50 protein-coding genes (2 of these 50 only partly in view) are annotated in these 57,528 nt (G+C 70.4%); 19 read left to right on the top strand and 31 right to left on the bottom strand.

From position 1 onward, the window contains the following. The 6 genes in view from AB5L52_RS33010 to AB5L52_RS32985 are tightly spaced (at most 57 nt apart) and all read right to left on the bottom strand, a layout consistent with a single transcriptional unit that may run on beyond the window. Positions 1 to 276, bottom strand: the 5' end (the start) of a protein-coding gene (locus tag AB5L52_RS33010; protein ID WP_369367438.1) for a cysteine desulfurase. 981 nt of this gene lie to the left of the window's left edge; 276 of the gene's 1,257 nt are visible here — the first part of the coding sequence; the start codon lies at positions 274 to 276; its stop codon lies beyond the left edge, outside the window. After that, a complete protein-coding gene (sufC, locus tag AB5L52_RS33005) occupies positions 273 to 1,037 on the bottom strand; it encodes a Fe-S cluster assembly ATPase SufC (RefSeq protein ID WP_351017500.1) in 765 nt (254 codons plus the stop codon). The genes AB5L52_RS33010 and sufC overlap by 4 nt, the downstream gene beginning before the upstream one ends. A gap of 7 nt (positions 1,038 to 1,044) precedes the next feature. Beyond that, positions 1,045 to 1,365, bottom strand: a complete 321-nt coding sequence (locus AB5L52_RS33000) for a non-heme iron oxygenase ferredoxin subunit (RefSeq protein WP_067048599.1) — start codon at positions 1,363 to 1,365, stop codon at positions 1,045 to 1,047. Further along, a complete protein-coding gene (sufD, locus tag AB5L52_RS32995) occupies positions 1,362 to 2,546 on the bottom strand; it encodes a Fe-S cluster assembly protein SufD (protein ID WP_351570466.1) in 1,185 nt (394 codons plus the stop codon). The genes AB5L52_RS33000 and sufD overlap by 4 nt, the downstream gene beginning before the upstream one ends. Before the next feature lie 57 nt (positions 2,547 to 2,603). Then, positions 2,604 to 4,025, bottom strand: a complete 1,422-nt coding sequence (gene sufB / locus AB5L52_RS32990; protein ID WP_351017507.1) for a Fe-S cluster assembly protein SufB — start codon at positions 4,023 to 4,025, stop codon at positions 2,604 to 2,606. Continuing rightward, entirely contained in the window at positions 4,022 to 4,756 is a 735-nt protein-coding gene (locus AB5L52_RS32985; protein ID WP_351017510.1) for a metalloregulator ArsR/SmtB family transcription factor, read from the bottom strand. Before AB5L52_RS32985 ends, sufB begins: the two co-directional genes overlap by 4 nt. Before the next feature lie 184 nt (positions 4,757 to 4,940). On the opposite strand from AB5L52_RS32985, the gene AB5L52_RS32980 reads away from it, so the two are divergent. From AB5L52_RS32980 to AB5L52_RS32965, 4 genes are all read left to right on the top strand, one after another. Next, positions 4,941 to 5,756 (top strand): aminoglycoside N(3)-acetyltransferase, encoded by an 816-nt coding sequence (locus AB5L52_RS32980; protein ID WP_369367437.1) that lies wholly within the window; start codon positions 4,941 to 4,943, stop codon positions 5,754 to 5,756. A gap of 31 nt (positions 5,757 to 5,787) precedes the next feature. Beyond that, positions 5,788 to 6,765: an ABC transporter ATP-binding protein gene (locus AB5L52_RS32975; protein WP_369367436.1), complete on the top strand. Its 978-nt coding sequence runs from the start codon at positions 5,788 to 5,790 to the stop codon at positions 6,763 to 6,765. A 180-nt stretch (positions 6,766 to 6,945) separates the two neighbouring features. Beyond that, the gene (locus AB5L52_RS32970; RefSeq protein WP_351017518.1) at positions 6,946 to 7,719 is read left to right on the top strand and encodes an ABC transporter permease; all 774 of its coding nucleotides are present in this window, start codon (positions 6,946 to 6,948) and stop codon (positions 7,717 to 7,719) included. A gap of 46 nt (positions 7,720 to 7,765) precedes the next feature. After that, complete coding sequence (locus tag AB5L52_RS32965; protein WP_351017521.1) at positions 7,766 to 8,776, top strand: COX15/CtaA family protein; 1,011 nt, start codon at positions 7,766 to 7,768, stop codon at positions 8,774 to 8,776. Between the two features lie 245 nt (positions 8,777 to 9,021). Here the strand turns inward: AB5L52_RS32965 and AB5L52_RS32960 are convergent, their stop codons facing one another. The 4 genes from AB5L52_RS32960 to AB5L52_RS32945 all read right to left on the bottom strand — a co-directional run bounded on the left by AB5L52_RS32960 (position 9,022) and on the right by AB5L52_RS32945 (position 11,911). After that, positions 9,022 to 9,147, bottom strand: coding sequence for a hypothetical protein (locus tag AB5L52_RS32960; protein ID WP_369367435.1), 126 nt, complete (start codon positions 9,145 to 9,147; stop codon positions 9,022 to 9,024). Between the two features lie 62 nt (positions 9,148 to 9,209). Continuing rightward, positions 9,210 to 10,334 carry an amidohydrolase family protein gene (locus AB5L52_RS32955; RefSeq protein WP_351570477.1) on the bottom strand — a complete coding sequence of 375 codons (1,125 nt, stop codon included), beginning with the start codon at positions 10,332 to 10,334 and terminating at the stop codon, positions 9,210 to 9,212. A gap of 215 nt (positions 10,335 to 10,549) precedes the next feature. After that, positions 10,550 to 10,870, bottom strand: coding sequence for a hypothetical protein (locus AB5L52_RS32950; protein WP_369367434.1), 321 nt, complete (start codon positions 10,868 to 10,870; stop codon positions 10,550 to 10,552). Between the two features lie 69 nt (positions 10,871 to 10,939). Further along, positions 10,940 to 11,911 carry a heme o synthase gene (locus AB5L52_RS32945; RefSeq protein WP_351017530.1) on the bottom strand — a complete coding sequence of 324 codons (972 nt, stop codon included), beginning with the start codon at positions 11,909 to 11,911 and terminating at the stop codon, positions 10,940 to 10,942. Between the two features lie 363 nt (positions 11,912 to 12,274). Here AB5L52_RS32945 and tkt point away from each other — a divergent pair, with 363 nt between their 5' ends. Genes tkt through pgl form a run of 5 tightly spaced genes read left to right on the top strand, consistent with a single transcriptional unit; the run spans position 12,275 to position 18,864 of the window. Continuing rightward, a complete protein-coding gene (gene tkt / locus AB5L52_RS32940) occupies positions 12,275 to 14,362 on the top strand; it encodes a transketolase (RefSeq protein WP_351570480.1) in 2,088 nt (695 codons plus the stop codon). Positions 14,363 to 14,395: 33 nt separating this feature from the next. Beyond that, entirely contained in the window at positions 14,396 to 15,514 is a 1,119-nt protein-coding gene (tal, locus tag AB5L52_RS32935; protein WP_351017535.1) for a transaldolase, read from the top strand. 1 nt (position 15,515) lies between these two features. Continuing rightward, a complete protein-coding gene (gene zwf, locus AB5L52_RS32930) occupies positions 15,516 to 17,054 on the top strand; it encodes a glucose-6-phosphate dehydrogenase (protein WP_351017538.1) in 1,539 nt (512 codons plus the stop codon). Then, positions 17,051 to 18,085, top strand: coding sequence for a glucose-6-phosphate dehydrogenase assembly protein OpcA (gene opcA, locus AB5L52_RS32925; protein ID WP_351017541.1), 1,035 nt, complete (start codon positions 17,051 to 17,053; stop codon positions 18,083 to 18,085). The genes zwf and opcA overlap by 4 nt, the downstream gene beginning before the upstream one ends. Next, on the top strand, positions 18,082 to 18,864 hold the full coding sequence (pgl, locus tag AB5L52_RS32920) for a 6-phosphogluconolactonase (protein WP_351017544.1): 783 nt from the start codon (positions 18,082 to 18,084) through the stop codon (positions 18,862 to 18,864). Before opcA ends, pgl begins: the two co-directional genes overlap by 4 nt. Positions 18,865 to 18,912: 48 nt before the next feature. Here pgl and AB5L52_RS32915 read toward each other — a convergent pair whose 3' ends face one another. From AB5L52_RS32915 to AB5L52_RS32895, 5 genes are all read right to left on the bottom strand, one after another. After that, on the bottom strand, positions 18,913 to 19,752 hold the full coding sequence (locus AB5L52_RS32915; protein ID WP_351017546.1) for a carbohydrate ABC transporter permease: 840 nt from the start codon (positions 19,750 to 19,752) through the stop codon (positions 18,913 to 18,915). Positions 19,753 to 19,762: 10 nt separating this feature from the next. Continuing rightward, complete coding sequence (locus AB5L52_RS32910; protein WP_351017548.1) at positions 19,763 to 21,115, bottom strand: ABC transporter permease subunit; 1,353 nt, start codon at positions 21,113 to 21,115, stop codon at positions 19,763 to 19,765. Positions 21,116 to 21,126: 11 nt separating this feature from the next. Further along, positions 21,127 to 22,452, bottom strand: a complete 1,326-nt coding sequence (locus AB5L52_RS32905; protein ID WP_351570501.1) for an ABC transporter substrate-binding protein — start codon at positions 22,450 to 22,452, stop codon at positions 21,127 to 21,129. Between the two features lie 38 nt (positions 22,453 to 22,490). Then, a complete protein-coding gene (locus AB5L52_RS32900; RefSeq protein ID WP_351017554.1) occupies positions 22,491 to 24,170 on the bottom strand; it encodes a glycoside hydrolase family 13 protein in 1,680 nt (559 codons plus the stop codon). Between the two features lie 135 nt (positions 24,171 to 24,305). After that, entirely contained in the window at positions 24,306 to 25,604 is a 1,299-nt protein-coding gene (locus tag AB5L52_RS32895) for an ABC transporter substrate-binding protein (RefSeq protein ID WP_351570507.1), read from the bottom strand. Positions 25,605 to 25,731: 127 nt separating this feature from the next. On the opposite strand from AB5L52_RS32895, the gene AB5L52_RS32890 reads away from it, so the two are divergent. From AB5L52_RS32890 to AB5L52_RS32880, 3 genes are read left to right on the top strand one after another with little or no spacing between them, the layout of a single operon-like run. Continuing rightward, positions 25,732 to 26,247, top strand: coding sequence for a PadR family transcriptional regulator (locus AB5L52_RS32890; protein WP_369367433.1), 516 nt, complete (start codon positions 25,732 to 25,734; stop codon positions 26,245 to 26,247). Continuing rightward, the gene (locus tag AB5L52_RS32885; RefSeq protein WP_369367432.1) at positions 26,244 to 27,020 is read left to right on the top strand and encodes an ABC transporter ATP-binding protein; all 777 of its coding nucleotides are present in this window, start codon (positions 26,244 to 26,246) and stop codon (positions 27,018 to 27,020) included. The genes AB5L52_RS32890 and AB5L52_RS32885 overlap by 4 nt, the downstream gene beginning before the upstream one ends. A gap of 44 nt (positions 27,021 to 27,064) precedes the next feature. Continuing rightward, complete coding sequence (locus tag AB5L52_RS32880) at positions 27,065 to 29,347, top strand: FtsX-like permease family protein (RefSeq protein WP_369369012.1); 2,283 nt, start codon at positions 27,065 to 27,067, stop codon at positions 29,345 to 29,347. Between the two features lie 28 nt (positions 29,348 to 29,375). On the opposite strand, the gene AB5L52_RS32875 is transcribed toward AB5L52_RS32880, so the two are convergent. From AB5L52_RS32875 to AB5L52_RS32810, 14 genes are all read right to left on the bottom strand, one after another. Then, positions 29,376 to 30,161, bottom strand: coding sequence for a hypothetical protein (locus AB5L52_RS32875; RefSeq protein ID WP_369367431.1), 786 nt, complete (start codon positions 30,159 to 30,161; stop codon positions 29,376 to 29,378). A gap of 159 nt (positions 30,162 to 30,320) precedes the next feature. After that, on the bottom strand, positions 30,321 to 31,973 hold the full coding sequence (pgi, locus tag AB5L52_RS32870; RefSeq protein WP_369367430.1) for a glucose-6-phosphate isomerase: 1,653 nt from the start codon (positions 31,971 to 31,973) through the stop codon (positions 30,321 to 30,323). 52 nt (positions 31,974 to 32,025) lie between these two features. Beyond that, positions 32,026 to 33,264, bottom strand: coding sequence for an MFS transporter (locus AB5L52_RS32865; RefSeq protein ID WP_369367429.1), 1,239 nt, complete (start codon positions 33,262 to 33,264; stop codon positions 32,026 to 32,028). Positions 33,265 to 33,414: 150 nt separating this feature from the next. Next, positions 33,415 to 33,750, bottom strand: a complete 336-nt coding sequence (locus AB5L52_RS32860) for an RNA polymerase-binding protein RbpA (protein ID WP_003957010.1) — start codon at positions 33,748 to 33,750, stop codon at positions 33,415 to 33,417. A gap of 235 nt (positions 33,751 to 33,985) precedes the next feature. After that, the gene (secG, locus tag AB5L52_RS32855; protein WP_023551598.1) at positions 33,986 to 34,216 is read right to left on the bottom strand and encodes a preprotein translocase subunit SecG; all 231 of its coding nucleotides are present in this window, start codon (positions 34,214 to 34,216) and stop codon (positions 33,986 to 33,988) included. A gap of 114 nt (positions 34,217 to 34,330) precedes the next feature. Continuing rightward, a complete protein-coding gene (gene tpiA, locus AB5L52_RS32850) occupies positions 34,331 to 35,107 on the bottom strand; it encodes a triose-phosphate isomerase (protein ID WP_351570520.1) in 777 nt (258 codons plus the stop codon). A 6-nt stretch (positions 35,108 to 35,113) separates the two neighbouring features. Further along, positions 35,114 to 36,325: a phosphoglycerate kinase gene (pgk, locus tag AB5L52_RS32845; protein WP_369367428.1), complete on the bottom strand. Its 1,212-nt coding sequence runs from the start codon at positions 36,323 to 36,325 to the stop codon at positions 35,114 to 35,116. 136 nt (positions 36,326 to 36,461) lie between these two features. Further along, positions 36,462 to 37,469: a type I glyceraldehyde-3-phosphate dehydrogenase gene (gene gap / locus AB5L52_RS32840; protein WP_369367427.1), complete on the bottom strand. Its 1,008-nt coding sequence runs from the start codon at positions 37,467 to 37,469 to the stop codon at positions 36,462 to 36,464. 354 nt (positions 37,470 to 37,823) lie between these two features. After that, positions 37,824 to 40,778 (bottom strand): M14 family zinc carboxypeptidase, encoded by a 2,955-nt coding sequence (locus AB5L52_RS32835; protein WP_369367426.1) that lies wholly within the window; start codon positions 40,776 to 40,778, stop codon positions 37,824 to 37,826. A 172-nt stretch (positions 40,779 to 40,950) separates the two neighbouring features. Continuing rightward, complete coding sequence (gene whiA / locus AB5L52_RS32830) at positions 40,951 to 41,940, bottom strand: DNA-binding protein WhiA (protein WP_225096507.1); 990 nt, start codon at positions 41,938 to 41,940, stop codon at positions 40,951 to 40,953. Beyond that, the gene (gene yvcK, locus AB5L52_RS32825) at positions 41,931 to 42,998 is read right to left on the bottom strand and encodes a uridine diphosphate-N-acetylglucosamine-binding protein YvcK (RefSeq protein ID WP_351017586.1); all 1,068 of its coding nucleotides are present in this window, start codon (positions 42,996 to 42,998) and stop codon (positions 41,931 to 41,933) included. The genes whiA and yvcK overlap by 10 nt, the downstream gene beginning before the upstream one ends. Beyond that, on the bottom strand, positions 42,995 to 44,014 hold the full coding sequence (rapZ, locus tag AB5L52_RS32820) for an RNase adapter RapZ (protein ID WP_351017589.1): 1,020 nt from the start codon (positions 44,012 to 44,014) through the stop codon (positions 42,995 to 42,997). The genes yvcK and rapZ overlap by 4 nt, the downstream gene beginning before the upstream one ends. Further along, positions 44,011 to 46,173 carry an excinuclease ABC subunit UvrC gene (gene uvrC, locus AB5L52_RS32815; RefSeq protein WP_351570527.1) on the bottom strand — a complete coding sequence of 721 codons (2,163 nt, stop codon included), beginning with the start codon at positions 46,171 to 46,173 and terminating at the stop codon, positions 44,011 to 44,013. Before uvrC ends, rapZ begins: the two co-directional genes overlap by 4 nt. A 3-nt stretch (positions 46,174 to 46,176) precedes the next feature. Next, complete coding sequence (locus AB5L52_RS32810; RefSeq protein WP_369367425.1) at positions 46,177 to 46,656, bottom strand: hypothetical protein; 480 nt, start codon at positions 46,654 to 46,656, stop codon at positions 46,177 to 46,179. A 282-nt stretch (positions 46,657 to 46,938) separates the two neighbouring features. Here AB5L52_RS32810 and AB5L52_RS32805 point away from each other — a divergent pair, with 282 nt between their 5' ends. Further along, entirely contained in the window at positions 46,939 to 47,886 is a 948-nt protein-coding gene (locus tag AB5L52_RS32805) for a hypothetical protein (RefSeq protein ID WP_369367424.1), read from the top strand. A 354-nt stretch (positions 47,887 to 48,240) separates the two neighbouring features. Here the strand turns inward: AB5L52_RS32805 and AB5L52_RS32800 are convergent, their stop codons facing one another. Then, the gene (locus AB5L52_RS32800) at positions 48,241 to 48,669 is read right to left on the bottom strand and encodes a Rieske 2Fe-2S domain-containing protein (protein ID WP_369367423.1); all 429 of its coding nucleotides are present in this window, start codon (positions 48,667 to 48,669) and stop codon (positions 48,241 to 48,243) included. A 270-nt stretch (positions 48,670 to 48,939) separates the two neighbouring features. On the opposite strand from AB5L52_RS32800, the gene AB5L52_RS32795 reads away from it, so the two are divergent. Both AB5L52_RS32795 and AB5L52_RS32790 read left to right on the top strand, forming a co-directional pair. Continuing rightward, positions 48,940 to 50,079 carry a LacI family DNA-binding transcriptional regulator gene (locus tag AB5L52_RS32795; protein ID WP_369367422.1) on the top strand — a complete coding sequence of 380 codons (1,140 nt, stop codon included), beginning with the start codon at positions 48,940 to 48,942 and terminating at the stop codon, positions 50,077 to 50,079. Further along, positions 50,076 to 50,987, top strand: a complete 912-nt coding sequence (locus tag AB5L52_RS32790; RefSeq protein ID WP_351017607.1) for a carbohydrate kinase — start codon at positions 50,076 to 50,078, stop codon at positions 50,985 to 50,987. The genes AB5L52_RS32795 and AB5L52_RS32790 overlap by 4 nt, the downstream gene beginning before the upstream one ends. Before the next feature lie 147 nt (positions 50,988 to 51,134). On the opposite strand, the gene uvrA is transcribed toward AB5L52_RS32790, so the two are convergent. Next, on the bottom strand, positions 51,135 to 54,161 hold the full coding sequence (gene uvrA, locus AB5L52_RS32785) for an excinuclease ABC subunit UvrA (RefSeq protein WP_351017610.1): 3,027 nt from the start codon (positions 54,159 to 54,161) through the stop codon (positions 51,135 to 51,137). A gap of 224 nt (positions 54,162 to 54,385) precedes the next feature. Between uvrA and AB5L52_RS32780 the strand changes: the two genes are divergently transcribed. The 4 genes from AB5L52_RS32780 to AB5L52_RS32765 all read left to right on the top strand — a co-directional run. Then, on the top strand, positions 54,386 to 55,072 hold the full coding sequence (locus tag AB5L52_RS32780) for a maleylpyruvate isomerase family mycothiol-dependent enzyme (protein ID WP_369367421.1): 687 nt from the start codon (positions 54,386 to 54,388) through the stop codon (positions 55,070 to 55,072). 45 nt (positions 55,073 to 55,117) lie between these two features. Further along, entirely contained in the window at positions 55,118 to 55,774 is a 657-nt protein-coding gene (locus AB5L52_RS32775) for an MBL fold metallo-hydrolase (RefSeq protein ID WP_369367420.1), read from the top strand. 353 nt (positions 55,775 to 56,127) lie between these two features. Beyond that, complete coding sequence (locus AB5L52_RS32770) at positions 56,128 to 57,027, top strand: ABC transporter substrate-binding protein (RefSeq protein WP_351568091.1); 900 nt, start codon at positions 56,128 to 56,130, stop codon at positions 57,025 to 57,027. Continuing rightward, positions 57,024 to 57,528: the 5' portion of an amino acid ABC transporter permease gene (locus AB5L52_RS32765; protein ID WP_351017621.1), read on the top strand. It continues 431 nt past the right edge of the window; the window shows 505 of its 936 coding nt (coding positions 1-505); it begins with the start codon at positions 57,024 to 57,026; the stop codon falls past the right edge of the window. Before AB5L52_RS32770 ends, AB5L52_RS32765 begins: the two co-directional genes overlap by 4 nt.

Below are 57,528 nucleotides of genomic sequence, written 5' to 3'. Positions count from 1 at the left end.
GTCGCGGCTCGGCGCGTTGATGAACTCGGCGACCTTGTCGCGCGCGCCCTCGTACAGCGCCGTGGCCTCCTCGGCGAGCACATGCACGCCGCGGTGGACATTGGCGTTGTAGCGCTCGTAGTACTCGCTCAGGGCGTCCAGCACCTGGCGCGGCTTCTGCGAGGTCGCCGCGTTGTCCAGATACACGAGCTTCTTGCCGTCGTGGACCAGCCGGTCCAGTACGGGGAAGTCCTTACGGATCGCCTCGGTGTCGAGGAGGCCCGGCAGCTGTGTCACTCGGATGCGCCACCCTTCGTGTAAGCCTCGTAGCCCTCGTCCTCCAGCTTGTCGGCGAGCTCGGCACCGCCGGACTCGACGATCCGGCCCGCGGAGAAGACGTGGACGTAGTCGGGCTTGATGTAGCGCAGGATGCGCGTGTAGTGCGTGATCAGCAGGGTGCCGACCTCGCCGGTCTCGCGGACGCGGTTGACGCCCTCGGAGACGATGCGGAGCGCGTCGACGTCGAGGCCGGAGTCGGTCTCGTCGAGGATCGCGACCTTCGGCTTGAGCAGTTCGAGCTGGAGGATCTCGTGGCGCTTCTTCTCACCGCCGGAGAAGCCCTCGTTCACGTTGCGCTCGGCGAAGGACGGGTCCATGTTGAGGCGCTCCATGGCCTCCTTGACCTCCTTCACCCAGGTGCGCAGCTTGGGGGCCTCGCCGCGGACGGCGGTGGCGGAGGTGCGCAGGAAGTTGGAGACCGAGACGCCGGGGACCTCGACCGGGTACTGCATCGCCAGGAACAGGCCCGCGCGGGCGCGCTCGTCGACGGACATCTCCAGGACGTCCTCGCCGTCGAGCAGCACGGTGCCCTCGGTGATCGTGTACTTCGGGTGACCCGCGAGCGAGTAGGCGAGGGTCGACTTGCCCGAGCCGTTGGGGCCCATGATGGCGTGCGTCTCGCCCTGCTTCACGGTGAGGTCGACGCCCTTGAGGATCTCCTTCGTGGCGTTGTCGGCCTCGACGGTGACGTGCAGGTCTCGGATTTCAAGCGTTGCCATGGGTGCCTCAGGACTCCTGGGTGAGGGAGACGAGCACGTCGTCCCCTTCGATCTTTACGGGGTATACGGGGACGGGGCGCGTGGCCGGGAGGCCGGACGGCTTGCCGGTGCGGAGGTCGAAGGACGAGCCGTGCAGCCAGCACTCGATCTGGCAGTCCTCCACCTCTCCCTCGGAGAGGGAGACGTTCGCGTGGGAGCAGATGTCGTAGATCGCGAACACCTCGCCCTCGGTCTTCACGACCGAGACCGGCGTGCCGTCGAGTTCCACCCGCTTCGGGGTGTCCTCCTCCAGCTCGCTCAGCCCACAGGCGCGTACGAAGGTCGTCATGCGACGGACGCCTCCAGCTCCTCCTCGATCTTGGCGAGCAGGCGCTCCTCGATGTCGGCGACACCGATCTGCTGGACCAGCTCGGCGAAGAAGCCGCGGACCACCAGGCGGCGGGCCTCGTGCTCCGGGATGCCGCGGGCCATCAGATAGAAGAGCTGCTCGTCGTCGAAGCGGCCGGTGGCGGAGGCGTGGCCGGCGCCGACGATCTCGCCGGTCTCGATCTCCAGGTTCGGCACCGAGTCGACGCGCGCGCCGTCCGTGAGGACCAGGTTGCGGTTCATCTCGTAGGTGTCCGTGCCCTCGGCCTTGGCCTCGATGAGCACGTCGCCGATCCAGACCGCGTGCGCGTCGTCGCCCTGGAGCGCGCCCTTGTAGACGACGTTCGACTTGCAGTGCGGGGTGTTGTGGGTGACCAGGAGGCGGTGCTCCTGGTGCTGCCCGGCGTCGGTGAAGTACAGCCCGAACAGCTCGGCCTCGCCGCCGGTGCCGGCGTACGTCACGCGCGGGTGCAGCCGTACCACGTCACCGCCGAAGGTGACGACGACCGACTTGAAGGAGGCGTCCCGGCCGATCAGGGCGTTGTGCTGGGCCACGTGCACGGCCTTGTCGTCCCAGTCCTGGACGGAGACGACGGTCAGCTTGGCGCCGTCGCCGAGGACGTAGTCGACGTTGGCGGCGAGGACCGCGTCACCGGTGTGGTCGATGACCACGACCGCCTCGGCGAACGCGCCCAGCTCGATGACCTGGTGGCCGAAGGCAGTGCCGCCCTCGCCGTGCACCGCGATGCGGATCGGCTCGGTGAGGACGGTCTCCTTGGCGACGGTCACGACCGAGGCCTTCTCGAAGGCGGAGTAGGCCTGGGCGGCGACGCGGTCCACCGGGGTGCCCGCCCTGCCGATACGGGCGTCGTCGCGGCCGACGGTCTCGACGGTGACACCCTCGGGAGCCTGGACGTCGACCTTCAGGCCGTCGCCGTTCGCCTCGGCGGTGCCGTCGTGCAGCCCGCGCAGCCGCTCCAGCGGGGTGAACCGCCACTCCTCCTCGCGGCCGTGCGGAACCGGGAAGTCCGCGACGTCGAAGGACGGGGGCGCGCTCATGCGCGTGGCGACGGTCGACTCGGCGGCCACCGCGATCTGGCCGGCGGTGGTGGAGCCCACCGGGATGTTCTGAGCCTCAGCCATGGCTGTCGGTCTGCTCGCTTTCTTACGTAAGGGCTTGATGGGAAGGGCGGCAGGGACTTAGCCGACCGCGCCTTCCATCTGGAGCTCGATCAGCCGGTTGAGTTCGAGGGCGTACTCCATGGGCAGTTCCTTGGCGATCGGCTCGACGAAGCCGCGCACGATCATCGCCATCGCCTCGAACTCGCTCAGACCGCGGCTCATCAGGTAGAAGAGCTGGTCCTCGGAGACCTTGGAGACGGTCGCCTCGTGGCCCATGGACACGTCGTCCTCGCGGACGTCCACGTACGGGTACGTGTCGGAGCGGGAGATGGTGTCGACGAGCAGCGCGTCGCACAGCACGTTCGACTTGGATCCGGCCGCGCCCTCGCCGATCTCGACCAGACCGCGGTAGGACGTACGGCCGCCACCGCGCGCCACGGACTTGGAGACGATGTTGGACGACGTGTTCGGCGCCATGTGGACCATCTTGGAGCCGGCGTCCTGGTGCTGGCCCTCGCCCGCGAAGGCGATGGAGAGGGTCTCGCCCTTGGCGTGCTCGCCCATCAGGTAGACGGCCGGGTACTTCATCGTCACCTTGGAGCCGATGTTGCCGTCGATCCACTCCATGGTCGCGCCCTCGTAGGCCACGGCGCGCTTGGTGACCAGGTTGTAGACGTTGTTCGACCAGTTCTGGATGGTCGTGTAGCGGCAGCGGGCGTTCTTCTTGACGATGATCTCGACGACCGCGGAGTGCAGCGAGTCCGACTTGTAGATCGGGGCCGTACAGCCCTCGACGTAGTGCACGTAGGCACCTTCGTCGACGATGATCAGGGTCCGCTCGAACTGGCCCATGTTCTCCGTGTTGATGCGGAAGTAGGCCTGGAGCGGGATCTCGACGTGCACGCCCTTCGGCACGTAGATGAAGGAGCCGCCGGACCACACGGCGGTGTTCAGGGCCGCGAACTTGTTGTCACCGGCGGGGATGACGGTCCCGAAGTACTCCTTGAAGAGCTCCGGGTGCTCCTTCAGCGCGGTGTCGGTGTCCAGGAAGATGACGCCCTGCTCCTCCAGGTCCTCGCGGATCTGGTGGTAGACGACCTCCGACTCGTACTGGGCGGCGACACCGGCGACGAGGCGCTGCTTCTCGGCCTCGGGGATGCCCAGCTTGTCGTAGGTGTTCTTGATGTCCTCGGGCAGGTCCTCCCAGGACTCCGCCTGCTTCTCCGTGGAGCGCACGAAGTACTTGATGTTGTCGAAGTCGATGCCCGAGAGGTCCGAGCCCCAGTTCGGCATGGGCTTCTTCTCGAAGAGCTTCAGACCCTTCAGGCGCAGCTTGGTCATCCACTCCGGCTCGGACTTCTTGTCCGAGATGTCGCGGACGACGTCCTCGTTCAGGCCACGCCTGGCAGAGGCACCGGCCACGTCGGAGTCGGCCCAGCCGTATTCGTACTTGCCCAGGCCCTCGAGCTCAGGGTGGGCAGTCTCCGTGGGGAGAGTCATGCGGGGTTCCTCCCGGCCGTGCTTGCAGGTGCGTCAGTGGATGTCTTGGGGATGAACGTCGTGCAGACGCCGTCGCCGTGCGCGATGGTCGCCAGTCGCTGGACGTGGGTGCCCAGCAGCTCGGCGAAGATCTCCGTCTCCGCCTCGCACAGCTGCGGGAACTGCTCCGCGACATGGGCGACCGGGCAGTGGTGCTGGCACAGCTGCTCGCCGACCGGTGCGCTGCGCGCCGTAGCAGCGTACCCGTCGAGACTCAAGGCCTTGGCCAGTGCTTCGGCGCGCTTGTCCGGGGTGACCGCCTCGATCGCCTTGCGGTAGGCGCTCGCCTGGGCGGCGATCCGGGCGCGGGCGAAGGCGGCGACCGCCTCGGGGCCGCCGCCCTGCTCGGCGATCCAGCGGAGCGCGTCCGCGGCGAGCTTGTCGTAGGACTGGTCGAAGGCGTCGCGGCCGCAGTCGGTGAGCGCGAAGACCTTGGCGGGCCGGCCGCGCGTCCGCGCTCCGTACACCCGCTGCTCCCGCGCCTCCACGACGTCGTCGGCGACCAGCGCGTCCAGGTGGCGTCGGACGGCCGCCTGGGTCAGTCCCAGCCGGCCGGCGAGTTCGGCGACGGTCGACGGGCCGTGGTCCAGGATGGAGCGCGCGACGCGGTTGCGCGTGGAGCGCTCACCGGTCGCGAGTTCCTCCTGCGGGGCCCCCAGGGGGGTCTCCCGAGCCTCGCCGACGTTTTTCACAACGCCATTGTTGCGTAATTCCTCAGGGCCTGACAAGCGCCGTCGGGATCATCGGGCGGTGCCCTGCGTCACTTAGGCATACCTAATCTGACCTGCGGAAACGATCTTTGATCGATCATTCACCGAGGCTCTGAACAGGCAATTCGGTGGCATCGCGCGGGCCCGTCCGGAAGACTCCCGAACCATGCCCACACCCCCTCCGACCGGCCCTCTTGTCACCCGGGACACCGTCGCGACCCAGCTGCGGCTGCTCGGTGTCAAGTCCGGCGAGATCCTCCTCGCGCACTCCTCGCTCAGCGCGCTCGGCTGGGTGAACGGAGGCGCGGTCGCCGTCGTCCAGGGTCTCCTCGACGCCCTGGGCCCGTCCGGCACGCTCGTCGTCCCCGCCCAGTCGGCCCAGCTGTCCGACCCGGCGCTGTGGGCCAGACCGCCGGTACCCGAGGAGTGGTGGGACCGGATCCGGGCGACCATGCCGCCCTACGACCCGCTCGTCACCCCCACCCGAGGCGTCGGCGTGATCCCGGAGACCGTGCGGACCTGGCCCGGCGCGCTGCGCAGCGCCCACCCGCAGACCTCCTTCGCGGCGCTCGGCCCGCACGCGCGCGAGATCACCGACGGCCACGCGCCCGACTGCCGACTGGGCGAGCACAGCCCGCTGGCCCGGCTGGAGAAACTGGGCGCCCGGGTCCTGCTGCTGGGCGCGGGATACGACGCCTGCACCAGCTTCCACCTGGCCGAGTACCGGATACCGGCGCCGCGCGTGGCGGTCGGCCGGCCCGCTCCCGGCGGCGGCTGGGAGACCGTCATCGAGGTGTCGATCACCTCCGACCGCTTCGGCGAACTGGGCCACGACTTCGAGCGGGACCGGACCGTCGTGCGCGGCACGGTGGGGGCGGCGGACGTACGGCTGTTCCCGGTGGCGGACGCGGTGGCCTACGCCGAACGGTGGCTGCCCCTGCACCGTCCTCGGGAGGAGGAGATCTCCCACCCGCCCGCCTGAGCGGCACGGGCTCTCCCTAGACTCTGGACCCATGCGAAGTGAGCCCGCCCGCCCGTCTCCCGACCACCACCCCTCAACGGGACGCTTCGCGTCGCACCCGGTTGTCGAGGTCCAGGCCCTGGTGAAGCGGTACGGCACGAAGACCGCGGTGGACGGCCTCGACCTGGTGGCCGAGGCGGGCGTGACCGCCGTGCTCGGTCCGAACGGGGCGGGGAAGACGACCACGGTCGAGACCTGCGAGGGGTACCGGAAGCCGGATGCCGGCGCGGTGCGCGTCCTGGGCCTCGACCCGGTGCGCCAGTCCGCCGAGCTGCGGCCCCGTATCGGTGTGATGCTCCAGTCCGGAGGCGTGTACTCCGGCGCCAGGGCGGACGAGATGCTGCGTCATGTGGCCAAGCTGCACGCGCATCCGCTGGACGTGGACGCGCTGATGGAGCGGCTGGGGCTGGGCAGCTGCGGGCGGACCGGCTACCGGCGGTTGTCCGGCGGGCAGCAGCAGCGGCTCGCGCTCGCCATGGCCGTCGTCGGCCGCCCGGAGCTGGTGTTCCTGGACGAGCCGACCGCCGGGCTCGACCCGCAGGCCCGCCGGGCCACCTGGGATCTGGTGAGGGACCTGCGCGCCGACGGTGTCTCGGTCATCCTCACCACGCACTACATGGAAGAGGCCGAGCAACTCGCCGACGACGTCGCGATCATCGACGGCGGCCGGGTCATCGCCCAGGGCTCCCCCGAGGAGCTGTGCAAGGGCGGCGCCGAGAACACCCTGCGCTTCACCGGCCGCCCCGGCCTCGACGTGGGCTCCCTGCTCAAGGCGCTCCCGGCCGACTGCACGGCCGCCGAGCTGACCCCGGGCAGCTACCGGGTCATCGGCAAGGTCGACCCGCAGCTGCTGGCCACCGTGACCTCGTGGTGCGCCCAGCACGGAGTGATGCCGGACCGGATCTCGGTGGAGCGGCACACGCTGGAGGACGTCTTTCTGGAGCTCACTGGCAAGGAGTTGCGTTCATGATTCCGGCTCACACGGAGATCGGCCGGGGGTCCGGGGGTTGCCCCCCGGGAAGACACAGCCTGGAGCTCACTGGCAAGGAGTTGCGTTCATGATTCCGGCACACACGGAGATCGGCCGGGGGTCCGGGGGTTGCCCCCCGGGAAGACACAGCCTGGAGCTCACTGGCAAGGAGTTGCGGTCATGACCGCTGCCACGGGTACCTACTCCCCGAAGCCGGGCGCGGCGCCGCTCCCCCGCATGATCGCGGCGCAGGCGGCGCTGGAGACCAGGATGCTGCTGCGCAACGGCGAGCAGCTGTTGCTGACGGTCGTCATCCCGACCCTGCTGCTGGCGCTGTTCAGCTCCGTGGACATCGTCGACACCGGCAAGGGCAAGGCGGTGGACTTCCTCGCCCCGGGCATCCTGGCCCTCGCGGTGATGTCGACGGCGTTCACCGGGCAGGCCATCGCCACCGGCTTCGAGCGCCGCTACGGCGTGCTCAAGCGGCTCGCCTCCTCGCCGCTGCCGCGCTGGGGCCTGATGACCGCCAAGACGGCGTCCGTGCTGGTCACGGAGGTCCTCCAGGTGATCCTGCTGACCGCCATCGCCTTCGCGCTGGGCTGGTCCCCGCACGGCAACCCCGCCGCCGTCCTGCTCCTCCTCGTCCTCGGTACGGCCGCCTTCTCCGGGCTCGGCCTGCTGATGGCGGGCACCCTGAAGGCGGAGGCGACCCTGGCCGCCGCGAACCTCGTCTTCCTGCTGCTGCTCGTCGGCGGCGGTGTCATCGTGCCGCTGGACAAGTTCGGCCCGGCCGCACAGCACGTGCTGGGGCTGCTGCCGATCTCGGCCCTGTCGGGCGGCCTGCGGGCCGTGCTGCAGCACGGCGCCGGGATGCCCTGGGGTGACCTGGGGATCCTCGCGGTGTGGGCGGTCGTCGGTCTCGCGGCGGCGGGGAAGTTCTTCCGCTGGGAGTGAGGGCACAGGGGACCCTCGTGAACGCGTGCACAAGCGGCGGCCTACGATGGTGCCCGTGCCCAAGCTGAACCCCGCCGACGCCGTCGCGGCTCTGCGCAACCCGCTCGCCTTCATCGCCGCACGCTGGACCCCGCAACCGAGGACCGTCCAGCGGGCCGCCCTCGCCGCGCTCGTGATGTCGGTGGTCATCGTCGTCACCGGCGGCGCCGTACGCCTGACCGGCTCGGGCCTCGGCTGCCCGACCTGGCCGGAGTGCACCGACGGCTCACTGACCCCGACGAACGCGCTGAGCTATCACAGCGCGATCGAGTTCGGCAATCGCATGCTGACGTACGTGCTGTGCGCCGCGGTCGGCTGGGCGATCATCGCCGCCCGCTCCCAGAAGCCGTACCGGCGCGGTCTGACCCGGCTGGGCTGGGCGCAGTTCTGGCTGGTGATGGGCAACGCGATCCTCGGCGGCATCGTGGTGCTCGTGGGCCTCAACCCGTACACCGTCGCGGCGCACTTCCTGCTGGCGACCGCGCTGATCACGGTCGCCGGGGTGATGTGGCAGCGCACCCGTGAGGGCGACGGTGCGCCCCGGCCGCTGGTCGGCAAGGCCGTGCAGCAGCTGGTGTGGTTCCTCGTCGTCGCCACCGTCCTGCTGATCGCGGCCGGCACGATCGTCACCGGCGCGGGCCCGCACGCGGGCGACTCCAGCGACGTCAAGCGCATCCCGATCGACTGGGAGACCGTCGCCAAGCTGCACTCCGTGTTCGCCTGGATCGTGGTGACGCTCACCTTCGCCCTGTGGTTCGTCCTCAAGGCGGTCGACGCACCCAAGGGGCCGCTGGACCGCACCCGCGACCTCTTCGTGATCCTGCTCGCCCAGGGCGTCATCGGCTACGTCCAGTACTTCACGCACCTGCCCGAGGCCATGGTCGGCCTCCACATGCTCGGCTCCTGCCTCGTGTGGATCGGCGTGCTGCGGGTGCTGCTGTCCCTGCGCGAACGCCCCGAGGCCACCCTGGATCTGCCCGGCCCCTCGACCGAAGTGCCGGTGGGCACGCGCGCCTGAGGCCCGTCCGGCGGACCTTGTCGCGGACGGGGGGGCTGCACGCCCTCCCCTACTGCCTCAAGAGTGTGGGGGCACCCAGCGGCGTTGTCGTCGGTCGCCGACGCTCGAACACTCCCCCACGCCCGGCTGCGCTCGCGCGGGAGGGGCCGCTACCGCGGGGGCCATCGCCCCCGCTCACCTGCGCTGATGAGGCGCCGCCGACTTCCTGCGACCTGATCCGCCGGACAGGCCCTGGCTGCGGCGGCTCAGCCGGTGCGTCCGGTGCCGCTCAGCCCGTACACCCGGCGCGCATTGTCCGCCGCGACCATCCGGGCCACCCGCTGCCCATCCTCCAACGACCAGGCGCCCTCGGCGACCCACGTGCCCAGCACGACCATCTACGGCGTTGCCGATCTCCTGCGACCCGGTCCGCCGGACAGGCCCTGGCGGCGGCTCAGCCGGTGCGACCGGTGCCACTCAGCCCGTACACCCGGCGCGCATTGTCCGCCGCGACCATCCGGGCCACCCGCTGCCCGTCCTCCAACGACCAGGCGCCCTCGGCGACCCAGGTGCCCAGTACCCGGCCCAGGGCCTCACGGAAGAGCCGGGCGCCGACGACGTGCAGTTCGGGCAGGCCATGGGCGCCGGTGGAGAAGAGGATCTTGCCGAAGGGGGCCAGCTCCAGGATCTCGGCGAGGAGGGTGGCCGCGCGGGCGCCGGTGCGGACGAGCGCGGCGCCGGAGTCGGTGTAGACGTGCGGGAAGACGCCGGCCAGATGGGCGGCGTGGCGGTGGTACGGGTAGCCGTGCAGCAGGATCAGATCGGTGCCGAGGCCTGCAGTGGCCCGCACGAAGTCGGTGAGCAGCACGGGGTCGGTGCGGTCGATGCGGGAGCCCGGCTCGCCGAGCCCGGCGTGCAGTTGGAGGGGCAGGCCCGAGGCCACGGCGATCCACAGCAGGTGTCGTAGCAGCACGGGGTCCGTGAGCGCCCCGCCGACCCGGCGGTCGGCCAGCCAGCGGCCCGCCGCGCCCCGCACCTCCCCCGGCCCCGGTGGCTCGGGCGCGAGGGCCAGGCCGTGTCTGAGGCCCGCGACGGAGGTGAAGGCGACCGCGTTCGCGGCGGCGACGTGCACGGACTCGGCGAGGTTGGCCAGGAAGGACTCGACGGTGCCGGAGGTGTCGGCGACCTGCTCCGCGAGCAGTTCGAGCCGGACGATCTCGCGGGCCTCGGCGGCGCCGTCGCGGGCCATCTCGGCGGGGCCGGTGAGGTCGCCGGGCAGGCCGGTGTCGACGAGGTAGGTGGTGATGCCGCTGCCCCGCAGGAGCCTGCGCCCCGATTCCAGGACGCCCAGTTCGCGGCGCCGGGCCAGATAGCGGGCGGGCGCGCAGTGGGGTTCCAGGCCGAGCAGGGGCGGGCACCAGCGCCGTACGGCGAAGCCCGTCTGGGTGTCGAACAGCGTGGTGCCGGGCGCCGGCGGGCCCTCGGTGCGGGCGAGTTGGGCCTCGAAGGTGCCGAGGCCCAGTTCCGTCCGCAGTACGCCGTGACAGTACTGGTCCACGAGGGACGGCGTTTCGATCATCCCGACCCTCCCGTGTGCGCTGGCTTTAACGGCCTAACGGGTGAACGGGGTTCGAGGTCGCGGATGAACTCGGGGCTGCGGGTTATTTGGCGGCTTCAGACCGTATGTGGCTGGTCGCTCCCCCAAATTCTCGGCTTCGCTCGACCCCGGGGGGGGACCCCCATCGCGGCGGAGCCGCATATCGATACAGCCTCGCGCCCCTTCGGGCGCGCTGATCAACCGCCGAGCTGAATGCCGGCCATCCGCTTCCACTCGTACGGGCCCGTCGTCACCTTCGCCGCGAACTCGCCGTCGAAGGACTCGTGGACGGTGATGCCGGACTTCTGTACGGCCGCCTCGGCGATCTCGGTGCTGGGCGCCACCAGGTCGCCCCAGCCGCCGTCCTCGCCGACGAGGACGATACGGGCGCCGCGCTCGCCGATGTGGGCCACCTGGCCCTCCGCACCGCCGTGTGCCTTGGCGAAGGCGCTGATCTGGTGGGCGAGCCGGGCCGCCATGCGCTCGGCCTTCGGGTCAACCTGCTGCGTGTCTGCCATGACCAGGATGCTACTCACGAGTAGATCGGCTGGCGAGAGCGGGCCCCTGTGACGTACGCCCGGCGTGTGTCAGCGCAGGAACGGGTCCACCGCGACCGCGACGAAGAGGATCGACACGTACGTGATCGACCAGTGGAAGAGCCGCATCTCCTTCAGCTTCACGCCGGTCACCTCGGCCTTCGCCCGGTTCTGCAGGCCGTGCGCCTCCCAGAGCCAGAAGCCGCCGGCCGCGAGGGCGACCACCGTGTAGAACCAGCCGGTGTAGCCGAGCGGGGTGAGGAGCAGCGAGACCAGGACCATCACCCAGCTGTAGATGACGATCTGCCGGGCGACGACCTTGTTGGACGCGATGACCGGGAGCATCGGCACGCCCACGCGCGCGTAGTCCTCCTTGACCTTCATGGACAGCGGCCAGTAGTGCGGCGGCGTCCAGAAGAACATGACGAGGAAGAGGATGACCGGCGCCCAGGACATCGAGTTCGTGACGGAGGACCAGCCGATCAGCACCGGCAGACAGCCGGCGATGCCGCCCCACACGATGTTCTGCGACGTACGCCGCTTGAGGATCATCGTGTAGACGACGACATAGAAGAGGAGCGCGCCGAGCGAGAGCCAGGCGCTCAGCCAGTTGACGGTGAGACCGAAGAGCAGCGTCGAGACGACCGCGAGGGTGATGCCGAAGGCCAGGCACTCGCGCGGGCTGACCATGCCGGTCACCAGCGGCCGCTGCGAGGTGCGGTCCATCAGGGCGTCGATGTCCCGGTCGATGTACATGTTCAGCGCGTTGGCGCCGCCCGCCGAGAGGTAGCCGCCGACACAGGTCAGCAGGACCAGCTTCAGATCGGGCACACCCTGCTGCGCCAGGAACATCACCGGAACGGTGGTGATGAGCAGCAGCTCGATGATCCGCGGCTTGGTCAGCGCCACGAACGCCTTGACACGAGCCCCGAACGGCCGGTGAACCGGGCCCTGGCTCGCACCACCCAGCACGCCCGCTGGACGTGATTCGACGGCCGTCACGCACACCCCTGACAGAGACATCCCAGCAAGCCTCCCCGTGTGAAGTGGCGGTAAAGGCTCGCGCGTACCACGCCACTTTAGACGTTGCCCATACCCCGGCCTTCGCGGGGGTGGGGTCGTGTTGGCGTACGTCCCATAAGAGGGGTGCTACCTCTCGATTGAGCGCTCAGATGACAGGCTCCGTATTCATGTGCCAAATGGCGTGTCGGCCAGTCGGGAGGCGGATCGCACAGACTCCCGGCAGTCTGGAATGAGTCGAAAAAACGCACGTGCTCACGGGGGTAGGCTCGGCAGCGGCCGGCGGGCAGAAGCACGCCGGCGGCCGGGTGGGCGCGCATGCCCCGAGACCGGCGACCGACATGTGGAGAGGAGCCCTGACCCAGGGTGAGCACCAAGCCGACCACCACAGACCTTGAGTGGACCGACCTGGACCAGCGGGCCGTGGACACCGCCCGTGTCCTGGCCGCCGACGCCGTACAGAAGGTCGGCAACGGCCATCCCGGTACGGCGATGAGCCTGGCGCCGGCCGCCTACACCCTCTTCCAGAAGGTGATGCGGCACGACCCGGCCGACCCGGAGTGGGTGGGGCGCGACCGCTTCGTGCTGTCCGCCGGCCACTCGTCCCTGACCCTCTACACCCAGCTCTACCTGGCCGGCTTCGGCCTGGAGCTGGCGGACCTGGAGTCCTTCCGCACCTGGGGCTCGAAGACCCCGGGCCACCCGGAGTACGGGCACACCAAGGGCGTCGAGACCACCACCGGCCCGCTCGGCCAGGGTGTCGCCAACGCGGTGGGCATGGCGATGGCCGCCCGCTACGAGCGCGGCCTGTTCGACCCGGACGCGCCGCAGGGCGAGTCCCCCTTCGACCACTTCGTCTACTGCATCGCCGGTGACGGCTGCCTCCAGGAGGGCATCTCCGCCGAGGCCTCCTCGCTCGCGGGCCACCAGAAGCTCGGCAACCTGATCCTGCTGTGGGACGACAACCACATCTCGATCGAGGGCGACACCGAGACGGCCGTGTCCGAGGACACCGTCAAGCGCTACGAGGCCTACGGCTGGCATGTGCAGCGCGTCGAGGCCCAGGACAACGGCGACCTGGACCCGGCCGCCATCTACGACGCCGTCCAGAAGGCCAAGGCGGTCACGGACCGGCCGTCCTTCATCGCGATGCGCTCGATCATCGCCTGGCCGGCCCCGAGCGCCCAGAACACCGAGGCCGCGCACGGCTCGGCGCTGGGCGAGGACGAGGTCGCGGCCACCAAGCGCGTCCTCGGCTTCGACCCCGAGCAGCACTTCGCCGTCGAGGACGAGGTCATCACCCACACCCGCAAGGCCCTGGAGCGCGGCGCGCAGGCGAAGGCCGAGTGGGAGAAGTCCCTGCAGCTGTGGCGGGACGACAACCCGGAGCGGGCCGCCGAGTTCGACCGGATCAGCAAGGGCGAGCTGCCCACCGGCTGGGAGGAGAAGATCCCGGTCTTCGAGCCGGGCAAGGGCGTCGCCACGCGTGCCGCCTCCGGCAAGGTGCTGCAGGCGCTCGGCGCGGTGGTCCCCGAGCTGTGGGGCGGCTCCGCCGACCTCGCCGGCTCGAACAACACGACCATCGACAAGGAGAGCTCCTTCCTGCCCGAGGGCAACCCGCTGCCCGAGGCCAACCCGTACGGCCGTACGATCCACTTCGGCATCCGCGAGCACTCCATGGGTGCCGAGATGAACGGCATCACGCTGCACGGCAACACCCGTGTGTACGGCGGCACGTTCCTCGTCTTCTCCGACTACATGCGCAACGCGGTGCGCCTGTCGGCCCTGATGCACCTGCCGGTGACGTACGTGTGGACGCACGACTCCATCGGTCTCGGCGAGGACGGCCCCACCCACCAGCCGGTCGAGCACCTGGCCTCGCTGCGCGCGATCCCCGGTCTGAACGTCGTCCGCCCGGCGGACGCCAACGAGACGGCGATCGCCTGGCGCGAGATCCTGGGCCGCTACACCAAGGAGTTCGGCAAGGGCGCACCGCACGGCCTCGCGCTCACCCGCCAGGGCGTGCCGACGTACGAGCCCAACGAGGACGCGGCGCGCGGCGGTTACGTGCTGTTCGAGGCCGAGGGCGGCGAGCCGCAGGTGATCCTGATCGCCACCGGTTCCGAGGTGCACGTGGCCGTCGAGGCGCGTGAGCAGCTGCAGGCCGAGGGCGTTGCCACGCGTGTCGTGTCGATGCCGTCCGTCGAGTGGTTCGAGGAGCAGGACCAGGCGTACAAGGACTCCGTGCTCCCGCCGTCCGTCAGGGCCCGCGTGGCCGTGGAGGCGGGCATCGGGCTGACCTGGTACCGCTACGTCGGGGACGCCGGCCGCATCGTTTCCCTGGAGCACTTCGGTGCTTCCGCCGACGGCAAGGTGCTCTTCCGCGAGTTCGGCTTCACTGCCGAGAATGTGGCCGACAAGGCCCGGGAATCCCTCGCCGCCGCCCAGCGCTGACGCTCATATACGACACGTAGGAGATGTAATTCCATGACAGACGCACTCAAGCGCCTCTCCGAAGAAGGCGTCGCGATCTGGCTGGACGACCTGTCGCGCAAGCGGATCACGTCCGGCAACCTCGCCGAGCTGATCGACCAGCAGCACGTCGTGGGCGTCACCACCAACCCGACGATCTTCCAGAAGGCGATCAGCGGCGGCGACGGCTACCAGCAGCAGGTCACGGACCTCGCCGCCCGCAAGGTCACCGTCGAAGAGGCCATCCGCATGATCACCACGGCGGACGTCCGCGACGCCGCCGACATCCTGCGCCCCGTCTTCGACGCCACCGGCGGCCAGGACGGCCGGGTCTCCATCGAGGTCGACCCGCGCCTCGCGCACAACACGGCGGCCACCGTCGCCGAGGCCAAGCAGCTGGCCTGGCTGGTCGACCGGCCCAACACCCTGATCAAGATCCCGGCCACCAAGGCGGGGCTGCCGGCGATCACCGAGGTCATCGGCCTCGGCATCAGCGTCAACGTCACGCTGATCTTCTCCCTGGAGCGCTACCGCGAGGTCATGGCCGCCTACCTGGCCGGCCTGGAGAAGGCGAAGGAGCGCGGCCTGGACCTGTCGCTCATCCGCTCCGTGGCGTCCTTCTTCGTGTCCCGCGTGGACACCGAGATCGACAAGCGCCTGAACGACCTCGGCACCGACGAGGCCAAGGCGCTGCGCGGCAAGGCCGCCGTCGCCAACGCGCGCCTCGCCTACCAGGCGTACGAGGAGGTGTTCGCCTCGGACCGCTGGAGCGCCCTGGAGAACGCGGGCGCCAACAGGCAGCGTCCGCTGTGGGCGTCGACCGGTGTGAAGGACCCGGCGTACCCGGACACGCTGTACGTCACCGAGCTGGTCGCGCCGAACACGGTCAACACCATGCCGGAGGCCACGCTGGAGGCCACCGACGACCACGGCGAGGTCACCGGCAACACCATCGCCGGCACCTACGAGCAGGCCCGCGCCGAGATCGACGCGATCGAGGAGCTCGGCATCTCGTACGACGACGTGGTGCAGGTGCTGGAGGACGAGGGCGTCGAGAAGTTCGAGGCGTCCTGGAACGACCTGCTGAAGTCCACCCAGGCGGAGCTCGAGCGCCTCGCTCCTTCGGAGGGCTGACTTGTCCCCCCTTACCGGTTCCGGAGCGAACCCGCTTCGTGACCCGGCCGACCGACGGCTCCCGCGTATCGCGGGGCCGTCGGGTCTGGTCATCTTCGGTGTCACGGGCGACCTGTCCCGCAAGAAGCTGATGCCCGCGGTGTACGACCTCGCCAACCGGGGTCTGCTGCCGCCGGGCTTCTCGCTGGTGGGCTTCGCCCGCCGCGAGTGGGAGAACGAGGACTTCGCCGCCGAGGTCCACGACGCCGTCAAGGCGCACGCCCGTACGCCGTTCCGGGAGGAGGTCTGGCAGCAGCTCATCCAGGGGATGCGCTTCGTCCAGGGCACCTTCGACGACGACGATGCCTTCGAGCGGCTGCGCGCCACCATCGAGGAGCTGGACAAGGCACAGGGCACGGGCGGCAACTTCGCCTTCTACCTGTCGGTGCCGCCGCGCTCCTTCCCGGTGGTCATCCAGCAGCTGAAGAAGCACGGGCTGGCCGACCAGAGCGGCGGTTCCTGGCGGCGCGCGGTCATCGAGAAGCCGTTCGGCCACGACCTGACGTCGGCCGAGGAGCTGAACAAGGTCGTGCACGAGGTGTTCGAGCCGGAGCAGGTGTTCCGGATCGACCACTACCTCGGCAAGGAGACCGTCCAGAACATCCTGGCGCTGCGCTTCGCCAACACCATGTTCGAGCCGATCTGGAACCGGTCCTTCGTGGACCACGTGCAGATCACCATGGCCGAGGACATCGGCATCGGCGGCCGCGCCGGCTACTACGACGGCATCGGCGCCGCCCGTGACGTCATCCAGAACCACCTGCTCCAGCTCATGGCCCTCACGGCCATGGAGGAGCCCGCCTCCTTCGGCGCGGACGCGCTGGCCGCGGAGAAGGAGAAGGTGCTCGGCGCCGTACGGCTGCCGAAGGACCTGGGCCGCAGCACCGTGCGCGGTCAGTACGCGGGCGGCTGGCAGGGCGGCGAGAAGGTCATCGGCTACCTCGAAGAGGACGGCATCGACGCCAAGTCGAAGACCGACACCTACGCCGCGATCAAGCTGGAGATCGACAACCGCCGCTGGGCGGGTGTCCCCTTCTATCTGCGCACCGGCAAGCGCCTCGGCCGGCGCGTGACGGAGATCGCCGTCGTCTTCCAGCGGGCCCCGCACTCCCCGTTCGACCACACGGCGACGGAGGAGCTGGGCCAGAACGCGATCGTCATCCGCGTCCAGCCGGACGAGGGCATCACGGTCCGCTTCGGCTCCAAGGTGCCGGGCACCTCGATGGAGATCCGGGACGTCTCCATGGACTTCGCCTACGGCGAGTCCTTCACGGAGTCCAGCCCGGAGGCGTACGAGCGCCTGATCCTGGACGTGCTGCTCGGTGACGCCAACCTCTTCCCGCGCACCGAGGAGGTCGAGCTGTCCTGGAAGATCCTCGACCCGATCGAGGCGTACTGGGACAAGCACGGCAAGCCCGCACAGTACAAGTCGGGCACCTGGGGCCCCGTCGAGGCGGACGAGATGCTCGCACGAGACGGACGGAGCTGGCGCCGGCCATGAAGATAGACCTGACCGACACCACCGCCGGCGACATCAACAAGGCGCTCGTGCAGGGTCGCCGTGCCATCGGCACCCCCGCCGTCGGCATGGTGCTCACCCTCGTCATCGTCACCGACGAGGAGAACGCCTACGACGCGTTGAAGGCTGCCAACGACGCGTCGCGCGAGCACCCCTCGCGCACGCTGGTGGTCATCAAGCGGGTCTCCCGCTCCCCGCGCGACCGTACGACGTCCCGGCTGGACGCCGAGGTGCGGGTGGGCGCGGACGCGGGCACCGGCGAGACGGTCGTCCTGCGGCTGTACGGCGAGGTCGCGGACCACGCCGACTCGGTCGTGCTGCCGCTGCTGCTGCCGGACGCGCCGGTGGTCGTGTGGTGGCCGGTGAACGCCCCGCTGGACCCGGCGAAGGACCCGCTGGGCGCGCTCGCCCAGCGCCGGGTCACCGACACCTACGCCGCCGAGCAGCCGGTGCGGGAGCTGTCCGCCCGCGCCGACGCCTACACGCCCGGCGACACCGACCTGTCCTGGACCCGGATCACGCCGTGGCGTTCGATGCTCGCGGCGGCCCTGGACCAGGTCACCTGCTCGGTGCGGGGCGTCGAGGTGGAGGGCGAGGAGTTCAACCCGAGCTGTGAGCTGCTCGCGATGTGGCTCGCGGACCGGCTGGACGTCCCCGTCCGGCGCTCGCTGTCGTCCGGCCCCGGGCTGACGGCCGTCCGCATGGAGACCACCTGCGGCCCGATCACTCTGGACCGCCCCGACGGCTCGCTGGCCACGCTGTCCATCGAGGGCCAGCCGGCCCGCGCGGTGGCGCTGAAGCGGCGGGAGACCGCCGAGCTGATCGCGGAGGAGCTGCGTCGGCTCGACCCGGACGACACCTACGCGTCGGCGCTGCGCTACGGCGTGGAGCGGCTGAACCCGGCCCCGGAGCAGGAGTCGGCCGCTGCCGAGGAAGCGGCGGCGGCGCCCGCGAAGAAGGCGGCTGCCAGGACCGCGAAGAAGGCACCGGCGAGGAAGGCGGCGGCGAAGTGAGCACTCCGCAGCTGGTCGTCCACCGCGACAAGGACCTGATGGCGCAGGCCGCCGCGGCCCGTCTGATCACGAAGATCGTGGACGCGCAGGCCTCCCGCGGCCATGCGTCCGTGGTCCTCACCGGTGGCCGCAACGGCAACGGCCTGCTGGCCGCGCTGGCGGCGGCACCGGCCCGGGACGCCATCGACTGGGCCCGTCTCGACCTGTGGTGGGGCGACGAGCGCTACCTGCCGGAGGGCGATCCCGAGCGCAATGTCACGCAGGCCCGTGCGGCCTTGCTGGACTCCGTACCGCTGAACCCGGAGCGCGTGCACGCCATGCCCGCCTCCGACGGCCCGTACGGCAAGGACGTCGACGCGGCCGCCGAGGCGTACGCGGCGGAGCTGGCGAAGGCGGCCGGGCCGGAGAACCACGGCGCGGTGCCCACCTTCGACGTGCTCATGCTGGGCGTCGGCCCGGACACCCATGTGGCCTCGCTCTTCCCGGAGCTGCCGGCCGTACGGGAGACCGAGCGCACGGTGGTCGGCGTGCACGGCGCGCCCAAGCCGCCGCCGACCCGGATCTCCCTCACCCTTCCGGCGATCCGCTCGGCGCGCGAGGTGTGGCTGCTCGCGGCGGGCGAGGACAAGGCGGAGGCCGCGGCCATCGCCCTGTCGGGCGCGGGCGAGATCCAGGCACCGGCGGCGGGGGCGTACGGCCGCTCCCGCACCCTGTGGCTCCTGGATTCGGCGGCGGCTTCGCAGCTGCCGCGCTCGCTGTATCCGCCGGCGTCGCCGTGACGCTCTTTCACGGATAGGGACGGCGGGGACTTCGGTCCCCGCCGTCCCTCATTTCACCGACCCCGCCATCACGCCCTGCACGAAGTGCCGCTGGAACGCGAAGAACACCACGACCGGCACGATCAGGGACAGGAACGCGCCCGGCGCCAGCACGTCGATGTTGCTGCCGAACTGCCGGATCTGGGACTGGAGTTCCACGGTGAGCGGCTGGGAGGAGCTGTCCGCGAAGAGCAGCGCGACGAGCATGTCGTTCCAGACCCACAGGAACTGGAAGATCGCGAGCGAGGCGATCGCGGGCCGTCCCACCGGCAGGACCAGCCGGGTGAAGATGCGCCACTCGCTGCCGCCGTCCATCCGGGCCGCCTCCAGCATCTCCTTCGGCATCTCGGCGAAGTAGTTGCGCAGCAGGAAGACGGCGAACGGCAGGCCGTAGGCCACATGGAAAAGGACGACACCGGGGATCGTGCCGAACAGGCCCAGCGCGCCGAAGAGTTTGGCCACCGGCAGCAGACCGATCTGCACCGGCACCACCAACAGGGCCACCACCAGCAGGAAGAGCGGCTCCCGGAGCGGGAAGTCCAGCCAGGCGAAGGCGTATCCGGCGAGGGCGGCGATGACCACGACGAGTGTCGTCGCCGGTACCGAGATCAGGACCGTGTTCCAGAAGGCCTGGGTCATGCCGGAGTTCTTCAGCAGCGCCGTGTAGTTGTCGAAGGACAGCCGGCCGGGACCGGCCAGGGCCGTCCACCAGCCGCCCTTCGCGGTGTCCTGGGCCGAGCGGAGGGAGGAGAGGAACAGGCCCGCCAGCGGGGTCAGCCAGACCAGGCCGATCACCACCAGGAAGGCCTGCACCAGGCCGTTGCCCAGGCCCCGCCTGATCGCGTTCATCGCTGACTCCTCATCGTTGGCTCTGTCGGAAGCGGCGGACGTTGAACACCATCGCGGGGATCACCAGGAGCAGGAGCAGCACGCCGAGGGCGCTGCCGAGGCCCTGGTTGTTGCCGCCGCCGAAGGAGACCAGCCACATCTGGGTGGCGAGCACCGTGGCGTCCTCCTGCACCGGTCCGGGCGCGATGATGTAGACGAGGTCGAAGACCTTCATCACATTGATCACGAGGGTCACGAAGACCACGGTGAGCACGGGTGCGAGCAGCGGCACGGTGATCTTGCGGAAGATCTGCCACTCGTTCGCGCCGTCCATCCGCGCGGCCTCCAGCGCGTCCCGGGGCAGCGCGGACAGGCCCGCGCCGATCAGGACCATCGCGAAGCCCGTCCAGATCCACAGGTACGCGCCGATGATCGCCGGGGTGACGAGCGTCGGTCCGAGCCAGGAGACGCCCTGGTAGGGCGGGGCGAAGTTGGACTCCGGGAGTTTCACCGTGTACGAGCCCGCGCGCAGCCCGGGGAAGGTGAAGGAGCCGTCGGCGGCGGTCGTCGTGCTCGCGACCGTGCCGCCGTCCCGCACCGCCTCGACCCGCATGCCGGGCAGCCCGCTCTCCTTCGGGTCGACCTTGCCCTGTCTGCCGCCCCCGCCGGGGCTGAAGTCCAGGTAGACGACACCGCGCAGCTCGCCGGGCGCGGCTTTGCGGCCGGCCGCGGGGTACGCGGGCGAGGCGTTCCCCGGCAGGTCCTTGGGCAGCACGCCGACCATCGGGAGCGTCACCATACCGCCGGCGGAGGCGGTCGTACGGTACGAGCCGTCCCGGTCCCGGGTCAGCAGACCCTCGCGGCCGCGGGCCGTCGGATACGTCGACGTGCCCTTGAAGGCGTCGTGGACGGAGACCACGGCCGCGTTCAGCACACCCTTGTTCGGGTCCTGGTCGTAGGCGAGCCGGAAGATGATGCCGGCGGCGAGGAAGGACACGGCCATCGGCATGAAGAGCAGGAGCTTGAACGCGGTGGCCCAGCGGACCTTCTCCACCAGGACGGCCAGGATCAGGCCGAGGCCGGTGAGCAGGGCCGGGGCCACGACCACCCAGATCGTGGTGTTGCGGATGGCCTTCAGGGTCGCCGGGTCGCGGAACATCTCGGCGTAGTTGCCGCCGCCGACGAACCGGCTGCCGGAGGCGTCGAAGAAGCTGCGGCCGACGGAGAACAGCACCGGGTAGACGACGAGCGCGCCGAGCAGGAGCAGCGCGGGGAGGACGAAGAGCAGGGCGATCAGCCGGGCGCGCCGCCGGCTGCGGCGCCCGCGCGCCGTGCCGGCGGCCCGCGGGCCCGCCTGCTGTTTCTCAGGAGCGGTGACGGTCATGGTGTCGCCGCTCAGCCCTGGTAGGCCTTGGCCGCGGCGGACTCCAGCTGTGCCGCGGTGCCCTTCGGGTCCGAGGGGTCGCGCAGGAAGTCCTGCAGGAGCTTCCACTCCCCCGCGCCCTTGGTGCCGCCGAAGGCCGCCGGGGCCTGGTCGGACATGTCGAAGCGGACCGAATCCCCGGCGCCGACCAGGGACTTGGCGGTGGCGCGGGTGACGTCGTCGGCGTACGAGGCGAGGTCGAGCTTCTTGTTCGGGGACAGGAAGCCGCCCGCCTTGGCCCAGACGGCCGCGGCCTCGGGGGTGGCCAGGTACTCCAGGAGCTGCATGCCGGCCTTGGCGTTCTTGCCGGCCTTGAGGACGACCGCCGCGTCGCCACCGCTGACCACGGGTGCCGTGCCGCCGTCGACCGCCGGGAACGGGAAGAAGTTCGCGTCCTTGCCGATGCTCTTCCCGAACTGGTCGTGCGCGACGCCGGCCACGAAGTCGCCCTCGTAGACCATGCCGGCCTCGGGCTTGGGTCCGAACACCTTCTCCACCGAGCTCGGGAAGTCGGTGTTCAGGGCCTCCTTCTGGCCGCCCGCGATCAGCTGCTTGTCCTTGAACAGCTTGCCGAGGGTGGTGAGCGCCCTGACGACGCTCGGGTCGGTCCACTTCAGCTTGTGGGCGGCGAGGGCGTCGTACTTTGCGGGTCCGGCCTGGGAGAGGTAGACGTTCTCGAACCAGTCGGTGAGGGTCCAGCCGTCCTCACCGGCGACGGCGAAGGCGGCGAGCCCGGAGTCGGAGACGGTGTGCCCGGCCTTCAGCATCTCGTCGTACGTCTTCGGCGGCTTGACCCCGGCCTGGGTGAGGGCGTCGGGGCTGTACCAGACGGTCGACTTGTGGGCGGCTTTGAAGTACAGGCCGTACAGGGTGCCGTCGACGCTGCCGTACGTCTTCCACACGGGCGCGTAGTCGGCGGTGATCGTCTGCTGGGCGGCCGGCGAGAGCGGCTTGAGCCAGCCCTTCTTCGCGAACTGGTCGAGGACGCCGACCTGCGGGACCATCACGACGTCGGGGGCGTTGCCGCCCTCGATCTTGCTGCCGACGACGGTGGAGACGTTGTCGCCGGTGGAGACGAACTGGGTCTTGGCGCCGGTCTTCGCGGTGAAGGCGTCCAGCACCTTCTGGAAGTTCTTCTGCTCGCTGCCGGACCAGACGCCGGCCACGGTGACGGTCTGGCCGCTGAGCGCCTTGTCTCCGCCGCCCGCGGAGACCGGTCCGCCGCCGCAGGCGGTGGCGCCGAGGGCGAGGGCGAGGGCGGTACAGCTCGTGAGCAAAGTGGTGCGTCGTCGCATCATCGTTGACGGGCCTTTCGGTTGAGCGGAGTTGACGGGGATCAGAGGTCGGTCAGCCACCAGGCCGCCGTGGCGGCGGGCAGGACCCCGGCCGGGCAGGGGCCGCTGGAGAGCAGCGGGGTGCCGGAGACCGGTGCGGGCGTGGGGGCCGTACCGAAGTTGACGGCGCAGACCAGGTCGTCGCCGCGGGCGAAGGCGAGGACACCGGGCGGGCTGTCCAGCCAGCGGAGCGTGCCCTCGCCCAACTGGGGCAGTGAGGCGCGCAGTTGGAGGCCGTCGCGGTACAGGTGCCAGAAGGATCGGGTGTCGGCGAGGGCGCGGTCGGTGGCGTACTCGGCGAAGTACTCGGGCTGCGGCAGCCAGGGCTTGGCGGACTCCGCGCCGGAGGTGAAGCCGAACGGGGAGGCCTGCCCGGACCAGGGCAGTGGCACCCGGCAGCCGTCGCGGATGCGGGCACGGCTGCCGGTGCGGCGGAATATCGGGTCGGTGAGCACGTCGTCGGGCAGGTCGACGACCTCGGGCAGACCGAGTTCCTCGCCCTGGTAGATGTACGCGGCTCCGGGCAGCGCCAGCATCAGCAGCGCGGCGGCACGGGCGCGGGCGGCGCCGAGGGGCTGCGTCGGAAGTGGCGTCGTCCGCCCGAAGGGCGGGCCGGGCGGCGCCTGGTGCGTGCTCTCGGCGTGCCGGGCCCCGGTGGCGGGTTCGCCGTAGCGGGTGACGGTGCGGACCTGGTCGTGGTTGTTGAGGACCCAGGTGACGGTCGAGCCCGTGCCGGCGATGTCCTGCATGGCCTCGGAGATGACCTTGCGGAAGGCGTCGGCGTCCCAGGGGGCGCCGAGCAGGTCGAAGAAGAAGGCCTGGTGGAGTTCGTCGGGGCGGACGTATTGGGCGTGTTCGCGGGCGGTGGGGACGGAGACCTCGCCGACGAGGAGCCGTTCGCGGCCGTCGCGTGCGGTGTACTCCTCGCACACGGCGCGCCACCAGCGCCACACCTCGTGCACCTCGGGCTGGTTCCAGGCGAGCGGGTTGACCGAGTCGCGGGTGCGGGCGTCGGCCTCCGGGTCGTCGGAGTCGGGCAGGTCGGGGTGCTTGTACAGCCCGGCCGCCACATCGATGCGGAAGCCGTCGACACCCCGGTCCAGCCAGAAGCGCAGTACGCGGTCGAACTCGGCGGCGACCTCGGGGTCGCGCCAGTTCCAGTCGGGCTGCTCGGGCGTGAACATGTGCAGGTACCACTGGCCGTCGTCGACTCTGGTCCAGGCCGGGCCGCCGAACATGGCGTGCCAGTTGTTGGGCGGCTCGGCGCCGTCCGGGCCGCGGCCGTCGGCGAAGTGGAAGCGGGCGCGGGCCGGGCTGCCGGGCGCGCTGTCCAGAGCCTCGCGGAACCACGGGTGCGCGCTGGAGCAGTGGTTGGGGACGATGTCGAGCAGCACCTTGATGCCGAGCCGCCGGGCGGCCGCCATCAGCAGGTCGAATTCGGCGAGATCGCCGAAGAGCGGGTCGACTCCGCAGTAGTCGGCGACGTCGTAGCCGTGGTCGTGCTGCGGCGAGGGGTAGAACGGGCTCAGCCAGATGCCGTCGACACCGAGCTTCTTCAGATACGGCAGCCCGGCCCGGACGCCTGCCAGATCGCCGACGCCGTCGCCGGTGCTGTCCAGGAAGCTGCGGACGTACACCTGGTAGATCACCGCGTCGCGCCACCAGTGGTGCTTACTCAACATGCATGCATGTTAGGTAGGCGTATCGCGAGAGTGTCAATGAAAAGAACAGTAGCTACTGGTGAGTTGGGGTCTCAAATACGGACTTATTAGGGCACTTCTGCAAGAGATGAGATGTGCGCGTTACCTAACAAGTAACTAGCGGCTGGAGACGGCCGCCAGCTCGCGGGCCAGTCGCCGTACCGCCGCCTCGGGCGTCTCGCGCCCGGTCAGCGCGTCGTGCACGACCGCCTGCACCACCAGGCTGACCTGGTCGTAGTGCGCGCTCTTGGGGCGCGGGGCGGCGGTGAGGACGGCGGCGCGAAGGGTCGGCAGGTACGGGAACTGCCGTACCAGCGCGGGATCTTCGTAGAGCGCGGCGCGCACGGGCGGCAGCGCACCCCGGGTGAGCACCTGGCGCTGGACGGGGGCGCTGGTGAGGTAGGCGATCAGGCGCGCGGCCGAATCGGGGTGCCGGGCATGGGAGTTGACGGCGAGGTTGGAGCCGCCGAGCACACTGGTCCCCGGCCCGTCGGGGCCGGGCAGCGGCACGGCGCCGATCTTCCCCGCGACCCTGGAGCCCTTGGCGGAGGCGACGGCGTAGGCGTAGGGCCAGTTGCGCAGGAAGAGCAGTCCGCCGTCCTGGAAGGCCCGCTTGGACTCCTCTTCCTTGTACGTCAGCGCCGCCTTCGGGATCCAGCCCTCGCGGATGCCGCGGGCGAGGAAGCCGATGCCCTCACGGGCGGCCGCCGAGTCGACGGTGACCCGAGTGCCCTCGTCACCGAGGATCGTGCCGCCCGCCGAGTAGACGGCCTCGGCGGCGTTCACGGTGAGCCCCTCGTAGGGCAGGAACTGGCCCGCGTAGCCCCCGAGTCCGTACTTCGGCGCGATGGTTTTCGCGTCGTGCTCCAGCTCGGCCCAGGTGCGCGGCGGAGGCACGCCCTCCCTGGCGAGGATGTCCTTGCGATACAGGAGAAGTCCGGCATTCGTGACATACGGGACCGCGTACAGCCGTCCCTCATAGGTGGCCGTGTCCACGACCGGCGGCAGGAAGGTGCCAAGGGGGAAACGGTCCCTCGGGAGCGTTCGTATCCAGCCGGCCGCCGCGAACTCCGAGGTCCAGTTGACGTCGATGTTGAGGACGTCGAACCGGCCCCGGTCGCCGCCGCGCAGATCGGTGGTCATCTGCGCGTGGGTCTCGTCGGCCGAGTCCGGCAGCTCGACCAGGGTGACCTTCTCGCCGGGGTGGGTGCGGTTCCAGCCCTGGAGCAGCGGGCCCAGATAGCCGGTGAGGTCGCCGGCGGTGGCCAGGGTGAGCGGGCCGCGCCCCGAGGCGTCGCTCTCGTCGGCCTGCGCACCGGAGGCGACGTACCCGGTCATGAGCACGGCGAGGACGAGGAGGGCCCGGCCGACGGCACGTATCCGGGGTCCCCTACCGGCGGCGCGTTTCCACCGCATAGGTTCCTCCCTGAACACGTACACACGACTTCGGCGTCCTTGCCGGGAGTCAGAGGCCATGTATACCTGTTAGGTATGGGCGATACTAGGGCCTGGAGCACATTGCGCAGACAGGAGGAGAGCACGAGTGCGCCTTGCCCTCCTGGCACTCCTCGCCCGCGGCCCGGCCCACGGCTACGAGCTGAAGCAGGACCTTGAGCTACTGCTGGGCTCCGCGTACCCTCAGCCGAACGTCGGCCAGATCTACGTCACCCTCGGCCGCCTCGAGAAGTCGGGACTGATCGAGGGCGAGGACGTCGAGCAGTCCAGCCGGCCCAACAAGAAGGTCTACCACCTCACCGAAGCCGGGCGGGAGGCGCTGCACGCCTGGTTCGAGGAGACCGAGGACGAGCCGCGGGTGCGGGACGAGTTCTTCATGAAGCTCGCCCTGGCCCCGCAGACCGGTCTCGCCGACCAGATCGCCCTCATCAACAAGCAGCGGCGCCAGTACCTCACCACCATGCGCAATCTGTCGAAGCTGGCCGCGGCCGAGAACCGGGACAACCGCATCGCCCATCTGCTCATCGAGGGCGCGATGCTGCATCTGCAGGCCGACCTCGACTGGCTGGAGCGGTGCCAGGAGGAACTGGAGGAGCTGGAATGAACGACGGCCACCCTCCGGCACCGTCCGCCGAAAAGACCCCGGTGCTCCGGGCCGAGGGCCTGGTGAAGACCCACCACGGCGAGGGCGCGCCCGCGCATGCCGTCCGCGGGGTCGACCTGTCCGTGGCACGGGGCGAGTTCGTGGCGATCACCGGTCCGTCGGGTGCCGGCAAGTCCACACTGCTGCACCTGCTCGGCGGGCTGCAGCGCCCGGACGAAGGCAGCATCTGGCTCGACGGCCGCTGCACGGACTCCTTCAGCGAGGCGCGCTGGGCCGTGGAGCGCCGCAGGGCCATCGGGATCGTGTTCCAGTTCTTCAACCTGGTGTCGAATCTGTCCGTCGCCGACAATGTCGAGCTGCCCGCCCTGCTGGCCGGCGTCCCGCCGAAGCAGGCCCGTGCCGAGCGCGAGGAACTGCTGGCCGAGCTGGGGCTGGCGGGCAAGGAGCGCAGCATGCCGGGCGAGCTGTCCGGCGGCGAGCAGCAGCGGGTCGCGCTCGCCCGGGCCCTGGTCAACCATCCCCCGCTGCTGCTGGCCGACGAGCCCGCCGGGAGCCTGGACAGCAAGGGCACGCGCGAGGTGATGCGGCTGCTGTCCCGCTTCCACGGACGCGGCCAGACCATCGTCCTGGTCACCCACGACGCCCGGCTGGCGAGCGCCGCCGACCGCGTGATCAGCTTCTTCGACGGACGCATAGCCGACGACGCGGCCCTGGACGGCGCTCCCGCGTCCCGGAGGTCGGGGATCTCGGGTGTGCTGGAGCTGAGGGACTGATGGCGGCGGGTCCGCCGGGCAGGGGATCCGGCGTGGCATCCGGCGTGCGGGGCAGCCTGCGCTGGGCACACTCCGATCTGCGGACGCATCGGGGCGAGGCGCTGTTCCTCGTACTGGCCACCGCCGGGATCGTCGCCTCGCTGCTGCTGGCCACCGCCCTGTTCGGATACGCGACCAACCCCTGGCAGCGGGTCTTCACCCAGGCCCGCGGGGCGCATGTGTGGATCCACACCGTGCCGGCCGCCGACCCGCGCGGGCTGGCCCGGCTGGACGGCGTCGCCTCGGTGGCCGGTCCCTACCGCACCGAGTCCGCCGCCGTCGCCGTACGTGGCACCCGCGCCTCCGTGGAACTGCGCGGCACCCCCCGGCTGCCCTCCGTCGACCGGCCGCTGCTCACCGCCGGGCACTGGCTGGACGCGGCCGAACCGGACGGTGTGGTGCTGGAGAGCAGCCTGGCCCGGGCACTGCTCGCCGAGCCCGGGGACACCCTCACGCTGCCCGGTACCGCCCGCACCCTGACCGTGGAAGGCATCGCCGACAGCGCCGAGCCGCACTACAGCCCGGGCGAGCAGCCGGGGCTGGTGTGGGCCCTGCCCGCCGCCGTACGCGCTCCGGGCGGCCAGGTGATCGGGCTGCGGCTGGCCGATCCGGCCGACACGGACTACGCGGTGCAGCGTGCCGTCACGGTGCTGGGCGCCGGCGCGGTCGACGAGGTCTCCACCTGGCAGCAGGCGCGCTCCGCGGCGCAGGGCGACAACCGGCTGCTGGGCCAGGTGCTCGGTCTCTTCGGCCTCGGTGCGCTGATCGCGGCGGGGTTCGCCGTGCACGGGGCGATCGCCACCCGCATCCGGGGACATCTGCGGGACCTCTCGGTGCTGAAGGCGATCGGTTTCACACCGGGCCAGGTCGTGCGGATCTTCCTGCTCCAGCATCTGGCGTACGCGCTGCTCGGCTCGGTGGCCGCCGCGGCGCTCACCGAGGCCCTGGGCAGCCGGGTCCCCGGCCGGCTCGGCGACGCCGTGGGCGTGTGGCAGGGGCTGCCGGGACACACCGTGGCGCTGTTGGCGGTGCCCTTGGGTGCGGTGCTGTTCATCGGCCTGACCACCGGTCTCGCTGCCTGGCGGGCGGGACGGGTGCCGCCGGTTCCGGTGCCGCGCCCGGCCGCACCGGCCGGCGGACGGCTGACCGGCCCGGCCCGGCGGGCGCTCGGACTGCGGCTGCCGGCCCCGCTGGTCCTCGGCGTGCACAAGGCGTGCGCGGGGCGCGGCCGGTCGCTGGCCACCGTGGCCCGGCTGACGCTGCCGCTGCTGCTGATCGTGGTGGCGCTGAGCGCCTGGACCACGATCGACCGCTTCCACAGCCAGCCGGAGCGCATGGGCCTGCCCACGGCCCTCACGGTCCGCTCCGACGGCGCCCTGGACAGCTCCGGCGTACGGACCCTGCTGTCCGGTGAGCACCGGGTCGCCGCCGCCTATCCCGGGGTCGAGGTCGCCGCGCTGGTCCCCGGCCAGACCGGCACCATCGCGCTGCGCGGCGTCGGCACCCGCGCCGAGCCCTACCCCTACGCCCTCGCCGAGGGCCGCGCCGCACGCGGACCGGACGAGGCGGTGGCCGGCCAGGGCCTGCTGGACCTGCTGCACGCCCGGGTCGGCGACTGGGTGCGCATGACGGTGGGCGACCGGCCGCAGATCCTGCACATCGTGGGCCGCAGCATCGAGCCGAAGAACGCCGGCCGGGTCGTGACCACCTCCCTGGACACCCTCCGCGCGAACGACCCCGCACTGACCACCGCCTTCTACGAACTGCGCCTGCGCCCCGGCGCCGACCCGCGGCAGGTGGCCGGCGCACTGGCCCGGGCCGGCCGCGGCCATCTCGAGGTGCACGCGGTGACGAACCCGGCCGACGGTCTGTCCCCGCTGCGCGCGGTCGTCGCCGGGCTGATCGCCGTCCTCGCCCTGATCGGGCTCGTGGAACTGCTCACCGCCATCGGCGGCAGCGTCCGCGAGGGCGAGCGCGACGTGCTGGCGCTGAGGGCGATCGGCATGTCCCCGCGGCAGATCACTGCGATCACCGTCACGGCGACGAGCTGTACGGCCCTGGTCGCGGCGCTCGCCGCCACGGCACTGGGGCTGCCGCTCGCCCACCGGCTGATCGACACCCAGGGCGGTTCCAGCGGCATCGGCGCCGGTATCGCCCAGTCCCCGTCACCGCTGCTGCTCCTCACGGTCGGCCTGGCCGCGGTCCTGGGTGCCGCGCTGCTGTCCGCGCTGCCGGCGGGCCGAGCCGCCCGCAGACGGCTCGCGGACACCCTCAGCGCGGTGGCCTGACCCCCGGGGACACGCCGCCCTGCGGGACTCAACGGCCGTACGGCGAGCGGAGATTGTACGGCCCCTGCGCGGGATGCCGCCCCGGGTGGTCGGTCAGCCGTATGCCGTATCCCCGCTTGAGCCGGGCCATCTCGTACAGCGCGATGGCGGTGACCGTCACCGGGGCGCCGAGGATGAACAGGATGCCGAGTTTCAGCCCGAGGCCGTGCAGGTCGCCGGTGAACAGGTCGGGCAGGGCCATCAGCCAGCTGGTGACCATGGCGAGCAGGGGCGGCAGGCAGCGGTGTACGGCTGCCGTGCCGAAGAAGTTCCCGGTGACTCTGAGGGCGCCGGCGCCGACGAACCAGACCATCCACAGTGTGAACAGCCCCATCGGGATGATCAGCAGGGAGCCGCTCAGGCTGCTGCCGGTCTGCAGCAGCAGGACGGTCGCGACGACCGAGCCCACGAAGGTGAGCAGCAGTCCGAGAGCCCTCAGCAGCGCCGGACGCAGGGTGCGCAGGCTGCCGGTGCGCCGCCAGATCCACAGCATCACCCCGACCGTCAGCGGGGCGATCACCAGCAGCACGCCGGAGGCGATCAGCAGGTTCTGCAGCATCTCGGTGAGGGCAAAGCCGCCCTCGACGAAGGTGTAGACACCGACGGCGGCGACCGTTCCCGCGGCGACCCTGATCCGCTTCAGTCCCTCGACGCCCGGATCGAGCGGCTCGGGTATCCAGGCCGGATGGAACACCGCCCAGGCCGCGTGATGAGCCTTCAGATAGTTCCTGCCGCGCGGCACGCCCGGCGTGCGGTTCCCCCGTGAACCGGCCACTGCACACTCCCCCGAGTTGCGATGTTCATGATCGACGGGGAGTGTACGGGACACCGGGCGGCCTGCGCCGCCCGATGCCCCGCCTCCCCGGCCGGGCCCGCGCCCGGCTCCTGGCTCCCGGCTACCGGCTACCGGCCACCGGCCACCGGCCACCGATGGTCAGCTCCGGCCGCGCAGCTGCCGGTACTTGGCGACCAGTGCCTTGCTCGACGCGTCCAGTCCGGGTACTTCCGCCCCCTCGGTCAGGGCGGGCTCCACGCGCAGGGCGAGGACCTTGCCGAGTTCGACGCCCCACTGGTCGAAGGAGTCGATGTGCCACACCGCGCCCTGCACGAACACCTTGTGTTCGTAGAGGGCGATCAGCTGGCCGAGGACGGACGGGGTGAGTTCCTTCGCGAGGACGGTCGTCGTCGGCCGGTTGCCCTGGAAGGTCTTGTGTGCCACCAGCTCCTCCGGCACGCCCTCCGCGCGGACCTCCTCGGCGGTCTTGCCGAAGGCCAGGGCCTGGGTCTGGGCGAAGAAGTTGGCCATCAACAGGTCGTGCTGTGCCTTCAGTTCATCGCTCATCTCGCCCACCGGCTCGGCGAAGCCGATGAAGTCCGCCGGGATCAGCTTGGTGCCCTGGTGGATCAACTGGTAGTAGGCGTGCTGCCCGTTGGTGCCCGGCGTGCCCCAGACGACCGGTCCGGTCTGCCAGTCGACCTGCCTGCCGTCCCGCGCCACGTACTTGCCGTTGGACTCCATGTCCAGCTGCTGGAGGTAGGCGGTGAACCTCGACAGATAGTGGCTGTACGGCAGGACGGCGTGCGACTGGGCGTCATGGAAGTTGCCGTACCAGATGCCCAACAGGCCCAGAAGCAAAGGCACGTTGGCCTCGGCGGGCGCGGTGCGGAAGTGGTCGTCGACCAGCCGGAAGCCGTCGAGCATCTCCCGGAAACGGTCGGGCCCGATCGCGATCATCAGGGACAGGCCGATCGCGGAGTCGTACGAGTACCGGCCGCCGACCCAGTCCCAGAACTCGAACATGTTCTCCGGGTCGATGCCGAACTCGGCGACCTTCTCGGCGTTGGTCGACAGGGCGACGAAGTGCTTGGCCACCGCGGCCTCGTCACCGAGCGCGGCCAGCAGCCAGGTGCGGGCGGAGGTGGCGTTGGTGATCGTCTCGATCGTCGTGAAGGTCTTGGAGGCGATGATGAACAGCGTCTCGGCCGGGTCCAGGTCGCGGGTGGCCTCGTGCAGGTCGGCGCCGTCCACGTTGGAGACGAAGCGGACCGTGAGGGCGCGGTCGGTGAAGCTGCGCAGCACCTCGTACGCCATCGCCGGGCCCAGGTCGGAGCCGCCGATGCCGACGTTGATCACGTTCTTGATGCGCTTGCCGGTGTGGCCGGTCCAGGCGCCGGAGCGGACGCGGCCCGCGAAGTCGGCCATCTTGTCGAGCACGGCGTGCACCTTCGGCACCACGTTCTCGCCGTCGACCTCGATCACCGCGTCGCGCGGGGCGCGCAGCGCGGTGTGCAGCACCGCGCGGTTCTCGGTGACGTTGATCTTCTCGCCGCGGAACATGGCGTCCCTGAGCGCGAACACGTCCGTGGCGGCGGCGAGCTCGCGCAGCAGCCGCAGCGTCTCGTCGGTGACCAGGTGCTTCGAGTAGTCGATGTACAGATCGCCGACCTGGAGCGTGTACCCCTCACCGCGCCCGGGATCGGCGGCGAACAGTTCCCTCAGATGGGTGTCGGCCAGCTCCTCCCGGTGCTTGGCGAGAGCGGTCCATTCGGGCGTCTGGTTGAGCCTGGTCCGGCCGTCTGCGTTCATTTCCGACTTCCGCCTTCTTTCGTGCCTGTCCCAGCTGTTCCAACCTAATTGATCAACGCGGGCCACAAGCCGTCGTGACGTCGTCCGCGCGGGCAACAACAGGTACGTCCGGCTTGCGGGCGGGTATCAGCGAGGTGACGGCCAGGGCGAAGAGGACGGCTGCGAGCAGGGCGGGTGCGTTGAGGCCGTACAGCCGGGCCGCGGCCCCGCCGAGGATCGCGCCGAGCGGGGCGCCGGAGGTCGAGGCGGTACGGAAGGCGGAGGCGATGCGGCCCGTCATCGACGCGGGGCTGCGTTGCTGCATCAGCGTGACCTGGTTGACGTTCCACACCATGTTCATCGCGCCCAGCACAAGCATGCCGGTGACGAGCGCGGTCAGGTGCCGGACGGATCCGACGAGCAGCAGCGACGCCGTCTGCACGCTGCCGGCGACCAGCAGGGCCCGCACCCGCCCGGTGCGGCGCGCGAGGCGCTGGGCGACGAAGCCGCCGGTGATGCTGCCTGCCGAGAACGCCGTCATCGCGGCCGCGTATCCGGCGTTGCCCACGCCGAGCCAGCGCGTCGCGTGCAGCGCCATGGTGGCGATCAGGGCGCCCATTCCGATGTTGCACAGCAGCGTGGCCAGACAGGCCGCCCGCAGTGTCCGGTCGCCCCACAGAGCGCGCAGACCCGCGCCGATCTCCGTCCTGAGGGTGCTGCCCGCGGGGCGTGGTCCGCGCTCCGGCGGCCGTATCCGCAGGGAGGCGACCAGGGCGGCGGCCACCAGGAACGTGCTCGCGTCGGCCGCGAAGGGCATGGACGAGCCCGCCGTCAGCAGCAGCGGCACGAGCGGAGCGGCGAGCAGGCCGCCGGCGATCTGCTGTCCGGTCATCAGCCGGGCGTTGGCGCCGCCCAGGGCCGCCCGGTCCACCAGCGAGGGCAGCAGGGCCGTGGAGGCGTTGTCGAAGAGTGTCTGGAGCGTGGTCAGCGCGAAGGCGAGGGCGAGCAGCAGCGGGATCGAGGCATGGCCCAGCCCCACGACGAGCGCGAACACGGCCACGAGCAGGCCGCGCACCGTGTCCACGGCCCACATCGCCCGCCGCTGGTCGACCCGGTCGGCAACGGCCCCGCCGAGGAGCCCGAAGAGCAGCCAGGGGACATAGCCGCAGGCCGTCACCGAGGCGACGACCAGTGGTTCGTCGCTGAGCCGTACGGCGAGCAGGGGCAGCGCGGAGTTGCGTAACGCGTCCCCGAACCGGGAGACCACGGCGGCGGTCCACAACCGCCCGAATCCCCCACGCCACGCGGGCACAGACCCGCTCTTCCCCTCGACCGCGGCCACAGTTCCCCCTCACGATGCGCCGGTGCACACACCGTAGAGGTCGCCACTGACAATCGGCCCGGCCCGCGGGCGGATACGGCTCCGGCCAGGCACCCGCAGGCGCCCGGCCGGTGCCAAGTCCTAGATCTCGCCGCGCAGTTTGGCGAGCGCCTCGGCGAGGATCGCCTCGCCGTCCGCGTCGCTGCGCCGCTCCCGTACATACGCGAGATGCGTCTTGTACGGCTCGGTGCGCGGCGGGTCCGGCGGATTGTCCCGGTCCTGTCCGGCGGGGAAGCCGCAGCGCGGGCAGTCCCAGGTGTCGGGGACCTGCGCGTCGCTGGCGAAGCTGGGCTGCGTCTCGTGCCCGTTGGAGCACCAGAAGGAGATGCGCAGCCGGGGTGCGGACTCGCCGCGCTCGGCCTCGCCCATCGGCCCCGCCCCGACCCGGCTTCCTCGGATCGCGTTGCCACTTGCCACGGTGTAACTCCCTGCGTGATGGTGCCGCGAAGCGAGTCGGCGTTTCGCTTCGCCGCGAGCGCCTCAGTCTACGTAAGGCCCAACGCGCGTCCAGTGATTGGAGTTACAACCCCCACACCAAGACGCAAGCCCCATGATAGGCCGCGCTCAGGAGCGCGTACCGAACATGGGGCCTTGCGTACCGAATATGCGTGATATGTGCCGCCGCACGGAATGTCAGCGGTTCGTCTGCATGTCAGCTGTTCGTCTTCATCAGGATGCCGAGGACGATGATGCACGCGAACCACAGCAGCCCGACCACGATGGTGATCCGGTCGAGGTTGCGCTCGGCGACCGAGGAGCCGCCGACGGAGGACTGCATGCCGCCACCGAACATGTCGGAGAGGCCGCCGCCCTTCCCCTTGTGCATCAGCACCAGCAGCATCAGCAGCAGGCTGAAGACGATCAGGGCGATCGAGAACCCCAAAACCACGGCTGGACCAACTTCCTCGGATTCGGATGGACGACGGGGGCACGGCACCTGGGCTGTGCCCCCGCAAGGGTACGACGTATCGTCGCTACCGCCTACTCACAGCTCGTGCTACTGATCGCGGAAACGCACGATCTTGACGAACTCGTCGGCGTCCAGCGAAGCGCCGCCGACCAGGGCACCGTCGATGTCGGCCTGGGCCATGATCTCGGCGACGTTGCCCGACTTCACGGAGCCGCCGTACTGGATGCGGACCTTGTCGGCCACGTCCTGCGAGTACAGCTCGGCGAGCTTGGCGCGGATGGCGGCGCAGACCTCCTGGGCGTCCTCGGAGCCGCAGACCTTGCCGGTGCCGATCGCCCACACGGGCTCGTAGGCGATCACGATGGTCTCGGCCTGCTCGGCCGGGAGGTCCTGCAGACCGCCCTCGAGCTGGGCGAGGGTGTGGGCGACGTGGTTGCCCGCCTCGCGGACGTCCAGCTCCTCGCCGATGCACAGGATCGGGGTGAGGCCGTGCTTGTAGGCGGCCTTGACCTTGACGTTGATCAGCTCGTCGGTCTCGGCGTGGTACTGGCGGCGCTCGGAGTGGCCGATGACCACGTACGTGCACTTCAGCTTGGCCAGCATCGGGCCGGAGATCTCGCCGGTGTAGGCGCCCGAGTCGTGCTGCGAGATGTCCTGGGAGCCGTACTTGATCTTGAGCTTGTCGCCCTCGACCAGGGTCTGCACCGAGCGCAGGTCGGTGAAGGGCGGCAGGACGGCGACCTCGACGGCCTCGTAGTCCTTGTCGGCCAGGGCGAAGGCGAGCTTCTGGACGTGCGCGATGGCCTCGAGGTGGTTGAGGTTCATCTTCCAGTTGCCCGCCATCAGCGGCGTACGAGTGGTCATGCGGGGTCAGTCCTCCAGTGCGGCGAGGCCGGGGAGCGTCTTGCCCTCGAGATATTCGAGGGAGGCGCCGCCACCGGTCGAGATGTGGCCGAATGCATTCTCGTCGAAGCCGAGCGTACGCACGGCCGCGGCGGAGTCCCCGCCGCCGACGACGGTGAACCCGTCCGACTCGACGAGTGCCCGGGCGACCGCCGAGGTGCCACCGGCGTAGTCGGGGTGCTCGAAGACACCCATGGGACCGTTCCAGAAGACGGTCGCGGCGTCGGCGAGCTTCGAGGCGTACAGCTCTCGGGTCCTGGGGCCGATGTCCAGGCCCTCCTGGTCGGCGGGGATGGCGTCCGCGTCGACCACGGTGTAGTCGGCCGGCGCCTTGGTCTTCAGGTCCGGGAACTCCCGCGAGGCCAGGACGTCGACGGGGAGCACCAGCTCCACGCCGGTCTTCTCGGCGCGCTTCATGTACTCGGTGACGGTCGGGATCTGGTCCTCCTGCAGGAGGGAGATGCCGACCTCGTAGCCCTTGGCCTTGAGGAAGGTGTAGGCCATGCCGCCGCCGATGAGCAGGCGGTCGGCCTTGCCGAGCAGCTCGTCGATGACGGCGAGCTTGTCGGAGACCTTGGCGCCGCCGAGCGCGACGACGTAGGGCCGCTTGACGTCCTCGGTGAGCTTCTTCAGGACGCCGACCTCGGTGGCGATGAGGTAGCCGGCGTAGTGCGGCAGCTTCTTCGGCAGGTCGAAGACGGACGCGTGCCCTCGGTGCACGGCGCCGAAGCCGTCACCGACGTAGACGTCGGCGAGCGCGGCCAGGCGGTCGGCGAACTCGCCCCGCTCGGTGTCGTCCTTCGAGGTCTCGCCGGCGTTGAAGCGCAGGTTCTCGATGACCGCGACCTGGCCGGGCTGGAGGCCGTCCACGGCGTCGTGGGCGGCCGGGCCGACGGTGTCCTGGGCGAAGGCGACCGGGGCACCGAGGAGTTCACCGAGGCGCTCGGCGGCGGGCAGCAGCGAGAAGGCGGGGTCCGGGGCGCCCTTGGGGCGGCCCAGGTGCGAGGCGACGACCACCTTGGCGCCGGCCTCTGCGAGGGCCTTGACGGTGGGCAGGACGGCGCGGATGCGGCCGTCGTCGGTGATCGTCCCGTCGGCCAGCGGCACGTTGAGGTCGGCGCGGACGAAGACCCGCTTGCCGCTCACGCCGTCGGCGAGAAGTTCGTCGATCGTCTTCATTGGGTGGACTCCTGAGGAGGGCTCGTGGTGCACCTGATCGTAAAAGGGCGTGGTCAGTACGCGGCACAGGGCCCGGGCAGCGCGGCTGTGCGCTGCCCGAGCCCTGTTCTCACCGCGTGGTCCTGCTGTTTTGCGATCAGAGCTGGTTGCCGACGAAGACCGTGAGGTCCACGAGGCGGTTGGAGTAGCCCCACTCGTTGTCGTACCAGCCGATGACCTTCACGCTCTTGCCCTCCTGGACCATGGTCAGGGAGGAGTCGAAGGTGCAGGACGCCGGGGCGTTGACGATGTCGGAGGACACGATCGGGTCCTCGGTGTAGTCGAGGAGACCCTTCAGCTCGCCCTCGGCGGCCTTCTGGAAGGCGGCGTTGACCTCTTCCTTGGTGACCTCGCGGCCGAGCTCGACGACCAGGTCGGTGACCGAGCCGGTCGGGACCGGGACGCGCATGGCGATGCCGTCCAGCTTGCCCTGGAGCTGCGGCAGGACCAGGGCGGTGGCCTTGGCGGCACCGGTGGTGGTCGGGATGATGTTCTCGGCGGCGGCACGGGCGCGGCGCAGGTCCTTGTGCGGGAAGTCCAGGATGCGCTGGTCGTTCGTGTACGCGTGCACCGTGGTCATCAGACCCTTGACGATGCCGAAGTTCTCGTCCAGGACCTTCGCCATCGGCGCCACACAGTTGGTGGTGCAGGAGGCGTTGGAGATGACGTGGTGGTTGGCCGCGTCGTACTTGTCCTGGTTGACGCCCATCACGATGGTGATGTCCTCGTCCTTGGCCGGGGCCGAGATGAGGACCTTCTTGGCGCCACCGGCGAGGTGCTTGGCGGCGTCCTCGCGCTTGGTGAAGATGCCGGTCGACTCGATGACGATGTCGACGCCCAGCTCACCCCAGGGGATGTCGGCCGGGTTGCGCTCGGAGAGCACCTTGATGGTGTGGCCGTCCACGGTGATGGTGTCGGCGGTGTGGGAGACCTCCTGCTTGAGGCGACCCAGGATCGTGTCGTACTTGAGCAGGTGAGCGGTGGTCGCGGTGTCACCCAGGTCGTTGACAGCCACAACCTCGATGTCCGCCCCCTGCTCCAGCAGCGCGCGGAAGTAGTTACGCCCGATGCGGCCGAAGCCGTTGATGCCTACGCGGATCGTCACGAACCGATCTCCTCGTTGGTACGCCGGCCATGCGGTGCCGGCGAGCTCTGTTTGGGATGTCCCCGACCACCACCGACCCTACCTCCCTGCGGGCCCCGGGGTGACATTGAGATGACCCATACACGGGCAGGCGGTCCGTACCCGCCAGTAGGGGTACGGACCGTCCCGGATCGACAGTTGATTCACCCGTATTCGTTACGGAATGTCGGGCGGTTTTTGCGCCCTCTTCACTCGTTCGTGAGCGGGTCGGCTCACTTGATCAGGGGTCGATGAGGGGTACGTTCGCGCACCCTTGAGAGGGCTTCCGCTCACCTGTTGGAACAAGTCGAGCCAGATCTGTCAACGTGACAGCCCTCACCGGCCGAGTGCCGCGTACGCCTTCCCCACCAGGGCTGCCCGATCGGCCGCCGAGGGCACCTGCTCCAGACCGAATCCGAGCAGCACGGTGGCGTCCGTGGTGACCGCTCCGTACGTCTGGAACAGCGTCCCGGAGCGGGTCCAGTCCTTCAGGACGGCCGGGCTGCCCGCGGGCGGTCCGGGCACGTGCCAGGCCCCCAGGGACGACTCGAATCCCTCGGTCTCCTTCGCCGTGCCGCCGACGACGAGCGAGGCGTCGTCGGCGAGGACGCCGTGTCCGCCGGTGCCCGGGTCGGTGACATAGCTGATCGACACCTCGACCGACTTCCCGGCGTAGCGGCTCAGGTCGAAGGCGACCTGCCGCCAGCCGCCGGAGCTGCCGGTGAAGCTGTTCCAGGAGCCGCTCGTGCCGGTCGCGGTGCAGGCGTTGCCGGCGAGCGTCAGGTAGTGCTTCAGCCACGGATGCTCGCCGATCAGGGAGCCCTGGCCGCAGTCCGCCGGTACGGCCGTCGTCGTGGCGCCCCCGGTCTCCGGGAGCGTGGTCCAGTCGTCGGCGCCCACGGTGTGCGCCTCGATCACCGCGTGGTCGTAGCCCGGCTCGGTGTCCCACAGCAGCCGGGCACTCAGGGCCGGCTTGTCTGCGGCGCTGACACCGGTGAGGTCGATGGTGCGGGTGAGGCGCTTGTAGGCGTCGTCGGTGTGCACGGCGGCGGCCATGTACGAACCGGCATACGGCCCGTAGGGATTGACGGTCCCGGCGAACCGGCCCCCGCCGGCGCTCTTGAACTGCGGGTACGCGGCGGCCGGCAGCGCGTCGGAGGTGACGCCGTAGGTGCCGGCCCGGTCCAGCGGGTTGCCGACCGCCTCGCCGAGGGCACCGCTGTAGCCGTCGAGGGCGCCGGAGCCGGTGAAGCCGGTGGCTCCCTTGGTCGACGTACGGCTGTAGGCGCCCAGGTAGTACTGGCTGAAGTCGTCCGAGAGGGTCCCGCCGCCGAGGTCGACGCTGCCGCCGGCCAGCTCACCGGCCTCGATCAGTCTGCCGCCCTCGTTCAGGTAGGCGCGCAGTTGCAGTTGGGTGGCGTTGCCGGGGCCGTTCGCGCCGGAGTAGTGCACGACGGTCCGGAAGTGCTTCAACACGCCGAGCGCGTCGGGGGCGCCCTGGGTGGCGACGTCCCACACGATCGCCCTGTGTCCGGCCGCCTTCAGCGCGTCCACGTACTTCTGCGCCTGTGTGGCCGCCGCGCCCTCCTCTGCGACGACGAGCGTGTCGGCACTCGGCCGCTCGGCGACCGTGTACGTGAAGTGCGAGCTGGAGACCTTCTTGCCGCTCTGCGTCTCGCCGGTGAACCACACCTCGACCTTGTCGCCGGGTACGCCGTCGCGCACCTTGGCCCGGTACTCGTCGAAGTACAGGTCGTCCTTGCCGCCGTAGGTCTTGCCGCCCTTCCAGGGCCGGAGCGTCTGGTCGAGGAGGCGGCGGCCGTTGACTCGGTACTTCAGCTCCTTGTCGCGGATCGCCTTGCGGACGATGACAGAGACCTCCTGGTCAGCCCCCCGGGAGTACGACGTGGAGAACGCGGCCGGGGTGAAGTCCGCGGCGCTCAGCCCGACCGAGGAAAACGGCTTGTCGGGGTGTACGGCGGTCTCGGCGACGGAGAGCGCGAACGGGACGTTCTTGGCGAACTCCTGCTGAATCAGCTTCTCGTCGTCCGGGAAGTTGAAGACCGACTGGCAGTCCTCGGGCTTCCACGCGTCGTTGGGATCGACGTTCGAGGCGGTCTGGCAGGTCGACATCTCGGGGGTGAACATCGCGATGCCGTTGACGTTCGAGGCGTGCCCGTCCGCCTCGCCGTTGGTGGTGTACAGCTCCGAGGAGAGCTGCGAACGGTAGCCGGGGATGGCCGGGTTGTCCGGCGTGCCCGCGAGCGCCTTGTAGAGGACGTCGTCCGGGGTGGGCGTGGCGACCTGCCAGCCGACGCCGTACAGAAGGAGTTCGGCGGCGGAGTGGTAGTTGACGGCGTACCGGAACCCGATGCGCTTCTCGAAGGCGTCCAGCGCCCTGGTCTCGGGCTCGGACGCGGGGCTCGCGCCGCGGTAGGTCTCGCTGGTGGGGTTGGGGGACGAACCCTCGTCGTCGTAGCCCCACTTGTAGGGGAAGTTTCGGTTGAGATCGACGCCGTCGCCGGTGCCGATGACGCCGTCGCCGTTGACGTCCCGCAGGTTCTTGCGCCACAGGCGGGTACTGGAGTCCTTGAACGTGTAGTCGTAGCCGTCGGGGTTGGCCGAGATCACGAACCACAGTTCCGTCGAGTCGACGATCTTCCGGATGCGGCTGTCGTTGCGGTAGTGATCCAGGTAGTAGTGCATCAGACGCCGGGTCATCTCCGGGGTGATCCACTCGCGCGCGTGCTGGTTGGACAGGTACAGCACGGACGGCTTGGAGCCGTCGGCCGACTTCTGCGCGTTCTTGGTCAGTTTGAGCGCGAGGATGTCCTGGCCGTTGATCGTCTTGCCGATGGATTCAACCTTGGTGAGACCGGGGTTGGCCTGAGCGGTGTCGACAATCTCCTGTTTCAGCCCGCCGGTTCCACCGTACGGACGGAACACCCCCTGGGACGCCTTCTCCACACGCGCCTGCGCCTTGGCCGGGACGGTGTGCTCGGTGAGGTCGACGCCCTGCTTGCGCAGCTTCGCGGCCTGCTGGTCGGTGAGATAGACCTCGACCTCGGACTTGCCGCCTCCGGTGACCTGATCGCCGAGTTCGTCACCGTCCTGGCCGGCCTTGAGAAGCAGTGGTATCTGCTCCTTGGTGACATCGGCACGGAAGACCTTGATCTGGTCCGGGTCGGACTTCGCCGGACTTCCGCTCTGTGCCTGGGCTACGGGTGCGAGGCTCGCTCCGCCTATCAGGAGCGCGCCGACAGCGAGGATCGATCTCGCTCTGTGTCTCATGAACCCCCCTAGCGGTGGTCCGCCACAGCGGCGAACAGGTTGCCAGGTTCATGTCAGTCCATGATCGAGTCAAGGGCGCCTCACAGCCACGCACATGAGGGTGCGTCGGAGACGCGAACGCCGGTGCCGAGCCCCGACCGGGGCCCAGCAACGGCCTGTTGACGTGGGCGGGTCAGCCGGCGAGGTTGTCCGCCAGCTCCTCCGTGAGGTTGGCCTCCGTGCCCGGGATGCCCAGGTCGGTGGCGCGCTTGTCGGCCATCGCCAGCAGCCGCCGGATACGGCCCGCGACCGCGTCCTTCGTCAGCGGCGGGTCGGCGAGCGCACCCAGCTCCTCCAGGGAGGCCTGCTTGTGCTCCATGCGCAGGCGGCCCGCCGCCGCGAGGTGCTCGGGAACCTCCTCGCCCAGGATCTCCAGAGCCCGCTGCACCCGGGCGCCCGCGGCCACGGCGGCGCGAGCCGAACGGCGCAGGTTGGCGTCATCGAAGTTGGCGAGCCGGTTGGCCGTCGCCCGCACCTCGCGGCGCATCCGGCGCTCCTCCCAGGCCAGCACGGACTCGTGCGCGCCGAGCCGGGTCAGCAGCGCCCCGATCGCGTCGCCGTCCCGGACCACCACGCGGTCCACGCCCCGCACCTCACGGGCCTTCGCGGCGATCGACAGCCGGCGGGCGGCACCGACCAGCGCGAGCGCGGCCTCCGGACCCGGGCACGTCACCTCCAGGGAGGACGAACGGCCGGGCTCGGTGAGCGAACCGTGGGCCAGGAAGGCCCCGCGCCACGCCGCCTCCGCGTCGCAGGTGGCACCGGAGACCACCTGCGGGGGCAGCCCCCGGATCGGGCGGCCCCGACCGTCGACGAGCCCCGTCTGGCGGGCCAGCTGGTCACCGCCCGCGACGACCCGGACGACGTACCGCGAGCCGCGGCGCAGCCCGCCGGGCGCCATCACGATCAGCTCGGAGCTGTGCCCGAAGATCTCCAGGATGTCCCGCTTGAGCCGCCGGGCCGCCATCGCGGTGTCCAGCTCCGCCTCGATCACGATGCGCCCGCTCACCAGGTGAAGGCCGCCGGCGAACCGCAGAATGGCGGAGACCTCCGCCTTCCTGCAGCAGGTCCGGGTGACGGGGAGCCGGGAAATCTCGTCCTTCACCGCTGCCGTCATCGCCATGGGCCGATCCTTCCATGCATCCGAAAAATACGGTCGTACGCGGCGGCCAACAGCTCCGGGTCGTGCCGGGGACTGCCGTCGGTCCGGGCCACCGGGGCCAGCTCGACCGCGGCTCCCAGCCGCTTGGCGGCCTCGGTGAGCGAGTCGCGGTCGGGCACGGCGGCCTCGTCGGCCAGCACCACGTCCAGGGCGAGTTTAGGGGCGTGTCGCCCCAAAACCTCCAAATGACGCTGCGGGGAGAAGCCCTCGGTTTCTCCCGGCTGCGGGGCGAGATTCAGGGACAGCACCTTGCGGGCCTTGGTCTCGGTCAGGGCGTCCAGCAGCTCGGGGACGAGCAGGTGCGGGATCACCGAGGAGAACCAGGAGCCGGGGCCGAGCACCACCCAGTCCGCATCCAGGACCGCGGCCACGGCCTCGGGCACGGCAGGCGGGTCGTGCGGCACCAGATGCACCGACTGGACCTCGCCAGGCGTCAGCGCCACCGTGGCCTGCCCGCACACGGTCTCCACCTCGTCCGGACGCTCCGGATCGTGCCCCTTGACCAGGGCCTGCAGCTCCAGCGGCACGGCGGACATGGGCAGCACGCGCCCATGCGCGCCGAGCAGCTTGCCGACCAGGTCCAGGGCCTGCACATGGTCGCCGAGCTGCTCCCACAGGGCGACGATCAGCAGATTGCCGACCGCGTGCTCATGCAGGTCGCCCTGGGACTGGAAGCGGTGCTGGATGACCCGGGCCCAGGTCTGCCCCCACTCGTCGTCGCCGCACAGCGCGGCCAGCGCCTTGCGCAGGTCGCCGGGCGGCAGCACGCCCAGCTCGTCCCGCAGCCGACCGCTGGAACCGCCGTCGTCGGCCACCGTGACGACGGCGGTGAGGTCGCCGGTGATCCGGCGCAGCGCGGCGAGCGAGGCGGACAGCCCCATGCCACCGCCCAGCGCGACCACCTTGGGCTGTGCGCCGCGCCGGCGGGGCCGGGCGCCGCGGGCCTCGACCGGGCGGCCGGAGCGCGCCTCGGGCACCATGCGGCGCAGCCGGCTCAGCCGCGGTGTACGTTCCGTCATTCCCGTCCCATGTCCCGGTGTACGACCACCGTCTCCACACCCTCGGCCGCGAGGCGCGCGGCGAGCTTCTCCGACATCGCCACCGAGCGATGCTTACCACCCGTACAGCCGATGGCGATGGTCACATACCGCTTGCCCTCGCGTCGGTAGCCGGCCGCGATGAGTCGCAGGAGTTCGGCGTACCGGTCGAGGAACTCCTTCGCACCCGGCTGGTTGAAGACATAGGCGGACACCTCCTCGTTCACTCCGGTGAACGGGCGCAGCTCCGGGACCCAGTGCGGGTTGGGCAGGAACCGCATGTCCGCGACCAGGTCGGCGTCGACCGGGAGGCCGTACTTGAAACCGAAGGACATCACCGTGGCCCGCAGCTCGGGCTCCTCCTCGCCGGCGAACTGGGCGTCCATCTTGGCGCGCAGCTCGTGCACGTTGAGGCTGGAGGTGTCGATCACCAGATCGGCGTCGCCGCGCAGCTCCCGCAGCAGCTCGCGCTCGGCGGCGATGCCGTCGACGATGCGGCCGTCGCCCTGGAGAGGGTGCGGGCGGCGCACCGACTCGAAGCGGCGCACCAGGGCCTCGTCGGAGGACTCGAGGAAGACGATGCGTCGGGTGACGCCCCGGGTGTCCAGGTCGGCGAGGGATTCGCGCAGATTGTCGAAGAAGCGCCGGCCGCGCACGTCCACGACGACCGCGATCCGCGCCACATTGCCCTGCGAGCGGGCTCCCAGCTCCACCATGGTGGGGATGAGGGCGGGCGGAAGATTGTCCACGACGAACCAGCCGAGGTCCTCCAGACACTTGGCCGCCGTCGACCGTCCCGCTCCGGACATGCCGGAGATGATCACCAGCTCGGGGATGGCCGCTTCGGGGCCTGAACCCGGCGTACCGTCCGTGCTCACCTGTTCTCCGTTTTCCTGGTCCGCGGGCTGCTCGCCGGTCGCGGGCTGTGGCTGAACCTGCCCCGCTCCCTTGTGGGCCCGATCTCGCTCCGCTGTGGGCTGTGTCTCGTGCTCGGTCATGTCTCCTGCCCCCGTCGTTCGTCCGGGAGGCCCGCGGTTACGGGCTCCCCCGAGGAACCCGCCGTCGTTTCGGGTTCCTCCTCCTCAATGATCTCTCCAGTCGCCGTGTTCACAGCGGGTGCGGCCGGGACCGCCGTGGCGAGGGCCGCGGCGATCGTCTCAGCCGTCTTCCGGCCTATCCCGGGCACCTCCTGGATCTGTTCGATTGTGGCGGACCGCAGCTTCTTCACCGAGCCGAAATGCTTGATGAGCGCCTGTTTGCGGGTCTCGCCGAGGCCGGGGACGTCGTCCAGGGGGCCGGCCCGGAAGCGCTTGGCGCGCTTGGTGCGCTGGTAGGTGATCGCGAACCGGTGGGCCTCGTCCCGCACGCGCTGGAGCAGATACAGGCCCTCGCTGGTCCGGGGCAGGACCACCGGGTCGTCGTCGCCGGGCAGCCAGACCTCCTCCAGGCGCTTGGCGAGTCCGCAGACCGCGATGTCGTCGATACCCAGCTCGTCCAGAGCGCGCCGGGCCGCGGCGACCTGGGGCTGTCCGCCGTCGACCACGACCAGCTGGGGCGGATACGCGAACTTCTTGGGACGGCCCTCGTCGTCCTTGAGCGAGGTGCTGATTTCGCCTGTGCCGGAGACCGCGCCCGTACCGATGACTGTGTCGGTGCCGGTGAGCGCGTCCGTGTCGGTCAGCGCGCCCATACCTGTGAGCGCGCCGGCACCGTCGGCGAGGGCGTCCTCGGTGCCGTCGGCCCACTCCCCCGTCTTCTCCTTCTCGGCGAGGTAGCGCCTGAACCGGCGGGTGATCACCTCGTGCATGGAGCGGACGTCGTCCTGGCCCGCGAAGCCCTTGATCTGGAAGCGGCGGTACTCACTCTTGCGCTGCAGACCGTCCTCGAAGACGACCATGGAGGCGACCACGTCGTCCCCCTGGAGATGCGAGATGTCGTAGCACTCGATGCGCAGCGGGGCGCTGTCCAGGTCGAGGGCTTCGGCGATCTCCTCCAGGGCTCGCGAGCGCGTGGTGAGGTCGGAGGCGCGCTTGGTCTTGTGCAGCGCGAGGGCCTGCTGGGCGTTGCGCTGCACGGTCTCCATGAGCGCCTTCTTGTCGCCGCGCTGCGGGATGCGCAGCGACACGTTCGCCCCCCTGCGGCCGGCCAGCCACTCCTGGACCGGATCGACGGGCTCGGGCAGCGCCGGAACCAGCACCTCCTTGGGGACCGCGTCCCCGGTCTCCTCGCCATAGAGCTGCTGCAGGGCGTGCTCGACCAGCGCGCCGGTGGTGATCTCCTCGACCTTGTCGGTGACCCAGCCGCGCTGGCCGCGCACCCGGCCGCCGCGCACATGGAAGATCTGCACGGCCGCCTCCAGCTCGTCCTCGGCGACGGCGATGAGGTCGGCGTCGGTCGCGTCGGCGAGCACGACGGCGTTCTTCTCCATGGCCTTCTTCAGAGCCTCGATGTCGTCGCGCAGCCGGGCGGCCCGCTCGTACTCCATCTCCTCGGCCGCCTCCATCATCTGCTTCTCCAGACGGCGGAGGTAGGTGCCGGTGCGGCCGGCCATGAAGTCGCAGAACTCCTCGGCCAGCTCCTGGTGATCCTCGGGGCTGATCCGGCCGACGCAGGGGGCGGAGCACTTGCCGATGTAGCCGAGCAGGCAGGGGCGGCCGGTGCGGGCGGCGTTCTTGAACACGCCGGCCGAGCAGGTGCGCACCGGGAAGACGCGCAGCAGCAGATCGACGGTGTCCCGGATGGCCCACGCGTGCCCGTACGGCCCGAAGTACCGGACGCCCTTCTTCTTGTGACCGCGCATCACCTGCACGCGCGGGAACTCCTCGTTCATCGTCACTGCGAGGTACGGGTAGCTCTTGTCGTCGCGGTACTTGACGTTGAACCTGGGGTCGTACTCCTTGATCCAGGAGTACTCCAGCTGGAGCGCCTCGACCTCCGTGGACACCACGGTCCACTCCACGGACGCGGCAGTGGTCACCATCGTCCGGGTGCGCGGGTGCAGGTTCGCCAGGTCCTGGAAGTAGTTCGCCAGGCGCTGGCGCAGGCTTTTCGCCTTTCCGACGTAGATCACCCGGCGGTGCTCGTCACGGAACCTGTACACCCCGGGAGAGTCCGGGATCTCACCCGGCCTGGGGCGGTAGCTGGAGGGATCGGCCATGTCTCACACCCTACTGTCGAGCACCGACACCGCGTCGGGCCTGTGGACAACCCCCACGCACGTGCCGTTCACCCGTCCCCGCACCATCGCGTGTCCACCGGCGGCAGGTCCGTTCCGATCATGTGCCGGACGATCCGGAACACCTCGTCGAGCGGCACGGTGTCCGCCTCCGGATAGGTTCCGGATAGGTTCCGGATAGGTATCGCACTGCCCGTTCGCGAGCCGGAAGCCCCCGCTCGCCCCGCGGGACCCCACCGAGACGGCGTACGCGCCCGGATCGCCCTCTTCGGCGAGGAGCATCACCAGCGCGCGCTCGGTGCTGCTCAGAACCGTCAGCAGGCGTCCGGCGGAGCTGGTCAGCCAGGAGCGGCTGGTCAGCCAGGTTTCGAAACGGCTCTCGGCGTTCCGCCGCCGCAGGACGGCGACCGCCTCCTCGCCCGTCACGGCCGTGCGCTCACCGGCGAAAGTCCAGGTCTCCGTCACCCGCCGATCTTCCCGTCGGGTGGCACGGGAGGGCGTGAGGCCCCTGACGGGCGGCTCGGGCCCGGCGTCGCGACCCGGTCGGCTTCGGTCGTGGCGGGTTCGAGGTGTTGTCGGGGTCTGGTCAACACGCTTCAATGCGGGGGAACTCGGGGCCGCGCACGCACGCGTACGGGCGCGGCGCGCGCAGCTACAGGCGTCCACAGCGCCCACGGGGGTGGCCCCGCACACCAGCGCAGACGGTCTGACCAGCCGTAGCGACACCTCATAGAAAGGCGCCCCGGCATGCGGCATGCCACAGAGCACGCGCACCTCCCCACCGCGGAACTGGACACGGCCCTGCGGGGCGGCCCCTTCCATGTGGCGCTGCGCGCCGCGATCGCCGCACGCGGGCTGCCGCTCCAGCGCGTCCAGCACCATCTGTCCCGGCACGGGGTCAAGGTCGGTGTCACCAGCCTGAGTTACTGGCAGCAGGGCGCCCGCCGCCCGCAGCGCCCCGAGTCGCTACGCGCCGTACGCGCACTGGAGGAGATCCTCCAGTTGCCGGACGAGTCGCTGATCCGGCTGCTCGCCGAGGTCGACGAGCGCACGGTGACCGGCCGCACAGCAGGGCGCTCCTACCGCTCCCTGCTCGAGGCCTCGGACGTCCTGGACCGGCTCCGGGGCGAACTGGGCTGGTCACTCGACGGCGGGCTGCACACCCTCGGCCACCACGAATGCGTCCGCATCGGCGCCCGGCGCGACCTCGCGAGCCGCGAGGCCCACCACATCGTGCGCGCCCACCGCGACGGCGCCGACCGCTTCGTCGCCGTACACCACGGGGACCCCGGCTGCCGCCCGCACGACATCAGAGTGCGGGCACTGGAGAACTGCCGCACGGGACGCGTCCGCTGGGACCAGGAGACCGGTGTGCTGGTGGCGGAGCTGCTCTTCGGCACCCGACTGCGCTCCGGGGACACCTTCCTCTTCCGGTACGCCGTCGAGGACGGCACGGCCGGGCCCTGCCGTGAGTACCTCCACCGCTTCGGTTTCCCCGGCGGCCAGTACGCGCTCCAGGTGCGCTTCGACGCGACCGCACTGCCGGCTCGCTGCCATCGCTTCACTCAGCACTCGGCGGCGGCCCCCCGCAGCGGCCGACACGAACTGCCGATCACCGGCCCCCACCACTGCGTCCATGTGGTCGAGCCCCGGATACGCCCGGGCATCGTCGGCATCGCGTGGGAATGGGAGTGAAGTCGTCGCGCAGGCAGGCCAGTTGAGACGGTCCGGCTCCATCACCGGGCGACACCTGGGGCTCCCCTCCCGGCTCGGTGGCGTGACGCGGGGCAGCTGCATGGGGCGGCGGCTGGCGGCTGGCGGCTGGCGGCTGGCGGCTGGCGGCTGGCGGCTGGCGGCTGGCGGCTGGCGGCTGGCGGCTGTGGAGGGACGGTCGTGCGGCAGCGCAGGTGCAACCCTGCAGCAGCGGGGAGGGCCGTGCGACTGCGCGAGGGCAGCCCTGCCGCTGCGTGGGAACGGGCGCACGGCGGCGCAGATGCGGTTATCCCGTGGCGCGGGGCGACTGCGCCGGCCGGTGCGCCGAGGTGGCCGTCAGGCGCCCGGGCCGGCGATGATCCTGCCGTTCGTGGTCTTCACCGGCAGCTCGGCCAGGGGCTCGGTGGCCGGTGCCTGGACCACCTTGCCTGTCACGGCGTCGAACTGGCTGCCGTGACAGGGGCAGATCAGGGTCGCCCCCTGCAGCTTGTTGATGGGGCACCCGGCGTGCGTGCAGATCGTGCTGTAGGCCTTCAGTGTGCCGCTTCCGTCGCGGCTGACCACCACGTTGTGGTCCCGGTAGAGCTTGGCGCCGCCCTTCGAGACCTCACTCTCGGTACCGAGGTCGACCGGCGCCGTCGGGGTGGCCGCGACCGCGCTGCCCTGCCCTGGCGCCGAGCACGCGGCCAGACCGAGCCCGGCGACCGGAGCCACGGCGGCCCCTCGAAGGACGGTACGGCGGCTCGCGGAGGATCGGGCGGGCATCTGGAACTCCACTGCTCAAGGGGTGTGCAGGGCGACGATACCCGGGCAGAAGAGGCGGCCCTGGGGCGGGGTGGCGACTGCGGGAAAGGTGCGCCGGGCAGTGGCGGTGAGGGGCCGGGCGGTGCCGTGGAGTACTGGAGCGGTGCCGGTAGTGGTAGCGGACTGGGAAGCGGGACGTAAACGCTTGCGCAAGCGTTTACGCGAGGGTGGCCGATGGGATACCGTCCGGCCGGAAAGCCTGCGTTCGATCGGTTCAGAGAGGGAGAGGCGATGCCCACCATGGCCGACGTCGCACGGAGCGCCGGAGTCTCCGTGGCGACCGTCTCCCACGTGCTGAACGGCACGCGCCCGGTGTTGTCCCACACCCGCCAGGCCGTGCTGGACGCCGTCGACGCCCTCGGCTACACCCCCAACACCCTGGCCCGCTCCCTGGTGACCTCCCGTACCCGCTCCATCGGGCTCGCGGTGTCGGCGATCAGCAACCCGTACTTCACGGAGATCCTCCAGGGCGTCGAGGCCGCCGTCCTGGAAGCGGGCTACAGCCTGCTCATCGCGGACCCTCACGACGACCCCGGGCACGAACGCAAGGTCGTGCAGCTCCTCCATGAGCGCCGGGTGGACGGCATGATCGTCGCCCCGTCCGCGCGTCCGCACGATCTGGTCGGCTATCTGCGCCGCCACGCCGTACCGACGGTGTTCCTGGACCGGGTGATCGACGCGGGCGTGGCGGACGGCGGCGCGACCGGCGGTGGCGCGGGCTCCGCCCTCGGCGAGGGTCCGCCCTGGTACGACCAGGTCTGCACCGAGAGCGCCGAACCGACCGCCCGGCTCGTCACCCACCTCGCCCAATTGGGCCATCGCCGGATCGGCCTGATCGCTGGCTTGCCCGGGCTCAGCACCACCGGTGAGCGCGTGGCCGGATACCGGGACGGCCTCATCGCCGCCGGCCTGGCCCATGACGCACGGCTTCTGGTGTCCGGGAACTCCGAGTCTGCGGGGGCCGAGCAGGCCACAGCCGCCCTGCTCGCCCTGCCCGATCCGCCGACGGCACTCGTCACCGCCAACAACGCGATGACGATCGGCACCCTGCGCGCCCTGCGGCGGCAGAGGCTGTCCGTGCCGGACGACGTCGCCCTGTGCTGCTTCGACGACTTCGCCTGGGCCGACCTGTTCTCACCCCGGCTCACCGCGATCGCCCAGCCCAGCAGGGAGTTGGGGGCGCAGGCGGTCCAGGTGCTCCTGGAGCGCCTGGACGAGCCGCTTCGGCCGAGCCGGACGGTGCGGCTGCCGTGCGCGTTCGTCCATCGCACGTCCTGCGGGTGCCCGGAGCAGCCGGGCGGGCCGGAGGAGCCGGAGGCCCCCGCTGACACCGCATCATCCACGCTGCAGGAGAAGGGATTTGCCACGTGATCGTCGTCGCCGGTGAGGCACTGATCGACCTGGTACCGCAGGGCCCCGGTGCCCTCGCGGACCTGAAGCCGGCGCTCGGCGGCGGCCCGTACAACACCGCCGTGGCCCTCGGCCGACTCGGCTCCCCCACCGCGTTCTGCTCCCGGACGTCGCACGACGCCTTCGGCGAGGCCCTGCTCGACGGGCTGCGACAGGCGGGGGTGGATGTGTCCGGGGTGCAGCGCGGGACGGAGCCGACGACCCTGGCGGTGGCCACGATCGACGGCAGCGGCTCGGCCGCCTATTCCTTCTATGTCGAAGGCACCGCCGACCGTCTGTTCACCGCCCCCGCCGCGCTGCCCGCCGGCACGCGCGCGGTGTCCTTCGGCACCTGCTCGCTTGTCCTGGAACCGGGGGCGAGCGCCTATGAGGAGCTGATGCGCACGGCCGTGCGACAGGGGCTGTTCACCGCGCTCGACCCCAACATCCGGGCGGGACTGATCCCGGACGCGGACGCCTACCGGGCGCGCTTCAAGAGCTGGCTGCCCTCGGTAACGCTGCTGAAGCTCTCCGCGGAGGACGCCGAGTGGCTGGGCGGCACCCCGGGCGAGTGGCTGGCCGCAGGACCGGCGGCCGTCGTGGTGACCCGAGGCGGGGACGGGCTGAGCGTGTTCACCCGGGATGGCGCGGAGTACTCCGTACCGGGTGAGAAGGTCGCCGTGGTGGACACCATCGGCGCCGGTGACACGGTCAACGCGGCTTTGCTGCATGGGCTTTCGGCCCTGGACGCACTGTCCGCCGATGCGCTCGCCGCCCTCGGGGCGGAGGGCTGGACGCGGCTGTTGCGCTTCGCGGCACGCGCGGCGGCGATCACCTGCTCGCGGGCGGGGGCCGAGCCGCCGTACGCCGCCGACCTGGGTGAACTGTGAGCGGCTCCTTTCCTCTCTGCTGTTGTCAAGGTGCGGCCGGACCTGTGGCGCGGGGACCTGTCGGACCTCAGGGCCGGGGTGGCTGATGGTGGAACGAGCGGCGCCCCGCGGGAAGTTCCCGCGGGGCGCCGCTTTTTTGGTGGTGTGTCAGGCCTTGCGTGCCCGCGTCGTCTTCTTCGCGGGCGTCGTCTTCTTGGTGGCCGTGGCGGCCTTCTTGGTCGCCGTGTTGTTGGCCCTGGCCGTCACCGTCTTCTTGGCCGCTGTCTTCGCCGCGGCCGTCTTCCTGGCCGTGGTGGCGCGCGGAGCCTTCACCGGTTCCGCGTCGCTGATGCGGTCGGCGCCGAGGATCTCGCGCAGGAACTTGCCGGTGTGGCTGGCCGGAACCCCGGCGACCTCCTCGGGCGTACCCTCGGCGACCACGAGGCCACCGCCGGCGCCGCCCTCCGGACCCATGTCCACGATCCAGTCGGCGGTCTTGATCACGTCGAGGTTGTGCTCGATGACGATGACCGAGTTGCCCTTGTCGACCAAGCCGCCGAGGACCTTCAGCAGCTTGCTGATGTCCTCGAAGTGCAGCCCGGTGGTCGGCTCGTCCAGGACGTAGACCGTGCGCCCGGTGGACCGCTTCTGCAGTTCGCTGGCCAGCTTCACGCGCTGGGCCTCACCGCCAGAGAGGGTGGTGGCGGACTGGCCGAGGCGGACGTAGCCGAGGCCGACGTCCTTCAGGGTCCTCAGATGCCGGGAGATGGCCGGGACGGCCTCGAAGAACTCGGTGGCCTCCTCGATCGGCATGTTCAGCACGTCGGCGATGGACTTGCCCTTGTAGTGGACCTCAAGGGTCTCCCGGTTGTACCGGGCGCCGTGGCAGACCTCGCACGGGACATAGACGTCCGGGAGGAAGTTCATCTCAATCTTGATCGTGCCGTCGCCCGCGCAGTTCTCGCAGCGGCCGCCCTTGACGTTGAAGGAGAAGCGGCCGGGCAGATAGCCGCGGACCTTCGCCTCGGTGGTCTCGGCGAACAGCTTGCGAATGTGGTCGAAGACTCCGGTGTACGTCGCCGGGTTGGACCGCGGGGTGCGGCCGATGGGCGACTGGTCGACGTGCACGACCTTGTCGACGAGGTCGTCGCCGTCCACGCGTGTGTGCCGTCCGGGGACGTTCCTCGCGCCGTTCAGCTCGCGGGCCAGGTGCGTGTACAGGATGTCGTTGACCAGCGTCGACTTGCCGGACCCGGACACGCCCGTGACGGCCGTGAACACGCCCAGCGGGAAGGACACGTCGATGTCCTGCAGGTTGTTCTCACGGGCGCCGTGCACCGTGAGCTGCCGGGACGGGTCGCGGGGACGGCGGAGGTCCGGCACCGGGATCGCCTTGCGGCCCGAGAGATACGCGCCGGTCTGCGACTCGGTGTTGGCGAGCAGCTCCGTCAGGGAGCCGCTGTGCACGACCTTGCCGCCGTGCTCACCGGCGCCGGGGCCGATGTCGACCACCCAGTCGGCGACCTTGATGGTGTCCTCGTCGTGCTCCACGACGATGAGGGTGTTGCCCATGTCGCGCAGCCGGACCAGGGTCTCGATCAGCCGGTGGTTGTCCCGCTGGTGCAGACCGATGGACGGCTCGTCCAGGACGTACAGCACGCCGACGAGGCCGGAGCCGATCTGGGTGGCCAGGCGGATGCGCTGGGCTTCACCGCCGGAGAGCGTGCCCGCCGCGCGGTTCAGCGAGAGGTAGTCCAGGCCTACGTCGACCAGGAAGCGCAGGCGTTCGTTGACCTCCTTCAGGACCCGCTCGGCGATCTTCTTGTCCCGGGCGTTCAGCGTCAGTCGACCCAGGAACTCCGCGCAGTCGCTGATCGACATCGCGGAGACCTCGGCGATCGACTTCTCCATGACCGTGACCGCGAGGACGATCGGCTTGAGACGCGTGCCCTCACAGGAGGGGCAGGGCACCTCGCGCATGTAGCCCTCGAAGCGCTCGCGGCTGGCGTCGCTCTCGGCCTCGCTGTGCCGGCGCTTCACGAATGGCACCGCGCCCTCGAAGGGCGTGGTGTACACGCGCTCGCGGCCGTACCGGTTGCGGTACCGAACCTCGATCTGGGTCTTGTGGCCGTGGAGCAGGGCCTTCTTCGCGCGCTGGGGCAGGCCCGCGAACGGGATGTCCGTGCGGAAGCCGAGGGCGTCCGCGAGGGCGTCGATGAGGCGGCCGAAGTAGTCCTTGGTGTGTCCGTGCGACCAGGGATGGATCGCGCCCTCGTCCAGGGACTTGTCCGGGTCCGGGACGAGCAGCTCCGGGTCGACCTCCATGCGCGTGCCGATGCCGGTGCACTCGGGGCAGGCGCCGAAGGGCGAGTTGAAGGAGAAGGAGCGGGGCTCCAACTCCTCGAAGGACAGGTCGTCGTACGGGCAGTACAGGTGCTCCGAGTACATGCGCTCGCGCTCGGGGTCGTCCTCGGGGAGGTCGACGAAGTCGAGCACGATCATGCCGCCGGACAAGCCGAGGGCGGTCTCCACGGAGTCGGTGAGGCGGCGCTTGGCGGAGTCCTTGACCGTGAGGCGGTCGACGACCACCTCGATGGTGTGCTTCTCCTGCTTCTTCAGCGTCGGCGGGTCGGAGAGCTGGATCGTCTCGCCGTCCACGCGCGCGCGGGAGTAGCCCTTGGTCTGGAGATCGGCGAAGAGGTCGACGAACTCACCCTTGCGCTCGCGCACCAGCGGGGACAGCACCTGGAAACGGCTCCCCTCCGGCAGCTCCAGGACCCTGTCCACGATGGCCTGCGGCGACTGGCGCGAGATCGGGCGGGCGCACTCGGGGCAGTGCGGCTTGCCGATGCGCGCGAAGAGCAGCCGCAGATAGTCGTAGACCTCGGTGATGGTGCCGACCGTCGAGCGCGGGTTGCGCGAGGTCGACTTCTGGTCGATGGAGACCGCCGGCGACAGACCCTCGATGAAGTCGACGTCCGGCTTGTCCATCTGGCCGAGGAACTGCCGGGCGTACGAGGAGAGCGACTCCACGTAGCGACGCTGGCCCTCCGCGAAGATCGTGTCGAAGGCCAGGGAGGACTTGCCCGACCCGGACAGGCCCGTGAAGACGATGAGCGAGTCACGAGGCAGGTCGAGCGAGACATTCTTCAGGTTGTGCTCGCGCGCGCCACGGACGATGAGACGGTCGGCCACAGCCGGTCCGCACCTTTCTTGAGTGAAGTGACAGGGGCAGGGCCCCGTGCTTCTTCAGACTAGGGGGAGCCACTGACAACGCCGGTCGGATTGCCCGGTTGCATAACAACCCCCGGCCCTCCAGCATGCCCGACGCCGCCTCCGACGATATAGCACGTGCTTTCGATTAGCGGGCGAGGTTCACCACCTTCACCCAAAGGTGTGGCGGGGCTAGTGTCGGGCTCATGATTGATCACGCTCATGACCTGGCATGTGTACGTGACGCGACCGAGCGGCTCCTCACCGCGGTCGCCGAACTGGACAACGCGTCGCTCGCCGAGCCGTCACGCCTCCCGGGCTGGACCCGCGGACACGTCCTCGCCCACCTCGCCCGCAACGCGGACGCGCTCGTGAACGTTCTCGAGGGCCGCCCCATGTACACGAGCGCCGAGGCGCGGGACGCCGACATCGAGCGGGACGCCCCGCGCCCCCTCGACGCCCAGCTCGCCGACCTGCGCGAGAGCACGGGCCGCTTCCAGGCGGCGGGGGACGCACCGGCGGACTGGTCGCGCACGGTGGAGCTGCGCAACGGGGTCACCGATTCCGCGTCCCGGGTGCCGTTCCGGCGGTGGGCCGAGATCGAGCTGCACCATGTGGATCTCGGCATCGGGTACGAGCTGGAGGATGTTCCTGCGGAGTTCGCCGAGCGCGAGATCGACTTCCTGGCGGACCGCTTCGCGGGACACAAGGAGGTGCCCTCGACCGGCCTTGCCACCGGCGACGGACGGACCTGGACCACCGGTGGCGGCGCGGCAGGCGGACAGGTCGCGGTCGAGGGTACAGCCGCCGACCTGCTGGGCTGGCTCGCCGGGCGGCGCGACGGCTCCGGCCTGACCGTGAAGGGCGCGCTGCCGAAGCTGCCTCCGTTGTAGGCCGTCGACGGTCCGCGGACCCCTCCCCGCTATAGGCTGATCACCATGACGTACACCGGAGAGGTCAGGGTCGGCGGACCCGCGGATGTGCACGAGCTGAAAGACCTGATGATCACGAAGATCGCGGTCGGCCCGATGAACAACAACGCCTACCTGCTGCGCTGCCGGGCCACCGACGAGCAGCTTCTGATCGACGCGGCCAACGAGGCGGAGACGCTCCTCGGCATGATCGGTGACGACGGCATCGCGTCCGTCGTCACCACGCATCAGCACGGCGACCACTGGCAGGCGCTCGCCGAGGTCGTCGCCGCCACGGGCGCGCGTACGTACGCCGGCCGGGAGGACGCCCCGCGGATCCCGGTGCCCACCGATGTCCTGGTGAACGACGGCGATGTCATCAGGGTGGGACAGGTGGAACTCACCGCACGGCATCTCGTCGGGCACACCCCGGGTTCGATCGCGCTGGTCTACGACGATCCGCACGGCCACCCGCACGTCTTCACCGGCGACTGTCTCTTCCCGGGCGGCGTCGGCAACACGCGCAAGGATCCGAAGGCCTTCGCCAGCCTGATCCACGACGTGGAGACGAAGATCTTCGACGTGCTCCCGGACGAGACCTGGGTGTATCCCGGGCACGGCAACGACACGACGCTGGGAGCTGAGCGGCCGCATCTGCCGGAGTGGCACGCGCGCGGGTGGTGAGCGCCAGGCGCCGACGGTGAACGCCGGGCGCGGGTGGTGAGCGCTGGGCATGCGAGGTGAGCGCCCCGGCGCGTTTTCACCACGCGCGCCCCGTGTGCATTTTTCGCACACGCCGGGGGCGTGTGCGCGCTCCCGACGCGCCCCGTGGCGCAGTCAACTGGAAGCAGCGCCGCAGAGGATGACGGCTCCTGTGCGGTGGGGCCGCCGGTCTCCCATCCCGCCCTCGACCGGCGGCCCTGGCCGAAGGCTCGCGGCATGGGCGGAGTTCACACGACTGCAACACCCGCTCCCACTATGCGAACAGTTGTCGTCGTGACCTGGACAAACGCGGGGCCGGCTGCCAATCTCCCGCCATGTATCTCGCCCCCCGCACCCTGCGTCCCCGCACCTTGCGCCGTGCGCTGGCCGCCGCCACCGTAGCCCTGCTCGCCACCGCTGTCGGCTGTGCTCCGCAGCCCGAGGACAAGGCGTCGGCCGGCTCTTCCGGCTCTGCCACGAAGAGCTGCGCCAAGGGCAAGTTGGCCACCAAGACGTCCGGGAAGCTGACGATCGCGACGGACGAGCCGGCGTACGAGCCCTGGTTCAAGGACGACAAGCCGGCGAACGGCAAGGGCTTCGAGTCGGCGGTCGCCTACGCAGTGGCCCGGCAGCTGGGTTACGACAAGAGCGCGGTCGTCTGGCAGAGTGTGCCGTTCAACAAGGCGTTCGCGCCCGGCGTGAAGACCTTCGACTTCGACATCAACCAGGTGTCGATCAGCGCCGAGCGCAAGAAGGCCGTCGACTTCTCCTCCGGCTACTACGACGTGCGCCAGGCCGTCATCGCGCTGAAGGGAAGCAAGGCCGCCAAGGCGACGAGCATCGCGGACCTGAAGGACCTCAAGCTCGGCGCCCAGGTGGGCACCACGAGCCTCAACTACATCACCGACGTGGTGAAGCCGAAGCAGGAGGCCGCCGCGTTCGCGAAGAACGACCAGGCCAAGTCGGCACTGAAGAACGGCCAGGTCGACGCGATCGTGGTCGACCTGCCGACCGCGTTCTACATCACCTCGGCCGAGGTGACGAACGCGAGGATCGTCGGCCAGTTCGAGAACCAGGGCGGCACGCCCGAGCAGTTCGGGCTGGTGCTGGACAAGGGCAGCGCGCTGACCTCGTGTGTGGGCGGCGCCGTGGACGCCCTGCGCAAGGACGGTACGCTGGCGAAGCTCGAGAAGCAGTGGCTCTCCGACGCCGTCGACGCTCCGGTGCTCAAGTGACGGTCACCAAGCGCGAGTCGGCCCGGGAGGGTGCCGACGGCAAGGGCGACATGACCGGTGGCGCCGCCGACGACGCCACCGGTGATCGTTACGTACCCTCCGAACGGCGGCTGGCGCGTGACCGCTACAAACGCGCGCGTGCCCGCCGCGCCACGGCCGTCGCGGCGCTCTCGACCCTGGTCACGGGCGTCGTGCTCTACCTGGTCGTGGTCAACGCGCCGGGCTGGCCGCGCACCAAGGAGACCTTCTTCAGCGCGCAGTACGCGCGCGAGGCGCTGCCGAAGGTTCTCGAAGGGCTGTGGCTCAACGTCCGCCTGCTCGCGGTCTGCGGCGTCGCCGTCCTGGTCCTCGGCATGCTGATCGCGATCGCCCGCACCCTGCGCGGCCCGGTGTTCTTCCCGCTGCGGGTGCTGGCGGCGGCCTACACCGACTTCTTCCGCGGCCTCCCGCTGATCATCAACCTGATGATCGTGGTCCTGGGCGTGCCGGCGCTGCGGCTGC

Origin of the sequence: Streptomyces sp. CG4, from assembly GCF_041080655.1 — a bacterium.
GTDB lineage: Bacteria > Actinomycetota > Actinomycetes > Streptomycetales > Streptomycetaceae > Streptomyces.
The sequence above is the reverse complement of the archived record's forward strand: the minus strand, read 5'-3'. Positions and strand labels throughout refer to the sequence as shown.

Coding starts and splice junctions, on each gene's coding strand:
- sufC (WP_351017500.1), bottom strand. CDS start 1,037: ATGGCAACGCTTGAAATCCGAGACCTGCACGTCACCGTCGAGGCCGAC.
- AB5L52_RS33000 (WP_067048599.1), bottom strand. CDS start 1,365: ATGACGACCTTCGTACGCGCCTGTGGGCTGAGCGAGCTGGAGGAGGAC.
- sufD (WP_351570466.1), bottom strand. CDS start 2,546: ATGGCTGAGGCTCAGAACATCCCGGTGGGCTCCACCACCGCCGGCCAG.
- sufB (WP_351017507.1), bottom strand. CDS start 4,025: ATGACTCTCCCCACGGAGACTGCCCACCCTGAGCTCGAGGGCCTGGGC.
- AB5L52_RS32980 (WP_369367437.1), top strand. CDS start 4,941: ATGCCCACACCCCCTCCGACCGGCCCTCTTGTCACCCGGGACACCGTC.
- AB5L52_RS32975 (WP_369367436.1), top strand. CDS start 5,788: ATGCGAAGTGAGCCCGCCCGCCCGTCTCCCGACCACCACCCCTCAACG.
- AB5L52_RS32970 (WP_351017518.1), top strand. CDS start 6,946: ATGACCGCTGCCACGGGTACCTACTCCCCGAAGCCGGGCGCGGCGCCG.
- AB5L52_RS32965 (WP_351017521.1), top strand. CDS start 7,766: ATGGTGCCCGTGCCCAAGCTGAACCCCGCCGACGCCGTCGCGGCTCTG.
- AB5L52_RS32955 (WP_351570477.1), bottom strand. CDS start 10,334: ATGATCGAAACGCCGTCCCTCGTGGACCAGTACTGTCACGGCGTACTG.
- AB5L52_RS32950 (WP_369367434.1), bottom strand. CDS start 10,870: ATGGCAGACACGCAGCAGGTTGACCCGAAGGCCGAGCGCATGGCGGCC.
- AB5L52_RS32945 (WP_351017530.1), bottom strand. CDS start 11,911: ATGTCTCTGTCAGGGGTGTGCGTGACGGCCGTCGAATCACGTCCAGCG.
- tal (WP_351017535.1), top strand. CDS start 14,396: ATGACAGACGCACTCAAGCGCCTCTCCGAAGAAGGCGTCGCGATCTGG.
- opcA (WP_351017541.1), top strand. CDS start 17,051: ATGAAGATAGACCTGACCGACACCACCGCCGGCGACATCAACAAGGCG.
- AB5L52_RS32915 (WP_351017546.1), bottom strand. CDS start 19,752: ATGAACGCGATCAGGCGGGGCCTGGGCAACGGCCTGGTGCAGGCCTTC.
- AB5L52_RS32910 (WP_351017548.1), bottom strand. CDS start 21,115: ATGACCGTCACCGCTCCTGAGAAACAGCAGGCGGGCCCGCGGGCCGCC.
- AB5L52_RS32905 (WP_351570501.1), bottom strand. CDS start 22,452: ATGATGCGACGACGCACCACTTTGCTCACGAGCTGTACCGCCCTCGCC.
- AB5L52_RS32900 (WP_351017554.1), bottom strand. CDS start 24,170: ATGTTGAGTAAGCACCACTGGTGGCGCGACGCGGTGATCTACCAGGTG.
- AB5L52_RS32895 (WP_351570507.1), bottom strand. CDS start 25,604: ATGCGGTGGAAACGCGCCGCCGGTAGGGGACCCCGGATACGTGCCGTC.
- AB5L52_RS32885 (WP_369367432.1), top strand. CDS start 26,244: ATGAACGACGGCCACCCTCCGGCACCGTCCGCCGAAAAGACCCCGGTG.
- pgi (WP_369367430.1), bottom strand. CDS start 31,973: ATGAACGCAGACGGCCGGACCAGGCTCAACCAGACGCCCGAATGGACC.
- tpiA (WP_351570520.1), bottom strand. CDS start 35,107: ATGACCACTCGTACGCCGCTGATGGCGGGCAACTGGAAGATGAACCTC.
- pgk (WP_369367428.1), bottom strand. CDS start 36,325: ATGAAGACGATCGACGAACTTCTCGCCGACGGCGTGAGCGGCAAGCGG.
- AB5L52_RS32835 (WP_369367426.1), bottom strand. CDS start 40,778: ATGAGACACAGAGCGAGATCGATCCTCGCTGTCGGCGCGCTCCTGATA.
- whiA (WP_225096507.1), bottom strand. CDS start 41,940: ATGGCGATGACGGCAGCGGTGAAGGACGAGATTTCCCGGCTCCCCGTC.
- yvcK (WP_351017586.1), bottom strand. CDS start 42,998: ATGACGGAACGTACACCGCGGCTGAGCCGGCTGCGCCGCATGGTGCCC.
- rapZ (WP_351017589.1), bottom strand. CDS start 44,014: ATGACCGAGCACGAGACACAGCCCACAGCGGAGCGAGATCGGGCCCAC.
- uvrC (WP_351570527.1), bottom strand. CDS start 46,173: ATGGCCGATCCCTCCAGCTACCGCCCCAGGCCGGGTGAGATCCCGGAC.
- AB5L52_RS32805 (WP_369367424.1), top strand. CDS start 46,939: ATGCGGCATGCCACAGAGCACGCGCACCTCCCCACCGCGGAACTGGAC.
- AB5L52_RS32800 (WP_369367423.1), bottom strand. CDS start 48,669: ATGCCCGCCCGATCCTCCGCGAGCCGCCGTACCGTCCTTCGAGGGGCC.
- AB5L52_RS32795 (WP_369367422.1), top strand. CDS start 48,940: ATGCCCACCATGGCCGACGTCGCACGGAGCGCCGGAGTCTCCGTGGCG.
- AB5L52_RS32780 (WP_369367421.1), top strand. CDS start 54,386: ATGATTGATCACGCTCATGACCTGGCATGTGTACGTGACGCGACCGAG.
- AB5L52_RS32775 (WP_369367420.1), top strand. CDS start 55,118: ATGACGTACACCGGAGAGGTCAGGGTCGGCGGACCCGCGGATGTGCAC.
- AB5L52_RS32770 (WP_351568091.1), top strand. CDS start 56,128: ATGTATCTCGCCCCCCGCACCCTGCGTCCCCGCACCTTGCGCCGTGCG.